The sequence below is a fragment of the Eubacterium sp. AM46-8 genome (assembly GCF_003466705.1).
Lineage (GTDB): Bacteria > Bacillota > Clostridia > Lachnospirales > Lachnospiraceae > Lachnospira.
Genome location: NZ_QSEU01000002.1, coordinates 173,014 through 215,180, shown reverse-complemented (window position 1 = coordinate 215,180; position 42,167 = coordinate 173,014). Strand labels below are relative to the sequence as shown.

Below are 42,167 nucleotides of genomic sequence, written 5' to 3'. Positions count from 1 at the left end.
ATGAGATAATTTTATTTCTCTAATGCTCCTTTTTTACAGACTCACTATCTATATATTTCTTTTAAAAACATTATATCCGCCAGAAAATTGTGAACATAAATCACTCATTCCACTAATGAAAAATATTGCTAGCACAAAATAAACTTATAATATCTTTTTCTTTTTTTAATTCTTTAAAGTATATTTCTTCTTTAGCATGTAATAAAGCAAGTTTATTATATGCCATCTCTTTAGGATTTCTTGCTATCAAATATGATGCTCCAACCCCTTCTCTTTTCTCATAATGATATACAACATAATTTGTAAATGCTGCTGTCTTTGCATATTCAAACACTTCGATATTAAAAATCGCATCTTCATTATAAATAATATTAGTTCTAAATCGTATAGAATTTTTCTCAACTATGGATCTTTTTATCAGATAACACCAAGTAAATCCTTTTAATTTATTCTCCTTAAGTCTTCCACCTCTTGCCCATCTAACTAAATCTTTTTCTCCAATTCCAATTTGAGATGCAAACAATGTATTATATATATCACTAGTTTCTCTATAGCTATAAAAAGGCGAATTGCAAATCTGATAATTCCTTAATTCCCCTTTATCATCAAGAAAATCAATACTATATGAAAATGAAATAATATCAAAATCGTTTGCTTCTAATAAAACTTTATAGAGCATTTCAGCATCAATATAATCATCTGCATCTACAAATAATATATAATCCCCAGTTGCTCTTTCCAAGCCTAAATTTCGAGCTGCTGTCACTCCTTTATTTTCTTGATTTAATATTATTATTTTATCTTTATATTGCTCCAAAATCTCTTGAGTACTATCAGTAGAGCCATCATTAATTTCAATAATTTCAGCATTTAAATTTTATTTATATACAATAGTATCTAAACACCTTCTTATATATTTTTCAGCATTATAACAAGGAATTATAACTGTTACTCTGCTCTCAAGATGATACTCCCTCCTATTATTTTGTCAAATTCAATTCAAAATTTTTCTGAAATTGGATGCTCTAAAAAAGCATTTAAATCTTCCGGAACCCCCAAGCCATACATTCCATTTCCAACACTACCAATATTTTTAAATACAATCTTTTTGCCATCATCAATTAGCATATTGTATACTGGTGCAACATAAAACTCGCCCTTGACACGCATATCCATATCAATCATTTTATGAGCATATTTTACATAATCACTTCCATATTTAAAATTGTATATTCCCACTGTAGCTTCATTAGAAATAACTTCTTTTTCCCTAACCATAGTTACATGTTTTTGTTCATCAAATGCAATAAATGACCATTTATCATCATCTGCGAACATAGTCATAATTAATCCATCATTATCAGCTAGAGTGGCTATATATTCATTAATATCACAATCAACATACTGATCCGAATTGGCAATCATTAAGCCATCTTCATTATTAATATATTCTTCAGCAAGAAGAACAGTACAAGCTGCTCCTTCAGTAACACTATTTACTGGAATTATTATACAACCGGGTGCAATTTTTTTTAAATAATCCGTAAGCTTAAACTTTTCAATATGTTCTTGAAGGCAAATGAAAATAAATCTATGTTCGCACTCAGGAGTAAGATTTTTTACAACCCATTCAATCATATAATGACCCTTTACGTCAATTAAAGGCTTAGGCATTTTATAACCTGCATTTGCAAATCTACTTCCTCTTCCCGCCATAGGAATTACTATATTAATCATTATTCTTACCTCTCTCCGTCTTAAGATATTGCTTATAAGCATCAATACCACTTTGTGTTTTTAACAAGAAATAGTCATTCCTATCTATTGAATATATTCCTATTTTCTTTTGTTTTAATATCATTTCATTATAAACAGGACACAAATAAAACAATCCATTTACTGATGCATCTTTTGCAATCATATTAATCGCACTCTCAATAAAATCAGAACCTTTTTTGAAATAATAAAAACCTGCAGTAGCATGTTTACTAATGGGTCTTTTTTCTGCTGCTTCTATAACAAGACCATTTTCATCAAGTTTTACAAATGAAAATTTAGGATGAATATCCTCAAATGTAACAATTCCCCCATCATAATCTTTTTCCATAAAATAATTAATTATATCATTCGTATTAGCAAGAAATAACTGATTGCTACTAGAAATAACCAACGGCTCATCGTCATTTATATAATCAATGGCTAATAATGAACTACAAACTGATCCCTTTGTATCGCCTTCTGCTACAACAATCTTTGCATCAGGAATTAATAATTTAACAATCTGATCAAAATGATACATTTTTATATCCTGTTTTCTCAACACAACAATAAACTCTGCATTTTCAATAGGTTTTAGAAAATCATAACAATACTGAAAAATGGTTTTTCTTTCAATTTCATAAAGACTTAACATATAATCAGTATTATTTTCCAGTGTATCATTTCCGACAATTGGTATAATAACTTTCATACTACTCAGCCTCTCTTTCAACTTTATTGATAAATTTTTTAATATTATCATAATTCACATCATATACAGTGGATATTTCAAGTACATGTGTTCCCGCATTTTTAGCTGCAGCAATACCGTTCTTATTATCTTCACAAACAACACACTCATCTGCCCTTAATCCAAGACGCTCTATTGCCTTAATATATATTTCTGGATCAGGCTTTGACTTTACAACATCTTGATTGCTTAAAAAGAAATCTAAATATTGTAATAAATCGCTCTTTTCCATCATTAGCTGAATCGAATTTCTTATCGAATTAGATGCACATGCCAAATGATAACCTTCTGATTTTAACCTAGATAATGCATATTGATGAGTAAATATAGGATGACAATCCATATTAACACGCTCTATTGTGTATTTCTGTTTTAACTGATTAATATATGGATGTAATTTTTCAGGGAGTCCTCTTTCCATTGACAACATTTTCAATTTGTCTTTTGTTGGAAGCCCATCATATGTAATTAAATGATCGTACCTACTTATCTCATATCCAAAAAGTGATAATGCCTTATTTAAAGCCTCATAATGCCACTCCTTAGCGTCAATTAAAACTCCATCCATGTCAAATATTATTGCTTTAATTTTACTCATACTATATCTCACTTTCTATATGCTTTATAATCATGTGTAGCAACTCTTTTTTCCACTGGAGGCATCTCCATATAATTGCCATATTTATGTTTTAATACTTCTTTATAACATCGTGGTGCTCTAAATTGTGCATCCTCAAAATCTACAAAAACAGTTTCATCAACCCATTCTTTTTTCATGACATCGCGTTTATAATCTGACTGCCAAGTTGTAGGACCCACATAATCGCATTCCTCATATTTATATTTATCTTTTAATTTTTCAAGTCTCTTAAACCAAAACTTGACTCCTGTAATTTTAGCAAACAGATATAATGGAAACTTAATTATAGTTTGTTTTACACTTTTTTTAGAAGAATACTCAACATGATCCACAAAAAAATGCTCTCTAGATGCCAAAAAACACATTGAAGACAAAAATCTAAAATAATTTCCCTTTTTCTGAACCTCATTCCATGAATGTCCTGCACCATCTAATGGATAAATATCAACAAACAATCCCATTCCGCAATCTTTCTCATTATTTGCTACATATTTATATCTTGTATCACAAAATCTTGATATCATAAAAGGATAATTAGCATTATTTGATTTTGAAAATAATTTATATGGCGCTAACTCTTTTTCATGTTCAATCAGGTATTCTATCAGCTTATCATAATCTGATCTCTTCATCATTATATCTAAGTCATCATCCCATGGAATAAATCCCTTATGTCTAGCAGCTCCCAACAATGTTCCATACATCAAAAAATAATCCAATTTTTGTTCTTCACAAATTTTAGATAATACTTTCAATATTTCTAACTCAACTTCTTGCATTTCCTTGTTTGTCATTTCCTGCATTTTATATTCTCCCTTATGCTATCTTTTCCAAAGTGTCTCATATCTATTACATATATACTTCCAACTATATGCAGTATTTACTCTCTCTTTTGCTTTATGACCAAGTTCTTCTCTATTCATATCATCGCATTCATCAATCAATTGTGATAAATTTCCATCATCCTTTGTCCAATACATAGCAGCATCCTGTGCCACTTCCCTATTAAACCCAACATCTAACAACAGGTTAAGATTTGTACTGCCCAAAGCTTCTAATAACGACGGATTAGTGCCGCCTACTTCATGTCCATGGAAATATCCATATGCTCCCTCTCTTATCTTTTTCAAGAGTTCCTGATCATAGACTGTTCCCACGAATTTAATTCTTGCATCTTTGCTAAAATGTAATCTTTGTTCAAGCTCATTAAGAAACTTTTCATCACTATTTGTAATAATAGCAAAGTCTTTATTCGTATGTGACTTCATATATTCTTTAATCATTGTTTCATAATTGTTCTCTGGAACAAATCTTCCAACAATTAAATAATAATTATCTTTTTTCAGATTCTTGCTCTCAAGCCACTCCTGATACTTTTCTTCACTACATGAACTAGGAGCTGTTTCTGCTCCATATGCAATAAATGTTGTATTGTTCACGTTATATGTATTTCTTATATATTTTTCGATATTGATTGAATCGCACACAATTAAATCAGAACCAAGAAGCATCTTCTTCTCACTGTATTTCCAATACTTTCTGACTGGTGCTGACCATTTTGCTCTCATCCACTCATGTCCATCCGGATTAAGGAACACCTTACCCCCAAGAGCTTTGATTCTTCTGGCATAATGATTAAAAAAAGGTCCTATTCTGCAAGTCATAATATAGACTATAGGCTCTTTTATTTTCTGTTGTTTTATTATCTCTATACTTTTCTTCAATGCAGCACAATCATAATAAATTGCCTGTGCTGCTCCTAATCTCTCTGGTATAGATATCTCAAAACATTCAGCATTATGATATGTATATCCATCTTTGCAACGGACTGCTCCATCAGGCATACCTGAACCTTGTCCATTAGCCTTAACTGCAACATGATATTTAATATCAGAATTATTCTGGTGATACTCCGTTAATTTGTTAATGAAAGTTTCATATCCACCATATGCCCCTAATGATTTTGCTCCCACTAAAAATATATGCTGCACTTTATTATCTCCCTCTGCAATTCTACATAGTTGTGTCACAATCTTATTAACTATGGCACAGATAAAATATGAATTTTATAAAAGTTTAATACTTTTTCATACAAAATTCACCGCCTAGTATTCTACCATTTCTGACTATATTCGTCAATGTTTTACAGGACAATACTGTGTATTATATGGCATACATAAAATGTATCGAAGCCACTATAATTTTAGTAAGTACGATACATTTTCTCATAACATTTTAATACAAGCCGCTTTCCTCTCTTTCACGCTCATGCTTTGCCTGATCACGGTATATATCATAGAGCTGATAGTATATAGCTGGTGCACCCTGCATCTTCTTTATCTTCCCTCTCTTTTAAAGCAGAAAGAACCCTCCCGGTGAAGTGTACACCGAGAGAGTCCTTTTATTGTTTTCTTATCAGTCTGATTATCCAGAACATCACTCCACCAATCATTCCGCCAAGTGTGTTGTAGCATATATCTGACAACTGGAATGTACCAAGCCTTAACATCAACTGCAATGTTTCTATTGTAAGCGAGAACAGAAATCCCGCTGCTATCGCATACATCACCGGTCTTTTCACTGCATTTTTCCTGTTCTTTAATACAATCAGAAGCCATGTCCACGGTATAAGCATTATTACGTTCTCAACCGGTTCTGCACTCACTTTTCCTTTGGCATCTGTGAGTGTCCATCCGCCCATTACATCTGACAGCGGATTCATCCACATGTTTCTGTTAAGAAGTGTCTTGAACAATATCATCACTGTGAACAAGAACCAGAAGAACAATTCCCGAAAATGTGCATCTTTCTTGAATTTCCCAAGCCATGCAGACATCATCGGTTTGAAGCCTTTTCCCGCTCCATCCGGCTCATAGCAATACATATATGCAATTGTAAGCAACAATGCTGACAACAGTGCAAACCAGAATGGTTCGTATAATGTTGTCAGAATGTCGGTTATTACTTTTTTTAACATTTCCTGCATTGTATATCACTCCCAATTATCTATTCCAGAAGAACTTATATTCACCTAAAAACATTATGCATGTACACAGTACCCATATATACCCATTTTCTTCGTTCCTGCTTGATCCATTTTGTCCTTCGAGAATTTTTACTAAATCTAATTCATTACTTTGCAATTTATTTATATTTTTCCTTTCAGGCATCCATCAATATACATATCTACATTCATCATATTATCATAATTTAACACATCCGCAACAACTTTATCAAGTTCTGCCGTTTCAATTGTGTCAGTATTATCATTCATATTTTTTCAAATTCCCCACCAATATATAGCTTTTCCAAATTATGACCTTCTCTTAATTCTCTATAATTAATTTCTCTAAGCACAATTCATTTCGATTATTTCTGTTATAAGTATATATCACATTCTTGCATTGATACACTCAGAATTGAATTTATATCCACCAATTAAATAACTCCCATAGGTAAAAATATACCATGGGAGCTGTTTGTTCTTTAAATAATAAAATGAGCAGCGCTATAAGCCGGGTTATGTCAGCATAGCTGTGACGATCATCTATCTAGTCCTGCTGTTACCAGCAGGCTCAAGCGACCTACCTAAAGCTTGGCGGGCAGCCTTTGTAACGCTTTTGTTTGGTCTTGCTTCGGATGGGGTTTACATGTGCCACTGCTGTTACCAGCAATGCGGTAGTCTCTTACTCTGCCTTTCCACCCTTACCACAACTTTCGCCATGGCGGTATATTTCTGTTGCACTGGCCTTGGAGTCGCCTCCACCGGACGTTATCCGGCATCCTGCCCTATGAAGCCCGGACTTTCCTCACCTGCACGAATGCAGCCGCGATCATCTGCGCTACTCATGATATTTAATTGTGATTGCTTTCATATACAAGCTGGTACACTTCTATTCTGAACTGATCTTCCTCACTAATCCCCACAAATCTGCATCCGTAGGTATCTCAGCCTCTCCGAGATTCTCCATTCTGATTATCTCAACAACAGCCTCTATACGTTCTTTATTATCAAGAGTGATTACTGTCGAATAATAAGTATTCAGCTCAAACTTACGGTCTGATTTGAATGCTATGCCACCCTTGGATATGTTAATAACATTAACATCCACTGTCTCCCCGGAACATGCAGAAATACGACTTTCATCAAGCTTTTTCAAAGAAATAATAACATCAACATCAGTTCTTCTTGATTGTCTTCTCTCAACTTTGACCATGATTATCCTCTATTCCGAGCAGCCTCTTATCTGTTCATGTTTACTTAATCTATCTAATGATATCATTAACCTTTAAGAAGTTCAAATATATTTTTTGAATTATTTAATAAACATAGCATCTCCAAAGCTGAAAAATCTGTATTTTTCCTGTACAGCAACCTCATACGCATGAAGCACATGCTCTCTTCCAGCAAGTGCTGATACCAGCATAACAAGTGTTGATTCCGGAAGATGGAAGTTAGTTATAAGACAGTCTATAGCCTTAAATTTATATCCCGGATATATGAATATCTCTGTCCAACCACTTTTAGCAGGAATTGTTCCATCTTCAAGTGCAACTGACTCAAGAGTTCTTGTACTTGTTGTTCCTACAGCAATTACTCTGCCACCATTCTTTCTTGTATTATTAATCATATCAGCAGCTTCCTGTGTGACAACATAGAATTCTGAATGCATATGATGATCAAGAATATTCTCAACTTTAACTGGTCTGAATGTTCCAAGTCCTACATGAAGTGTAACTCTTGCAATATTCACTCCCATGGCTTTAATCTTCTCAAGCAGCTCTGTTGTGAAATGTAATCCGGCAGTAGGCGCTGCTGCAGAACCCTCATGCTTTGCATATACTGTCTGGTATCTGTTCTTATCTTCAAGCTTATGTGTTATATATGGTGGAAGCGGCATCTGTCCGAGTTCATCAAGAATCTCTTCAAATATTCCATCATATGTGAACTGGATAAGTCTGTTTCCCTCCTCAACAATATCTATAACCTCGCCCACAAGTTTTCCTTCACCAAAACTTATCTTAGCACCAACCTTTGCTTTCTTTCCCGGCTTGACAAGTACTTCCCATGTATCCTGTCTATCCTCAAGTCTCTTAAGAAGCAATACTTCAATAGCAGCTCCTGTATCAACCTTAGTTCCTATAAGTCTCGCAGGAATTACCTTCGTATCATTAACAACAAGACAATCTCCCGGCTTAAGATAATCTACGATATCTCTGAATATTCTATGCTCAATCTCTCCTGTCTCCTTATCAAGCACCATAAGTCTTGAACTTGATCTGTCTGACAATGGATCCTGTGCAATAAGTTCCTCTGGCAGATCATAATAAAAATCATGTAAATCCATGCTTATACTCCTTTCAGTACTTTATGCTTCACTGGATTGGACTTTCATCGTGCCTCACACTACTTTAAAGTCCAATCCGCTCCTACGGCTTCCCGGTTTTGGACTTCCTCCGTGTCTCACACTACTTTAAAGTCCAATCCTCGCCTACGGCTTCCCGATTTTGGACTTCCTCCGTGCCTCACACTACTTTAAAGTCCAATCCACAGCTCCAGCTTCCCGGAACGCTACAGCAAAGGGGCGGCGCCACACGCCGCCCCTTCATCAACCGCCACAACATCGCGGTCTATATCTGCACTACTTTCTAAGCTCGATTCCGTCAGCCTCAAGGTCCTTGAATATCTTCTCCATTACTGGTGTGATATCCTTATCCTCAAGTGTTCTGTCCTTAGCTCTGAATGCGATTGAGTAAGCAACTGACTTAAAGCCTTCTTTAATCTGGCTTCCTTCGTAGATATCGAAGAGGTTGTAGCTTTCTAATATCTTGCCGCCGCGCTTCTCAATAATCTTCTCAACTTCACCAACTGGAAGTTCCTTAGGCATTACCATACTGATATCTCTTGTTACAGCTGGGAACTTTGCAATTCCTGTGAACTTCTTATCGAAGCTTGCCATTTCTGTAACTGTTGGAATATCAATAACAACAATATATGTTCTCTCACCGATTGAGTAAGTATCGGCAACATCCGGATGAAGTTCTCCGATGTAACCAATCTTCTTATCAGCATAATATACATCCGCCTGACGGCCTGGATGTAAGAATGGAATACCAGCCTTAGCATCATATGTTGGCTTCTTCTTCATTCCAATCTTCTCAAGGAATTCTTCAATAACACCCTTCATTGAGTAGAAGTCAACGCTGCCGAAAGCTCCAAGTGTGAATTCAACTCTTTCATCCGGAAGCTCATTTACATCATCTGCTGCAAGGTAAACCTTAGCTAATTCATATAACTTAACATTCTTGTTACGTCTGTTATAGTTAGTAGATAATGATGTAAGCATTCCGTGGATTGGAAGTGTTCTCATAACTGAGAAATCCTCTCCTAATGGGTTAGAGATTACAACTGTCTTTCTGTATACAGAATCAGCAGGAAGCTTTAACTTATCGAATACCTTAGGGCTCTCGAATGAGTATGTCATAGCCTGTGAGAATCCTGTAAACTGGGCAACCTCAGAAGCTGCATCTTCAATACTCTGCTCAAATGAAATCTTACCCATTGTTGTCTCTCCCTTAGGAAGAGTTGTAGGAATGTTGTCATATCCGAAAAATCTTGCAACTTCCTCTGCTATATCAGCATCTCTGTTAAGATCCTGTCTGAATGTTGGGATGATAAGCTCATTAGCGTCTTTATCATATTCAACTTCAAGTCTTTCAAAGTAAGAAAGCATATCTTCATCTGATACATTAGTACCAAGTAAAGCATTGTATTTAGCTGGCTCAAATGGAAGTCTCTTCTTAGTTACAGGATCAGGATATACATCAACTGCACCACCTACAACATCACCTGCATCAAGCTCCTCGATAAGCTGGCATGCTCTGTTAATAGCTTCCATAGCGTTCTCTGGGTCAAGTCCCTTCTCGAACTTACCAGATGCGTCTGTTCTTAAACCAATCTTCTTAGTTGTCTTTCTTATGTTAGTTCCGTCAAATGTAGCTGCTTCGAAAAGCATTGTCTGTACATCATCAGTAATCATTGAGTTCTCACCACCCATGATACCTGCGATACCAACTGGCTTCTCACCGTCACAGATAAGAAGTGTCTGTGCGTCAAGAGTTCTCTCCTGTCCGTCAAGTGTTACGAACTTTTCGCCATCAGTTGCTGTTCTTACAACAATCTTGTGACCTGCAATAGTGTCATAGTCATATGCATGCATTGGCTGACCATATTCTTCCATAACATAGTTAGTTATATCAACGATGTTGTTGATTGGTCTGATACCTGCTGTCATAAGTCTTTGCTGCATCCACTTTGGAGATGGAGCAAGTCTGATATTCTTAACAACTCTTGCAACATATCTTGAGCAAAGCTCTTTAGCTTCAATATCAACTGAAACCATTGTGTTAACATCCTCATCGTTACCTGTCTTAGTAACAACCGGTGGATTGAAAGGCTTTCTGAATGTAGCAGCAGCCTCTCTTGCGATACCGATAACGCTGTAGCAGTCTACACGGTTATTAGTAATCTCATATTCAAATACTGTATCATTAAGTCCTAAGTACTCTACCGCACTTGAACCAACAACAGCATCATCTCCAAATATATATATTCCTTCCTCTGGTGCATCCGGGAAGAATTCTCTTGAAGAACCAAGCTCCTCGATAGAGCACATCATACCGCATGACTCTACACCTCTTAACTTGCCCTTCTTAATCTTAATTCCGTCTTCTGGAAGTGCGCCGCCGTCATGTCCTCCGGCAACTTTACCTCCGTCTAATACTACAGGAACCTTCTGTCCGCTTGAACCAACTTCAATGTTAGGTGCACCTGTTACAATCTGGACATTCTCACTGCCAACATTAACCTGGCATACAACAAGCTTGTCTGCATCAGGATGCTTCTCAACTGAGAGAATCTGTCCAACTACGATTTTATCAAGGTTCTTGTCAAATGCGTTGAAACACTCTACCTTAGTTCCTGAAAGTGTCATTGCATCTCTGAATTCCTGATCTGTACACTCAAGACCTGGAACCATTGCTTTTATCCAATTTAATGATGTATTCATATCGTCATTCTCCTTAAATATACTTTATCTTATTCCAGTCATTAGACCACTATATGAATCGATTTAGAACTGTTTTATGAATCTGATATCGTTCTCATAAAGAAGTCTCATGTCATCGATTTCGTACTTAAGAAGAGCAACTCTCTCAAGTCCTACACCAAAGGCAAATCCTGTATATTCTTCCTTATCAATTCCGCAAAGCTCGAATACATGTGGGTGAACCATTCCACAGCCGAGGATTTCAATCCAGCCCTCGCCCTTACAGAAACGGCATCCTTTACCACCACATTTGAAACAGCTTACATCCATCTCGGCACTAGGCTCAGTGAATGGGAAATGATGTGGTCTGAACTTAACCTTAGTATCAGGTCCGAAAAGCTCCTTGGCGAATTCTGCTAAAGTTCCTTTAAGGTCTGCAAATGTGATTCCCTTATCAATTACAAGACCTTCTACCTGATGGAAGCATGGTGAATGTGTAGCATCAACTTCATCTGCTCTGTATACACGTCCTGGAGAAATCATTCTGATAGGGAGCTTGCCCTTCTCCATAACTCTTGCCTGAACAGGGGAAGTCTGTGTACGGAGTACTATCTTATCATTGATGTAGAATGTATCTTGTTCATCCTTAGCCGGGTGGTTAGCTGGTATATTAAGTGCCTCAAAATTGTAGTAATCATACTCAACTTCTGGTCCGTCAACTACTTCATAACCCATTCCGATGAATATCTTCTGGATTTCCTCTAATGCAAGTGTATTAGGATGCTTATGTCCTAACTCATCCCTCTTAGATGGAAGAGTAACATCTATTACTTCACTCTTTAACTGAAATTCTCTCTTCTTGGCAGCTAATTCTGTCTTAGCCTTTTCTAATACTTCTTCAATTGCCTGTCTTGTCTCATTAACAATCTGACCAACCTTAGGTCTGTCTTCTGGTGCAACATCCTTCATACCTTTAAGTACTTCTGTAAGTTCACCCTTCTTTCCAAGGAAAGCGACTCTGATATCATTCAGCTTATCAAGCGAATCAGTTTCATTAATCTGTGCTAAAGCTCTTTCTCTAATTGCTTCAAGTCTTTCTTTCATCCTTATAGCCTCCATACTTCTTTCGCTTTTTATCAATTATCTGCGTAAAAAGCCACTGTTAATTGTAACATATCGTTTTAAATTTGCAACCCATGATGTTAGTTTTGCGTCTATTGCCTGATTAAACTGTGTAAGATTACCGTCACCCTTGAGTCTGTCTATATCTTCAAGTTCTCTGTATTCATCACTGTATCTTGCATTATCCATAAGAGTCTCTAACTCTCTCTGTACAACATACTCATCTTCCTGCACATCCACATTGACCGGCTCTTTGTCCTTCTTAGCCATAATAGACGCGGCTATGCTGCATTTTTTTGATTTCTCATGCTGACCCAGTCTGTAAGCCTCGTTATAATACTCCACTGCCTTTTCATACATGAACATTCTTGCATATGCAGTGCCAAGATTATGATATACTTTGGCATAATCTGCTGCCAGCAGGTCTTTTCCCTTATAGTCCTTTATAATTGACTCATAACAGCTGATTGCAGCAAAATAGAAATCCGCATTAAGATAACCGTCGCCTCTCGCCTTAAGTCTCTCACACACACTCTGTTTTCCAAGTGTGTTAAGAATCTCCTTAAGCTGTTCTATCTCTGCAACAGAATAATAATCTATTGACTTAAGAATAGTCACAAGTATCTGTGCAAGCGGAGCACCCGATTCCTTAAGCTTCTTAACTCTTGCTGCAAGCTCACCTTCACCCACAGCCTGCAGAAATTGTATAAGGTTATCGTCTATCAGGTCTTGCCCAATCAGGTATATATTATTGTATATGTAGTAACAGAGTTCTTCGGCTGAATACAGCTTAATGTCAGTCTGTGGTGTGACATATGGCTTATCAGTTCTCTGACCCCTGCACAATATTATTTTCCCCATTGTATTCTCCATTCTGCAATGTTTTTCACATTTATCAGCTTCTTAATGTTAGTTCCCTGTGTATTACTTTACCTGAACTCTTCACAAATTCTCCGAATCCAAGGTCTTTAATTGTAATATTACATCTGTCTGCATCCATGAATTCCACATGTATTGATATTCTCGTTGTTCTGCCTTCCCTGAATGGAATCTCACTTATATCCACAACCTCATCATAACTTGTGTTGTCTGTGGTAATCACTTTGAAAGTAATACTTCTTATATCTTCAAGTATGCACTCAATTGTACGCCCGGCTAAAGTCCAGTTAACGCCCGGTCTTACCATTCTGAATCTCATAGGCTTTCCATATGATGATATGTCAAGTTCTATACCACATTTGACATGGTTATCAAGAAGCACGACGACATTCCTGAATATCTCAGGTCGTAACATATCCATAGCCGCAAAGCATGCACCTCTTGCAAAAAGATTCTGTCCTACAAATGCTTTTCTTCTTGTAACCATAAGCTTGGCGAATCTTTCCGGCAGCTTTTCAATGTCGAATCCCTCGCCGGTAAGATACGCAGCTGACACTCGCCTCTTAGCAAAGTAATCTTCTGCAAATGTGCATAATTCATTCTCAGCCCCGTCAATATTCTTACTTCCGTATACTTCTTTTAATACATCCGATGTATATCCTGTATGCTCCTGCAGAAGATAGCTTGTATTGTCACTCTTTCTTATGGCAAGATGGTCACACTTTAGCCCCTCCTGCGTATAATCCATAAGCACAACTCCCATGGAATGAAGTTCACTTTTCTGTTTATATGCATAATATGCAAAGCTCTCAACCCTGCTTAATATCTGCCAGTGTCCTTCCATGACACCACATTTTTCAAGGTCTGCCATCACCGCTGCAATCTCATCCCCATTGTAATCAGCAATTGTCACACATATGCTTTTAATCTGTGACTCTCCTGTAGCACGCATGCACTCGGCAATAACATTAATAAGATTAGTCTTCTCATGCGAATCTTCTGTAAGCTTTACAGACTGGACACTTCCAGAATTATGCGAATATACACTTGCCTGAATTCTTGTCCCGCTCAGGTCTATTCCTGCTATAAGCCCTCTCTCCTTATCCATATCTGTTATCCTCATTTCGCAATTGTAAACATTTCTCTTGTAACGTATTCCTCGACACTATAGCTGTGCATCTGTTTCTTAAGGGCAGCAAGCTCGTGCTGCTGTCTGCTTGCAAGGCACTCATTGAGCATGTCCATGCGTCCTTGTGTATTCTCTCCAGATACATCTTTGAATTCATACACTGCCGGCTGCATATCATTGTCTTCATCATTGACTGAAAATGTGTACTCAAGAACATCTCCATAGAACAAATGGAATCTGCATGTGAATATGCCCCATTCGTTGGATTTCATAACCTGTGTAAGCCTGTCGCCTCCGTTAATTGTGTACGATATTGTAACCTTATCTGCCGGAGCTGATATGTATTCAATAATTGTAAGTCCCTGCATATTATAAGGAATATCAAGCACTCCCTTGAATTTCTTATAGAAGCTGTATATTCTGTCATTTTCACACAATTCATTAAGAACTGTCTGTGCAAGCTCTCTTTCGCTGTCATCTTCTTTAAGTGCCAGCGTATTCTTGGAGATGTTCTTAAGCCATGCCACATAACAGCACTCTGGCAGACCATACCCCTCTTTCATATATTCCTCTATAACACGGAATACAATGTCATTCGCTTTCTTCTGCCTGAGAAGATAGAATTGTGAATTGTATGAAAGATATGCTTTAACTATCAATTTGTCAGGCATTTTACTGTAATAATCTGTGAATACTTCTGTAAATCTTCCTGTATGAACGCCCGTGTACATCATCTGTGCAAGAAGTCTCTCGGACATATGCGATACATTTACACCATAATTAATAGCGGCTTTCCACACATTGTACATCTCGTCATTCGTTCCATTGAAATAATCGGACATATATGCAAGAACAGGTTCATTATATATGTGCTGTCCAAATACATACGCTGTAACATCGTCAAGCACTTTGTTATGTTCATCCGACACATTAGTAAGTATGTAATCTGCCATCTTAAGAAGCCTGGCAGGAGCCGCCTTGCAGCATCCATACCTGCTTACAAGTTCAAAGCTCTGCGAATACATTCCTGCCTCTGTAAGTGTCTCTATAAGTCTTTGCGCATCCTTGTCTGAAAGGTCATCTGTATCCACGCTGACATATTCGTGCCAGAAATCATTATCCTTGTAATATGTATAATAATATTCTATCATCATGAATTAATCTGATATCTGTAAGCACTGCTTATATTGTCAGACTTCTTGATACATTTGTAATAGTCTAATAATTCAGGAGTATATTCTGACTTCTTATGCATGTCGTTAATGCGGCTCATGATAATTCCATCATTATCCATGCCATATTCAGCTGCCGCGCCAAACACTTCTTCATATTGCCCTGCATCGAATACTTTCTCTATCTCGTAATCGATAGTATCTTTCCTGATAACCCCATCGCTGCATTCAAATGTTATCTCACAGTCACCTGCATACATGCATATATATGCAATTTTTTCAGAAAGTTCATACACCGTCTCTTCTGCAAACTCAGGGTGTCTTACATGTACTCTGCTCACCACATCACTAAAGCATCGTACCCTGTGCATATATGGCATCCTGCTTATGAAGCTTCCTGTCTCCTTGCTAATGAGCTGTGTCTTTAGCAGTGCCTTATAAAGCACAGCCAGATTATCACTTATCTTTCCGTCTTTCAGCTGCTCATACACGAATATCTCTATATTTCTGTCATATCCTTCATAGATGTTCTTATAATATGAATCCCTGCCTGTCACAATATTTGCATATAAAAATGCTTTATCTGAATCTGACAGTATATTATCATATGCAAAGTACATAAGAACTATCTTAGGAAGCTGTCTTTCTATGTTTTTTGGCATGCTCGCTATGTAGAACTCATATAAACGGGTTATTCTCAAACCTCTTAACACACCTTTTTCATATATTTCAAAACAGTTGTCACCTGTCATTCCCATTCTTATCATCTGGGTCACAAGCACTGTTAAAATTTCGTCTTTATCAAACTGCTCATATAATTTCTTAAGGATAATGAGCGTATTAATACTAATGTTCTTCTCATTAGCTGCAACATCTGCAATCTGCATTGCAAGCTTTTCAGTTATAATGCCATTCTTACAGCCGTAATTAATCACACGCATTTCAAACTGGTTAAGGACTCTTAGTAATACCGGCTGTGCATTAATTATATTAAGTGCCTCTATATACATTACAGGACTTGTACAGCCTGTATTGACAGTATCTTTAATTCTTATGAGTTTAATGCTCTTGTTGCTTTCTGAATCAGGGCCAAGATAGAACAATATCCACAGTACTCTGTATGTATCATATCCGTTCTCATAGAACTTCTTAACCTGCGAATATACCTGTGCTGTGTATTCTTCTTCCTTTACCATCAGTGTTGAGACATACAGGAAATAACAGTATAATTCTACATTATCGCCTATCCTTCCCATTATATCTTTCTTAAGTCCGTCAAATATCTTGACTGCGCTCTCTTCCCGTCCTGACATGGCAAGAAGCTGGACCTGTACAAGGTCATAGAACGGATCCTGTCCTTTTATTCCTCTTATGCGGTCTACTATCTGCATTGATGATGAAAGCCATTTTTCTTTCTTTATCTTTTTCATTCTGAAATCAAGATAAAGCTTTGTAAGCTTATATTCTGCCTGTCTTTCTTCCCATCTTACCTCAAACTCTTCACCAGTAGCTTTAGAAGCAACAGCACTTACTTTTACTTTAAGATGCTGTGTATAGCTGTCAACATGAATAAATCCATAATTATTGCCTGCGTGCATCTTTGCCGGATTAATTATGTAATTAATATCCAGTCTGTCGCCTGCAAAATCATCTGTCGATATATCATTTTTCTCTAATTCGATAAATTCTGCATCTGCATATATATGAATCTGTGTCAGCTCCGTGCCGCTCTTTTTAAGCTCAAATCCATATTTTTCAGGCTCTTCTTTCTTCGTAACTGTATTCTCATCATTATCTATTGTAAGAACTACAGCCTCCTCTTTAGCATGCACATTATCAGCATGTTCTGTTTCATAGACATCATTCGTGGCATCATTAGCAGAGCTGTCCTCTGCAGCCGCATCACTCATGGTAGTCATGGTAGTCTGCTCTTCACTGCATGACAGCTTTGGTATATTAATAATTGAACTGCCTCTTGAAAGTCTGTTTATGAAATCTCTCATTGCAAACTATGCCTCCGACTTAATCTTATCCAAATGTTTCTTAATATCCTTCTCATATCCCATATCGCCTGGCTCATAGAATTTTTCATTCACATAAGCATCCGGAAGATACTGCTGTCTGACGTAATGATTAGGATAATCATGTGCATATAAGTATCCTACACCGTGTCCTAATTTGGCACTGCCCTTATAATGGGCATCCTGCAAATGTACAGGAACCGGCGCAGTCTTTGAATTCTTAACTACATCAAGTGCCTTATCAATTGCCATGTAACATGCATTACTCTTAGGTGCTGTTGCAATATAAAGTGCAGCCTGACTTAATATAATACGTGCTTCCGGCATTCCGATGCGCTCCACCGCCTGTGCCGCTGCAACTGCAACCTGCAGTGCATTAGGATCAGCATTGCCTACATCCTCACTTGCACATATCATTATTCGTCTTGCTATGAATTTAATATCTTCACCTGCATACAGCATCTTGGCAAGATAATAGCTTACTGCATCAGGGTCTGAGCCTCTCATGCTCTTAATAAATGCTGATATTGTATCATAGTGGTTGTCACCCTCTTTATCATATCTTACCGAGCGCTTCTGGATACATTCCTGTGCTGTTGCAAGATCTATATGTATAACTCCATCATCTGATCTGTCTGTTGTGAGTATTCCAAGTTCAATGGCATTAAGTGCATTTCTCGCATCTCCGTTGGATATATCTGCAAGGAATTCCAGTGCATCATCGTCTATTGCTGCATTGTAGCTTCCCATGCCCTTCTTCTCATCATACACAGCACGCTTTATTATTGTCTTGATATCGTCTTTCTCAAGTGGTTTTATTCGAATATTATTGACCTTGAAATCAAAGCTCCATTTACTTCAAAGTACGGATTCTCTGTCGTTGCACCAATAAGAATTATTGTTCCGTCCTCAACAAATGGCAGAAGATAATCCTGTTGCCCCTTATTAAAGCGGTGAATCTCGTCTACGAAAAGTATTGTCTTTCTTCCATACATTCCAAGATTGTCTTTCGCCTTGGCAACAACCTCTTCCATATCCTTCTTTCCGGCAACTGTGGCATTAACCTGGTTGAACTCTGCACTTGTTGTATTGGCAATTATCCTTGCTAAAGTTGTCTTCCCTGTTCCCGGCGGACCATAGAATATTACTGAGCTGAGCTTATCAGCTTTAATTGCCCTGTAAAGCAGCTTGTCCTTTCCGATTATATGAGACTGTCCTACCATTTCATCCAGTGTTTCCGGTCTTAATCTCATAGCCAGCGGAGATTCCGTATTCTTATTGTTTTCACGCATATATTCAAATAAATCCATAACTTATACCTGTCTTAATACATTTGCAATTATCTTAGTTCTGTTCCAAGCCACAGTCTTTCAACGTAGCCTATCTGGCTGCTGTTATTTCCTTTCAGCGTATTAGAATAAAGAATATTATCAGCATCATACGCATAAATCCGGTTCTTGTAAAAATATGTTCCCTCTGTATCTGTAACTGCATCTGATTCCAGAATTGCAACAGCTTTGCTCTTAATGTTATCCATATAGAACTGCCTGCCGCCTGAAACGTATGTCAGAGCCTTACTTTTATTATACACTTTAGATAATGAACCTGCATTAACATCTGACGCAATGTCTGTAATCTTGTTGTTATCAACTACACGGAGCTGTCCTTTCGCATTAACATACACTATCTGACCATCTGATGAATTATATATGTAATTCTTTTCCTTAGTCATAGAATCAACATCCACATACTCACTCACTTTAGTTTCTTTGATAAGTGCTGATGTCATTGATGTACCTGAAATTCTGTATATAAGCGAATTGTCTCTATCAAATACATAATCTGCATCATTGTCTGTCTTCTTGTCTATCTTATACGCAGATGCATCCTTGCATGAGTAATAATATACTCCATCACTCTTAGAGTACAGCAATGTATCCACATCTTTTCTTGTGTTAAGGCTGTCTGCATTCGCTGTATACACACCTGTCATGTTCTCTGACACCGGCCATAACTGCATAACTGCATCTGCAACTGAAACCGGCTTTTCCTTTTTCTCATAATCATATGTATACAATGAGCCTGCATTAGTAAGACATACTATCAGGTGCTTTGACTCATATACATATGCCTTATTAAGATTACCCTCTATAAGAGTTGTCTGTGCCTCAGGCTGTTTCTTAACTTCTTTGACTCTGCTCATGGCAAGGCTTGTTCCATTAGTAGAACCCTCGTCATTAATAATATTAATATTCGTGTATATAACAAGACCGTCATCAGATATATACATTATCTCTTTCTGCAGATTATCTTCTGACACAAGGACACATTCATCCTTGTTCCATATGTACATTGAATATCTGCCAGACGAGTTAGACTCATCATATGTTACTGTAACGAAATACTTTCCGTCATCACTCGCAACACTTAAGATATTCTTTTCTGAATCTATCTGTTCCGGCCACTGTGGTGTATAGAAGGTCTTGCTGTCTGCTGCAAATATTGCATTGCTTTCATCACACACATAATTGCTGTCCAGCCCTGCTATATCATATATCTTTCCGTTGTAGCTTACATATAGAGCGTAATTCTTCTTAGTTGCAAGCTTGTATATTCCAAATGCTGCCGCACCAACAAGCAATACTGCTATCAGCGCTGCCGCTATCATTTTCATTCTTTTGTTAATCTGACGTCGTGCAATTCTTATCTGTGGCTTTTCCTGGTTATCATTTCTGCCGCCACCTGCTTTGTTTGTGCTTCCATTCTGCTTTCTGCTATCCGCTTTGCTTCTGCTCTGGCTCTGCTTCTTATTGCCTGTTTTGCCGCTGCTTTGCTTCTTTATCGTCTGCACGCGTTTTGCTAATGCCTGTTCATAGTCACTCTGTGATTTCTCTTTTTTATCAGAAGAAGCAGACCTCTCTTTCAAAGCCTGCTTCTCTTCATATGCTTTTCTTCTGGCAAGATAATCACTGTTGTTAACTAATATAACAGGTCCATCACATCTCGGGCACTGACTGCCCTCATATTCCTGACCACATTTAGTACACAGCATAATTCTTTCCTTTAATAAATTTATCCGTCAATATCTTTTAATTAAAATCTGAACTTGTCTTCAAAATATGCCTTAAGATCTGCAATCTTTATTCTTTCCTGCTGCATTGTATCTCTGTCTCTTACAGTTACAGCACCATCCTCTTCTGAATCGAAATCATATGTGATACAGAATGGAGTACCAATCTCATCCTGTCTTCTGTATCTCTTTCCGATATTGCCTCTGTCATCAAACTCACAGTTGTAATACTTAGAAAGTTCTGCATATATCTTTTCTGCGCCTTCATTTAACTTCTTAGAAAGTGGAAGAATGCCAATCTTGACTGGTGCTAATGCTGGGTGGAAATGAAGAACTGTTCTTACATCTCCGCCTTCAAGCTCTTCCTCATCATAAGCTGAGCAAAGGAATGCTAATGTTACACGGTCTGCACCAAGCGAAGGCTCGATAACATATGGTATATACTTCTCCTTAGCTTCATCATCAAAGTATGACATATCTTCGCCAGATACTGTCTGATGCTGTGTAAGGTCATAATCTGTTCTGTCAGCAATACCCCAGAGCTCGCCCCATCCAAATGGGAAGAGGAATTCGATATCTGTTGTTCCCTTAGAGTAGAAGCAGAGTTCTTCTGGTGAATGATCTCTTGCTCTCATCTCATCTTCCTTCATTCCTAATGCCTTAAGCCAGTCGATACAATACTGTCTCCAGTATGTGAACCACTCAAGATCTGTTCCAGGCTTGCAGAAGAACTCTAATTCCATCTGCTCGAACTCTCTTGTTCTGAATGTGAAGTTACCTGGTGTAATCTCATTACGGAATGACTTACCAATCTGTCCGATACCAAAAGGTACTTTCTTTCTTGATGTTCTCTGAACATTCTTGAAGTTAACAAAGATACCCTGAGCTGTCTCTGGTCTTAAATATACTGTGTTCTTGGCATCCTCAGTTACACCCTGGAATGTCTTAAACATAAGGTTAAACTGTCTGATATCTGTGAAGTTATGCTTTCCACATGAAGGACAGCAGATATTCTTCTCATCGATGAAATTCTTCATCTGCTCCTGTGTCCATCCATCAACTGAGCCTTCAAGTTCATATGAATTCTCGTCTGCCCAGTCTTCTATAAGTTTATCTGCTCTGAATCTCTCATGACATTCCTTGCAGTCCATTAATGGATCAGAAAATCCACCAAGATGACCTGATGCTACCCAAGTCTGTGGGTTCATAAGAATTGCACAGTCAACACCAACATTGTATGGGCTTTCCTGTACGAACTTCTGCCACCATGCCTTCTTAACATTGTTCTTTAACTCAACACCAAGGTTACCATAATCCCAGGTATTAGCTAATCCACCATAGATTTCAGAACCTGGGTAAACAAATCCTCTTGCCTTAGCTAAAGAAACAATTTTCTCCATTGTCTTTTCCATAATAATATAATCCTCCTAAAGGCAACAGCCTGACTACATCGAACTGCATCGGCTGCTACATAATCTTAATCATTTTATAACATTTAGTGCTGATTAGCAAGAGGTTGATGGGAATCTTGTTTTGGACTTCTTCCCGCCTCCCCGCCGCTTCAACATCCAATCCTCCGCTCTTTCTCACTCCTTTTGGACTTCCTCCGTGCTTCCCGCTGCTTCAACGTCCAATCCGCCGCTTCCACGCATGCATTTGTCGTTTATGAATATTTTATAAATTATTACTTGACTTTAATATCAGAATACTTTATATTCTTATTATAACCGCAACGCATTAGAAGGAGGATATTTCTTGTTTATCAATTACAACATTTCAGAGATTATCAGCCAGCTTTCATCTGCCATACATTATGATGAAAGCATTGTAAAGAATCTGCCTGATGGCAAGCTCAATTGCACACATAATGGACGTTATATTAAGTGGTTTCTAAGCGATGGGAATAACATATCTTACATACACAAGAAAGACAGACAGCTTGCTTCCAAGCTTGCCTTGAAGAAATTTTTGTTATCAAGAATTGAAGATAATAAAAGGCTTCTTTCCACATACAAGCAATGTAACAGCACCAATATCCAATCCGAATTATTATTAAAAGATAACGATTTTAGGAAACTGCTTACAGACTATCCGGAGAATTCCAAGCATATATATTGCAACCGGGATTTATTCAGAGATTTCCACAATGAACAGTTTCAGCCTGTCATTGATTCATGGCTGTCTGAAGAATATACTCACAACGAAGCTTACCCCCAGGCGCTTAAGCATCCGTGTCCATCCGGCAATGTCGTCAGGTCAAAGTCCGAAGCTATGATTGATTTATTACTTAACCAGTATGGAATTCCATACAGGTATGAATGTGAACTAAAGCTTGACAACATAAGCTTCTATCCTGACTTTACACTGTTTAACCCTGTATCTGGACAGCTTGTGTACTGGGAACACTTTGGTATGATGGATGACCCGCAATACTCTCTTAATGCTTCAAGAAAAATATCCAGATACATAGCCGGGAATATTATTCCCGGAATCAATTTAATAATGACATTTGAGACATCTTCCAATCCACTATCAGGAATTATTGCCGAATCAAAGATAGAGGAGTACCTGCTGATGTGCAACAACCAGCAAGCCTCCTCTTAACACCATGGCGTTTTTTCAATTACGACAATATTGGCATCTAGGTTTCCCATAATAACAATGTAACAAAACCTTGCATTAATCTTCCCAAGGACGAATCCTGTAAGCTGCACCTATCTCATCACATATCTTCTGGCACTCTGCCTCTTCCTCGTGAGATATGGTTGTATCAACTGTTGTAAGAACAACATTAGGGATATACTTGGTACATTCCTTTGCGAAGCTATCATCTCATCAAATGATTTCTCACCGAACTTACTTCTTACAAGTGCATTGTATTCATCTTTATGTGGATTGTTAAGACTGATTGATATTGTGTCGATAAGACCTTCCATCTCTGGCACGATGTCTCTGCCATTAACAAGATTTCCAACTCCGTTAGTGTTGATTCTTGTCTTTTTGCCAAATGTTTTCTTGACATACTCAGCAACCTTGATGAGAACATCGAATCTTTCTGTCGGTTCTCCGAATCCACAGAATACAACCTCTTCATACTCATCCATATTGAACTTATCAAATTCAGCTATAACCTCATCATATGAAGGTTCTCTCTCAAGCCAGAGTCTTCCAGACTCTCCAATTCTGTCCATTGTCTGTCTTAAACAAAAAGTACATGCATATGGACATTTGTTAGTTAGATTAACATATAAATTGTTATGAACTTTATATAATATTTCCATAGTTTAACTCCTTTCATTTTGCCGCCTTGCTTCAACGTCCAATTCTCCGCGCTTCGGCCTCCTTTTTGGACTTTCTCGTACCTTCCCGCTACTTCAACGTCCAATCCGCCGCACCGCCAGCACAATTTTGGACTTCCTCGTACCTTCCCGCTACTTCAACGTCCAATTCTCCGCGCCGCCAGCACCGTGATTTGCGAAAAGCTACGACACATCAGCTCATATGGCACATCAGCTCACACGACGTATCAGCTCACATGACACTTCAGCTCGCATGACACATATTCTCACACTCCAACCACTTACTTTAACGTAGTCAGCAGTTCCTCAAACGGCACACCGTCTGTCAGAGGAATATCCATCTCTATAGCCTTGAGTATGCATTTTTTTATAAATGTAGATGCTTTTCTTACTGACTCATGAAAATTCACACCATTGACAGCGTCTGCAGCTATTATTGATGCAAATATATCTCCTGTTCCGGAGCGCTGTGTTCCGACTTTCATAGTCTTAATAAGATAATCTTCCCTGTTCTTTTCATAACAGTAATTACCAATATACTGGCCCCGCTGGATTCCAGTTATAACAATCTTGGATGGTCCCATTGCAACAAGTTTCTTTGCAATTTTCTTAAGCTCATCATTAGAATAATCTGGTCTGTATGGCTCGTCAGTTAAAATACATGCCTCTGTGAGGTTCGGTGTAAGAATATCTGCATATTTTACAAGCTTCTTCATCTCCTGGCATGTCTCATCAGTGTATGTCGGATACAGATTTCCGTAATCACCCATAACCGGGTCAATAACAACAATATTATCTTCTGTCTTGAAATTCTTGAAAAATTCTTCAACAATTGCAATCTGATTATGCGAGCCTAAAAACCCTGTTACAATTCCATCAAATTTAAGGTCCAGCTTCTTCCACTCTGCCATATAAGGCGGCATATTCTCTGTGAAATCTTTAAAATAAAAGCTGTCAAAGCCTGTATGATTAGAAAATATCGATGTAGGCATTGGACAGCACTGAATCTTCATTGCTGATATAACAGGCAGCTCAACCGCAATAGAACATCTTCCAAAACCAGAATAATCATTAATTGCTGCTATTTTCTTCTGGTTATTATGAGACACATTATTCTCTGGCATATTGTCTCTCCTTTCGTCTGAATGTTGCATAAAATCTTTATCCCTTAATATACAAAAAACTGGCATATGATAACATAGCCAGTTTATGTATTATTTATATGGTCAGATTAAGCATTTCCTTCGACTTAAATTCTTTATCGAATACAATGCTTTCCAGCCTGTTTATCACAAGCCTTAATTCTTCCTGGACTTCTTTGGTAACGGTGAATGAATACAGCCTGTTAAGCTGTGTTGTAACAATATACTGGAGTGTATATACCGTTGAGCCCGAAAGTGTAATTCCATCATATACATTTGCAGCACAATTCTTACAGCATAGTCCGTTTCTTGAATATGAATACACATACAGATTATCTTCTCTTCCGCATTCGTGACATGTGAAGAAATCCGGACATTCACCGTTGACCGCAATCATTCTTATCTCATATATGAATCTTATAAGTTCATGGCTGACAGCACCTCTGCCCAATGCCTTTAGAGTGATATAAAGCAGATTAATCATTTCTGATGCATCAAGATTCTCTCTGCCATAATAATCTGCAATCTCAGCAAAATAGCATGCGTAGCTACGGCATTAAGGTCATTTACCACATTTTCAAAGTACTCCTTAGCCGATGCTTTATACATCGTATATGATTCGCGTCCACGGTACACCTCAAATGTTCCAAATATAAAGCTTCTCGTAACACCAATCAGCGCGCTGTTAGGCTTTCTCGCACCTTTCGCAAATACAGTTATCTTGCCATATTCCTTAGTCAGTATAACCAGTCTTCTGTCATATTCTCCGACAGGCATGGCGGAAAGTATCATGCCTGTAACAGTAGTAACCTCCGCCATCGCACCCTCCTGTCATGTATATTATTTGTCCTTCTTCTTGTCATATCCAAAGTTCTTAAGAAGAATATCACTGTCGCGCCATTCCTTCTTAACTTTTACCCATAGCTTAAGATTAACTTTCATGTCAAGCTGCTTCTCAATCTCATATCTTGCATTAGTTCCGATTTTCTTAAGCATTTCGCCGCCCTTGCCAATAATAATTCCTTTGTGGGAATCTCTTTCGCATATGATAGTAGCGTCGATATCTGTTATAGGACCTCTTGTATTTCTTCTTTCCTTGAAGCTGTCAATAACAACCGCGATTCCGTGTGGAATCTCGTCATTTAATGCATGAAGTGCCTTCTCTCTTATAAGCTCTGCAACAATCTGCTTCATTGGCTGGTCTGTTACTGTATCTTCATCATAGTACATCGGACCATAATCAAGATGTGAGAATATAACATCAAGCAGGTCGTCAACATTATTGCCGTTTCTTGCGCACACAGGAACAATATCAACAAAATCAAGTTCCTTTCTGTAGCAGTCAATAACCGGAAGAATCTCCTCTTTCTTGATTGTGTCAGTCTTATTGATAACAAGAACTATAGGAGTTTTACATTCTTTAAGCTTCTCAACGATATGCTCCTCGGCAGCTCCAAGATGTGTTGTAGGCTCAACAAGCCAGCATATAAGGTCAACCTCACTGATTGTCTTCTCTGCCGCACCAACCATGTATTCACCAAGCTTGTTCTTAGCCTTGTGGATACCCGGAGTATCAACGAAAACAATCTGTCCACGCTCATCAGTGTATACAGTCTGTATTCTGTTTCTTGTGGTCTGAGGCTTGTTAGAAGTAATCGCAATCTTCTGTCCGATTATCTGATTCATAAGTGTTGACTTACCAACATTAGGTCTTCCTATAAATGTTACAAAGCCTGTCTTAGTTCTTGTGTTCTCTGCCTTAGCGCCGCCGGTAATTCCGCTGGCTGCAAGCATCTCATCTAAATTCATACATTCTTCCTTTCTATTATCCCTGCACCTTGATAAGTGGCTGTATCTTATCAAAAAGCTCACTCTCTTTATTAATTTCCTTGCTGCTTCCCACAACGCAGAAATAATTCTCATCCATTGCACATCTTACAAGTGGTGCAAGCTCTCTTATTCTTGCCACATTACAGTCAAGAACCTGTGCCCTTTCTGCCTTAAGTGATTCATAATCTGTGTTACAGATGTATGCGCCAAATGATCTTGTTCCCTTTGCTGCCGGATTCATAGGTGTATCCATATCACCTATTGTTCCGATTATGAACTTGACCATGTCCCTGTCGCTTACATCAAAATGTTCAAGATAGTCTGCTGCATTTTCATATATCTCGTTAGTCTTTCTTAAGTTAGGGTCTCTGTAAGAAACCATATACATGTCACCGTTTCTGTAAGAACCGCTCATGCAGCCGTATGCGCCGCCTTTAACTCTTACATTAATCCAGAGATAATCATATGAGAATATAACCTTAAGCACTCTTAATGCTCCTGTGTATTCATATCCTCCATCTCTGAAGTTACCACATCTTGCAACATACTGGACCTGTGAAGCTGAACTATATCCTGTCTTGACATTTGCAGGTGTGTACTTTCTTTCGCATGCTGGCATGTCCGATTTTTTCAATCCTTCCGCATACTTTCCGAAAGCAGGTGCAAATGCATCATATCCCTTATCATCAGCAGTAAAACTGACAATAATATTCTCTTTGTGGAATATATAATCGACAAGCTTGCTTAACTTATCTGCGATATCTTCCTTAAGCTCATCAAACTGTGAGTCAAGCTTCTGTATAAGCTCATAGAACCCATATCCTCTCATCTCGTTAGAATAATATGCATTTCTTGAGAACTGTGCCATACCTGCAAGCATTGCTGTTGAATGTCCTGCACTTGTCATTGTGCTTTCCATTCTTGACTTAAGCTTCGCAATTATCTCTTTAAGTCTCTTATAATCTGAGAACTTTGTCTTATATATAATTTCATTCATCATATCAAGGACGAACTGGATATTGTCATAGAGAACCTTACCCTTAACCTCATACATGATAGTACATTTGTCAAAATCCTTATTATCTGTGTATATTGCAGCATCAGTTGAGATTCCACCACAGTTAATATTAATTTCATTAGTCAGCTCTGTATATGTGTACTTTTCAGTATCCATAAGTCCAAGAACCGAGCTTAAAAGTCCGATATATGGAAGCAGTTCATCAGGCACATTCTTACAGTCGTAGCACATCATTATATATGCAATTCCATTAGTGAACATATTGTGGTGGATTACATCAACACCGCCAATCTTCTTAGGGTCAATATATAACTTAGCCGGCTCTCTTGTAATATCCTTTAATTCAAGCTGTGGTATCTTTTCAAGGTCTTCCTGGCTTGAAGGTGTATCCTGATATTCCTTTAATGCATTTGTCTGCTTAACAAGCTCTTCCAGCTCTTCCCTTGAAAGTGTTGCCTTATAATCGGCAAGCTTCTCTGCTTCTTTAGCTTCCTTCTTCTCTGCAAGTCCATGCTTTGGAACAAGACTTAACACTACCTCATGATTATTACCTATAATATTATCTTCAATGAATTTCTCGAAGAAACCATTCTCAGCATTCTTCTTGATTATTTCAAATGTTTCTCCTGCCTCAACATGAACAAACGGTTTATTCTCATCATAAAGCCAGCTGTCCATCATTGTGAGATAATACATAAGTCCCTTTGGATATGGACCGAAATCAGCTTCTCTGTATTTGAATTCGTAATAGTTGATTCCTGCCTTAACCATTCTCTTGCTAAGACCGTTCTTAACAATATCAGAAAGCGTGTCTTCAACAACCTTTATGAATCTGTCTCTGTCACTTTCATTCGCATTCTTAGTAATAATTGAATACACCGGCTGGTACACAGAAGTCTCTAACACACTGTACACATCTGTTCCAATTCCTGCGTCAATAAGTGCCTGCTTAAGCGGAGCCCCCGGTGCCATGATAAGTGCATAATCAAGAATCTGTAATGCAAGGTAGCTTACAGGGTCTGTTGATGTTCCGATAACAACATTGTAAGAAAGATAAGTGTTATCCTCCTCTGGCTCATCATCTGTAATTGCATACTCTCTTGTCTCATACTTAGGTGCATCAAATGCTTTCTGGAAAGTTACCTCAGCATCTATATTAACATCGTTCTTATCAAAAGCTGAGAGATATTCATTATCAAGATATTCAAGCCTCTCATCAACATCAATATCTCCGTACAGATAGATATAACTGTTCACAGGATGATAATATTCCTTGTGATACTTAATGAAATCCTCATACTTAAGCTGAGGTATAACCTCAGGGTCACCACCGGATTCATTCTTGTATTCAGAATCAGGGAAGAGTGATACAAATGTATATCTTGAAAGCACATCATCTGCTGAAGAATACACACCCTTCATCTCATTAAATACAACTCCGTTATAAGCAAGCTCTCCATCTACATCTTCAAGCTCATAATGCCAGCCTTCCTGCTTGAATATCTCCTCATGCTCATACATTGCAGGATAGAATACCGCATCCATATAGACATCCATAATATTCTTGAAATCTGCCATATTGCAGCTTGCAACAGGATATACTGTCTTATCCGGATAAGTCATTGCATTAAGAAATGTGTTAAGAGAACCCTTGCATAATTCTACAAATGGGTCTTTAACCGGATATTTTCTTGAACCACACAAGGTAGAATGTTCAATTATATGCTGCATTCCTGTGTCATTATCTGGTGGTGTCTTAAAACCTATAGAAAACACTTTGTTATCGTCATCATTAGAAATAATTGCAACCCTTGCACCTGATTTCTTATGCTTTAATAAAAGTCCTACAGAATTAAGGTCATTAAGCTTTTCAATGTTCACAAGCTCATATGCACCATAATCTTTATTAAGTTCTTTATATCTTGTCTCTAAATTCATATTACTGCTTTAATCTCCAATCTTTACAATAAGGCATTACCATATATGAAAACATATATTACATATAAATATAATACCCCACAATGTAGGATTTTACCACATTGTGGGGTGAGTGTAAACTTACATTACATATGTAAGCTATAGTATTTATTTGCCGAAAAAACCTTTCTTCTTACTGTGTCTTTCATTACCTGTAAGTGCCTTTTCATATGCCATAAGTGCATCCTTCTGCTCCTGATTAAGCTTTGTAGGAATATCAACTATTAAAGTGATATAATGGTCGCCTCTCTGTGCTGCATTTCTTACACTTGGCATACCTTTGCCTTTAAGTCTTACTCTTGTACCTGATGCTGTTCCCGGCTTAACTTCGTACAATACTTCTCCATCAACAGTCTTAACCTTGATTTCACCGCCAAGTACCGCTGTTGGATAGCTTATTACAACATTAGAGAATATATTGTATCCGTCTCTTTCAAATTCTGTGCTTGCTGAGATAATAACAGCAACTAAGAGGTCACCTCTTGGTCCGCCATTAACTCCCGGCTCACCTTTGCCCTGTATACGTACGCACTGACCATTATCGATACCTGCTGGGATATTGACTTCAATAGTCTTCTTGCTGCTTATATAGCCTGTTCCGTAACAATCCGGACACTTCTCCTTAATTATCTTACCAGTTCCATGACAGTCAGGACATGGCTGCTGGCTTCTTACCATTCCAAGAAATGACTGCTGTGTGAAAGTTACCTGTCCACGACCACCACATTTGCTACAGGTCTCTGGTGATGTACCAGGCTTAGCTCCTGTACCGTGACAGCTTGAGCACTCATCCTTTAATGTAACATCTATCTTCTTGGTTGTTCCCCTTACTGACTCGTCAAATGTAATTCTTACATTAACTCTTACATCAGCACCTCTTCTTGGTCCATTGCTGTTTCGCCTGCTTCCGCCGCCGCCAAACATACCTCCAAAAAGATCTCCGAAAATATCTCCCATGTCACCAAAATCGAAATCGAAGCCACCTGCTCCAGCTCCACCTGCTCCGCCTTCAAATGCGGCATGGCCAAACTGGTCATACTGTCTTCTCTTTTCAGCATCGCTTAACACCGCATAAGCTTCAGAAGCCTCTTTGAATTTTATTTCAGCTTCTTTATCCCCCGGATTCATATCAGGATGATATTTCTTTGCAAGTTGTCTGTATGCTTTCTTAATAGCAGCGTCATCGGCATCCTTAGGCACGCCAAGGACTTCATAATAATCTCTCTTATCTGCCATGATTGCTTCCTCTTTCTTATTTAATCAACAGAAACTGCACGGAGTTCTCACCCCATGCAGTCCTTATTCCAGTCAGTTATTACTGACAATTAAACCTCTTTGTAATCTCCATCAACTACATCATCACCGTATGGAGCTGAACCATTAGAAGCACCTGCTCCCATATCAGGACCTGCACCTGCTCCCATGTCTGGGCCTGCACCACCAGCAGCCTGCTGTGACTCATATAACTTAGCGAAAAGCTTCTGAGCGCTTTCCATAAGTTTTTCCTTGGCAGCCTTGATTTCATCAACCTGTGCATCTGTCATGTTTTCTGGGTCAGAACCATCAACAAGTGCCTTTAATGCGTTAAGGTCAGTCTCAACTGCAGCCTTGTCAGAAGCATCAAGCTTGTCGCCTGCCTCATCCATAGCCTTCTGTGTCTGGAATACCATTGAATCAGCTTCGTTACGTGCATCAATAGCATCCTTACGCTTCTTATCCTGAGCCTCGAACTCAGCAGCTTCCTTAACTGCCTTATCGATATCTTCATCAGACATGTTAGAACCAGCAGTAATTGTGATGTGCTGTTCCTTACCTGTTCCAAGGTCCTTAGCAGATACATTTACAATACCATTGGCATCGATATCAAATGTAACTTCAATCTGTGGAACACCTCTTCTTGCTGGAGGGATACCATCAAGTCTGAACTGTCCAAGTGACTTGTTATCTCTGGCAAACTGTCTTTCACCCTGTACAACGTTGATATCAACGGCTGTCTGGTTATCAGCAGCTGTAGAGAAAATCTGGCTCTTCTTTGTAGGAATAGTTGTATTTCTCTCAATAAGTCTTGTAGCAATACCACCCATTGTCTCGATTGAAAGTGAAAGTGGTGTTACATCAAGAAGAAGGATATCACCAGCACCTGCATCACCAGCTAACTTACCACCCTGAATAGAAGCACCGATAGCTACGCACTCATCTGGGTTAAGAGTCTTGCTTGGCTCATGTCCTGTTAATGACTTAACCTTATCCTGTACAGCAGGGATTCTTGTAGAACCACCAACTAATAATACCTTTGAAAGCTCTGAAGCTGTAAGACCTGCATCTGAAAGTGCATTCTTAACTGGCTCTGCAGTCTTTTCTACAAGGTCATGTGTTAATTCATCGAATTTAGCTCTTGTAAGAGTCATCTCAAAGTGCTTTGGTCCTTCAGCTGTAGCTGTGATATAAGGAAGGTTGATTTCTGTCTGAGTTGTGCTTGAAAGTTCCTTCTTAGCCTTCTCAGCTGCTTCCTTAAGTCTCTGAAGAGCCATTGTATCCTTAGAAAGGTCAACACCTTCCTTAGCCTTGAAATCATTTAACATATACTGTGTAACAGCATTATCGAAATCATCACCACCAAGCTTGTTATTACCAGCTGTAGCAAGAACTTCAATTACACCATCACCGATTTCGATAATAGATACATCGAATGTACCACCACCTAAATCGTAAACCATAATCTTCTGCTCATGCTCATTATCAAGACCATAAGCTAAAGCTGCTGCTGTAGGCTCATTGATGATACGCTTTACATCAAGACCTGCAATCTTACCAGCATCCTTAGTAGCCTGACGCTGTGCATCGTTGAAGTAAGCAGGAACTGTAATAACAGCTTCTGAAACCTTCTCACCAAGATAATTCTCTGCATCTGACTTTAACTTCTGTAAAATCATAGCTGAGATTTCCTGTGGAGTATATTTCTTTCCATCAATCTCAACCTTGTAATCTGTACCCATATGTCTCTTGATAGAAGAGATTGTCTTATCAGCATTAGTAACTGCCTGACGCTTTGCAGGATCACCTACAAGTCTCTCTCCTGTCTTTGAAAATGCAACTACTGAAGGAGTAGTTCTTAAACCTTCTGCGTTAGCGATAACAACTGGCTTACCACCTTCCATTACAGCTACGCAAGAATTAGTTGTACCTAAATCAATACCAATAATCTTTCCCATGATAAAATGTCCTTTCTATAATTAAATTGATTAATACCTTGTGTTACATATGCTTTCTGGCTTATCGCTAGTTAGCAACCTTGACCATGCTGTGTCTTATAACCTGGTCTCTGTATGTGTAGCCCTTCTCAAACTCTTCAACTACGATGTTCTCTCCAACTGAATCATCATCAACATGCATTACTGCATTGTGGAAATCTGGATTGAACTCACCGCCTAAAGCTTCAATAGGCTTAACATCTGCATCCTCAAGCATCTTTAAAAGCTGCTTGTGAACCATATCCATTCCCTTAGCGAATGGAGTTTCAAGTTCCTCATCTGTCACACTCTTAAATCCTCTGTCGAAATTATCAACAATAGGTAAAAGCTTCTTAATGATATCTGAGGCTCCCATCTCGAACATAGTAGATTTCTCTTTTTCTGTTCTCTTTCTGAAATTATCAAACTCAGCCATCTGCCTCTTTACTCTGTCCTGAAGTTCTTCTATAACTGCATCCTTAGGATCCTTCTTCTTAGAGCTCTCAGTGCTCTCATCCTGTGCCTCGGCCTTGTCTGATTCATCAGCTTCACATGCATTCTGACTTTCATCAGCCTTACATTCTGATTCGCAGTTGCAGGCTTCTTCTTTCTTAGCATCAGTCTCCTGATTCTTTACTTCATCCTGAACTGTCTCTTCTGATTTCTTTTTCTTTACATCCTTTGACACTTCCATACCAACCTTTCCTAAGTTTTCTTAAATACATCATCCAAATGCGTCTGCATCTCTTTTAAGGTATCAACAACCTTTTCATAATCCATACGCTTCGGTCCAATAATACCAATTGTTCCCTTCATTCCATCCTGCAATTCATATGTGGCTGTTACCACACTACAGTCCTTCATGGATTCAACTGGTGTTTCATTTCCTATATATACCTGAATGCCGTGGTTATCATCTTCAGTCTCATCTGAACCATCCTTGTCATTAACAAGTCCAGACAAGCCCTGCTTTTCCTCCAAAGCATATATAAGCTCACTTGCTTTCCCGGAATCACTAAGCTCCGGATACTTGAATATGTTAGTTGCACCGCTTGTGTATATCTTCAGGTCGTCAGCCTTACTTATAGTCTCAACTATCGCATCTAACACTTCTTTAACAATACCTATATGCTCACCTGCCTGACTCTCCATCTTGGATATAAGTCCCAGATGCATCTCCTGCAATGTAAGACCTGTAAGTGTTGTATTAAGAAGAAGATTAAGCTTCAGAAGATTCTCTGGTGAAATATCCTCGCTGATAGTTATAACCTTGTTCCTTATAAGATTACCTTCCATAACAATAACAGCAAGAAGCTTATTCGGTTCAAGCTGTGAAAGCTGAACAAATCTTAACTTATTACCAGTTACCTTAGGAGTAGTTATCATCGTGGCATAATTAGTATTATTCGCCAGAACCTTTGCTACATTCTGAAGAAGCTCCTCTACTCTGTCTACCTTCTCTGATAAGGCATCCTTCATAGAATCAAGTTCTTTCTCTTTATCACCAACCTGCTGTTCTCTTAAGGATATCTCTTCCTCTTTCTGGGCCATTAAATCGTCAACATATAATCTGTAACCCTTATCAGTTGGAATTCTTCCAGCAGAGGTATGTGGCTGTACAATGTAGCCAAGCTCTTCTAAGTCTGCCATCTCATTCCTTATAGTTGCTGAACTTAACTGTAAATCAGTCAGCTTGGAAATCGTTCTTGAGCCAACCGGTTCTCCGGTATCAAGATAATTCTGAATAACAGCTTTAAGTATCTTAACCTTACGGTCATCCAGTCGTCCATCCGTCTCCATGGCATCCTCTCCTTTCATCTTGTTAGCACTCATTAGATTGGAGTGCTAATATCGATACATTTAAGATATCACTACCCTTTCGTGATGTCAACAATAATATTTCTTTTTTCTATAAATAATTTATAAACTTCTTAAACAAAGTGATATTAACACAAAAAAGCTGCAGCTCTAACAGTTTCAAAACCATTAAAGCTACAGCCCTATTAATTCTTATATATATTAGATTCCAAGAATCTTCTTTACTTCATCACACATCTTGTCAGAATCACATACAGTATCATGAAGAACTGGTGCTGTTCTGATTTCTTCAATTGCGTTAGGAACTTTGACATTGCTTATCTTGCTAAGCTCGTCTACAAGCTCGAAATCTCCCATTGAATCATACTTAGAATCAATAGCATTCATAACGCTTCTTGTAAACTTATATGGACTTGCTGTTGAAGCAATAACTGTCTTAGTTGTATCACCAGTTTCTTTTCTGTACTTATCATATACAGTTGCAGCAACTGATGTATGTGTATCGATTACGTATCCACAATCTTCATATATCTTCTTGATTGTAGCAGCATCCTCTGCCTCTGTAGCATAATTGCCATAGAAGTCAGCTAACTGTGCCTTCATCTCTTCTGTAATCTTGTACTTTCCTTCTGACTTTAATGATGCCATAAATTCTGCATTCTTAGCTGCATTATTGCCAGCAATTCTGTATATAAGTCTCTCAAGGTTGCTTGAGATAAGGATATCCATAGATGGTGAGGTTGTAAGAACGAACTCTCTGTTTCTGTCATACTCACCTGTTGTAAAGAAGTCATATAATACCTTATTCTCATTAGATGCACATATGAACTTATTAATAGGAAGTCCCATATTCTTAGCGTAAAATGCAGCTAAGATATTACCGAAGTTACCTGTAGGAACAACTACATTTATCTTCTCGCCATCCTTAATCTCGCCATTAGCTAATAACTTGGCATATGCATATACATAATAAACAATCTGTGGAACAAGTCTTCCTATATTGATTGAATTAGCTGATGAAAACTGGAATCCGGCATCGTTCATAACCTTCTCTAATTCCTTATCAGAGAAAATGTTCTTAACACCAGTCTGTGCATCATCAAAGTTACCTTTGATTCCAATTACATATGTATTGTCGCCCTTCTGTGTAACCATCTGCTTCTCCTGAATTGGGCTTACACCGTTCTTAGGATAGAATACAATAATCTTAGTTCCCGGAACATTAGCAAATCCAGCTAAAGCAGCCTTTCCTGTATCTCCAGATGTAGCTGTAAGAATAACAATTTCATTCTTAACATTGTTCTTCTTAGCAGAAGTTGTAAGAAGATGTGGAAGGATAGAAAGTGCCATATCCTTGAATGCTATTGTAGCACCGTGGAAAAGTTCAAGAAAATACTCATCTTCAACTTTAACAAGCGGAGTCATCTCTTCTGTATCAAACTTAGAATCATAAGCTCTGTCTATACAGCTCTTAAGTTCTTCCTCTGTGAAATCATCAAGCATAAGCTTCATAACTTCATAAGCAACTTCTTTATAAGTCATCTTAGATAATTCTTCTAAGCTTTTATCTAATGATGGAATACTCTCTGGTACAAAAAGTCCTCCGTCTGCTGCAAGCCCCTTTAATATAGCCTGTGATGCAGTAACCTTAACACTGTCGTCTCTAGTACTTCTGTAGAACATACTCATCTTTAATACACCTCATAATTAATATAGTGTGCCTGCGAAAAAGTCGTAGGCTTTTAATATTATACAACAGACATCTGTGCAAAAACAATACTTTATAATAACAAATTACATTCTGTCTGTTTTTAAGCCTCCACGATCTTTCCAGCAATAGCACTTGCTGCCGCTGTAGCTGGAGACGCAAGGAATATCTTAACCTTGCTTGTTCCCATTCTTCCAAGGAAGTTTCTGTTGTTAGTTGCAACAACTACCTCTCCGTCAGTAAGAATTCCGCCTGTTCGTCCACAGCATAATCCGCATCCTGGATGTGTAACAATTGCTCCGGCTTCAACAAGTGTCTCAAGTGTTCCGTCTGCAAGAGCTTCTTTATATATCTTGCGGCTTGCAGGAGTAACTATTAACTTGACAAATGGTGCAACCTTCTTACCTTTAAGAATAGCTGCTGCACACTGAAGATCCTCTAATCTTCCATTAGTACATGAACCTATGAATACCTGATCTACTGCTGTTCCGGCAAGCTCTGTAACAGGCTTGATGTTATCTACCTGTGAAGGACATGCAAGAACCGGAACTAAATCCTCTGCATTATATGTAATCTCTCTTGCATATACTGCATCCGCATCTCCCTTTAAATCCTTTAATTCATCTGTAAGTTCTACATTACAGTACTCTGCTGTCTTTTCATCTGGTGTAAAAAGAGCACATTTGGCACCGGCTTCAATAGCCATGTTAGACATAGTCATACGGCTTGCAACGCTCATCTCGTCAATTGTTGAACCTGTGAATTCAAGTGCCTGATAAGTTGCGCCATCTGCTCCAAGGTCACCGATAAGTCTTAATATGATATCCTTTGAACGCACATTTTCAGGAAGCTTTCCATTAACTGTTACCTTGATAGTCTGTGGAACTTTAACCCACATTTTGCCTGTTCCTAATACACTTGCCATCTCTGTATATCCGATACCTGATGAAAATGCACCAACACAGCCGTATGTTGTTGTGTGGCTGTCTGTACCAAATGCGATATCTCCCGGCTTTACATAACCTGCCTCTGTCATTAACTGATGGCAGATTCCGTCTGAACGGTGGATATTCTTCATTCCGTATTTTTCCACAAATTCATTACCAATACGGAAATGTCTTGTATCATCAACCTGACTTGCTGGAACAAGATGGTCATATATAAGAACAGCCTTATCAGGGTCCCATATCTTAGTGAATCCCATTTCCTCGAATTTCTCTTTAACAAATGGAATGAAAATATCATGAATCATTACTCTGTCAACATTAACAGTTACGATATCTCCCGGCTTTACTTCCCTGCCAATATTCTTTCCAATAATCTTCTCAATAATTGTATGTCCCATTATTCTTACCTCTCCCTGTCTTAGTCAAGACCGTTAAGCTTTCTCATTGCCTTAACAAGTCCGCCTGCATTAAGTATATCCACAAGATTATCAGGAAGTGAAGCAATAGGATATGCCTTTCCATTGTGTGTAATCTGTGCATTTACTTCAACATCAATAGTATCGCCTTCTTTAACTGCGTCGTGAAGGTCTGCATTCTCAATAAGGAGAAGTCCGTTATTAATAGAATTTCTGAAGAATATTCTTGCATATGATTTGGCAATAACACATTTAATACCTAATGCCTTAATAACCTCAGGTGCCTGCTCTCTTGATGAACCACAACCAAAGTTCTTTCCTGCAACAATGATGTCGCCCGGCTTAATCTGACCTGCAAGTTCTGGTCTTAATGGCGAAAATGCATATGGCTTCATATCTTCTACTGTCTTTAATGCGAGGTACTCTGTAGGAATAATGATATCTGTATCAATGTCATCACCAAGCACCCATACTTTACCGCTAAATTTCTCGTTCATAATTACTCCTTTGAAGTTAAATCCTTATCTTATACCATGTCTGCTGTTGCTATCTCGCCCTTGATTGCTGATGCTGTAACAGTTGCCGCTGAAGCAAGATATACGAAAGAATCCTTATGTCCTGCGCGTCCCTTGAAGTTTCGTGTACCTGTGCTGATAAGAGTCTCACCCTCACCGATAACACCCTGACAGCTGCCCCAGCATACAGAGCAGTTAGGATTCATAACAATCGCACCTGCGTCCATAAATATATCAAGGAGTCCCTCTTTCATAGCCTGAAGATATACCGAACGGCTTGCAGGAACTACAAGGAATCTTACCTTAGGAGCAACCTTTTTCCCTTTGATGATCGCTGCGCCAACTCTTAAATCCTCGATTCGTCCATTGTTACATGAACCAAGAAATGCTTCATCAATCTTTACACCAAGTGATTCCTTAGCCGGAACTACATTGTCAACAAAATGTGGCTTTGCAACGATTGGCTGTATTGTTGAAAGGTCAATATCATAAACCTGCTCAAATACTGCATCATCATCTGATGTAAAGCATGCCTTTGGCTCTCTGCCATGCTCCTTAAGATAATCCATTGCAACATCATCAACTTCCATGAGTGCAGTCTTAGCACCTGCCTCTACGCAGAGGTTACATATTGATATTCTGTCTGCCATTGAAAGGCTGTGTAAACCTTCTCCTGCAAATTCCATTGCTTTATAGTTAGCACCGTTAGCACCAATCTTTCCAATAATAGAGAGTATTAAATCTCTTGCATATACTCCATCGTTAAGCTTTCCCTTAAGGTTGAATCTTAATGTTCCCGGAACCATTACCCATGATGTTCCTGTAACCATTGCATACAAATAATCTGTACAACCAACACCTGTACCAAATGCACCTAACGCACCATATGCACAAGTATGGCTGTCTGCTCCAAATATAAGCTCACCAGGTACTACATGATTCTCCATCATTACCTGATGACATACGCCCTCACCCTCGTAGAACTTAATATCATTAGCCTTGGCAAAATCTCTCATCTTCTTCTGTGAAGCTGCTGTCTTAGGGCTGTCTGATGGAATATTGTGGTCTACAATCCATACAAGCTTATCCTTGTCAGCAATATGAGGATTCTTCAACTTCTCATACATACCGATAGTAAGATGTGTTGTTCCATCATTACTCATGAGTCTGTCAAGAGTGACAGTAGCAATATCACCGGCCTTAACCTGTGAAAGACCTGCTGCCCTTGCGATAATCTTCTCTGCAATAGTCATGCCATGCTTTGCCTCGTCTGCTGTTACAGCTGCACTCTCAGACTCTTCTTTCTCACCATTAAGTGATGCAATAAGACCACCCTGATTAAGAATAGCCTGCATCTTGGCTGGAAGCTTAGTACATGTATAAGTCTTTCCATTAACAGTGATAATTCCATCTTCTAATGAAAGCTCACATTCGTCCCCTGCATTAACTTCGTCATGGAGTTCCTTACATACAATAACAGGAAGTCCTATATTAATAGCATTACGATAGAATATTCTTGCAAATGATTTAGCAATTACTGCCTTGACACCTAATGCCTTAAGTACGCTTGGTGCCTGCTCTCTTGATGAACCACATCCAAAGTTGTCATCTGCAACAACGAAATCTCCCGGCTTTACGGCAGAAGCAAAATCAGAGTCTAATGATTCAAATGTATGACTCTTCATGTCATCAATTGTCGGGAACAAAAGATACTGTGACGCAATAATCTGATCTGTATCAACATCTTTATCAAACTTAAATATTCTACCCATTGTTTTCTCCTTATCTTATCCCTGATATAACAGGTATTATTAATAGTCATTTTAACATTTTACCCTATTAAAGTGTGTTTTTCAATCGTTATTATTAACAGAAACGGTAATTAAGCAAAAGGTCGTTATCCTTAACCTTAACCCGTGTATATGCCCCGCTTACTAACGGCATTGAAGGTGAAAGATGGCCAAAATCACAGTCCATTATAACCGGCACATTATACTTTGCCGCAATACCTGTAACTGCACTGTACTGGTCAAGCCCCATCATTTCCTGTCCGTAGCACAGCGGTCTTCCTATGAGGAATCCCTTCACATTCTTAAACCATCCGGCATTATCCATCTGCCACATAGCCCTTCTGATTGCAAATACATTCAGATCACAGCTCTCTAAGAACCATATAATCCCGTCAGCTGCGTATCTTTCATTGAACTCTTTAACCTTGTCAAAGCTTGTACCCGTAAGATTAACAAGACAATCCATGCATCCGCCGACAAGTCTTCCTTCAAATGCGATCTCCGTATCACATTCATTGTCACCAACATATTTTCTTAAAATCTTCTTCTCAGTAAGATTGTATTGTGGTGCAGGATTCTCCTCATTCTTTAGAGACTCTCTCTCCCATGTGTCATATCCATGGACCTGTTTTTCCACAACTCCGTTATTGTTCTTACAGCCTTTTCCACGAAGCACATCAAAAGTATCCACAAGCGCCTGATGCCAGTCCTTCATTGCAAATGCGCCTGCACACGGTCCGTATACACTTGCCGTATCAGCAATCATATTCTGTAAAAATGTGAAGTTGGTATTATCAGAATATCCAAGATACCACTTAGGCTTTGCCGCCTTAATCCTGTCAAAATCAACATATGGCAGAATCTCACACATCAGTTCACCACCGCCACATGATATAAGCACATCATTGACATTGCTCTCATACATCTGTGTAAGCTCCTTACCGCATTCCTGCGGTGTATTGCTTATTCCAATTCCTTTGTCCTCATAACAGTTAGGACCAAGTTCTACTGTATAACCTTCTTTTTCAAATCTTTTAATTGTCATTCCGAATGCTGTTTATAAGGCTCCGTCGCACAACCAAAAGATGGTGCAACGAAGCCTATAGTTCCGCCTTCGGATAAGAATTCAGGATATCTCATATGCTGCCTCCTTATCTGTCATCACCCTGCATCAGCCAGATGATTATTCTACATTATTCTTTATTACAAGTATTTCTTTACTACATTGATAGCATTATTGCCTATAATCACACTGTAATGTTCTTTAATAAATGCTGCTCTTTCTTCCTTAGATGAATCAAACTCACCATATTCCAATATGAGATTAAGAAGCCTTCTGTACTTTTCTTCTGAACATCTTCCCTTGTGCAATACAAGATAATATGTATTCTCATTTTCATCCTTATATAAAGCATTAGTTACGCCCCATGTCCTTGCACTGGACTGGCATAACTGTTCAAAATCACCAAAATCTGCAATTCTGAATACACCAGCATTAACTGTTATAGGCTTTCTGGTGTTTTCCTTAACTTTAGGTACATCTTCTTTTTCAGATTCAGTCTGATCTTCTACTGGCAGCCCCAGCTTGTCAAAACTTTCTCCCACTCTCTTAAGCATGCTTCCAAAATCATCCTTACCTGATGAAACTGTAAGAAGTATTGAATGATCAGGGAGTGGAGCCAACTGCAATGACATAACATCTCCATTAAGTGTAACTCCTATATTTTTCTGAGCTTCTTCCATAATAATCTCTAACAGGTCATGTATCTTCTCTGCATCATTGTTAAAGAAATCATCTAACGAAATGTTGTTATCTTCCAGATCCTCTGCATTAAGTCTGCACTGGAACTTTCTATCACCAATTTTCTTAAATTCCATATATCCTCT

General features: G+C 38.4%; 33 protein-coding genes, 1 other RNA gene and 2 pseudogenes. 1 reads left to right on the top strand and 35 read right to left on the bottom strand.

Features of this window, described 5'->3' with window-relative positions; translation table 11 throughout:
* Positions 1–112 precede the first annotated feature (112 nt).
* The 20 genes and pseudogenes from DW963_RS02400 to DW963_RS02310 all read right to left on the bottom strand — a co-directional run bounded on the left by DW963_RS02400 (position 113) and on the right by DW963_RS02310 (position 22,002).
* Positions 113–859, bottom strand: a complete 747-nt coding sequence (locus DW963_RS02400; protein ID WP_286168940.1) for a glycosyltransferase — start codon at positions 857–859, stop codon at positions 113–115.
* Positions 860–999: 140 nt separating this feature from the next.
* The gene (locus tag DW963_RS02395) at positions 1,000–1,737 is read right to left on the bottom strand and encodes a glycosyltransferase family 2 protein (protein WP_117913703.1); all 738 of its coding nucleotides are present in this window, start codon (positions 1,735–1,737) and stop codon (positions 1,000–1,002) included.
* Positions 1,730–2,470 carry a glycosyltransferase family 2 protein gene (locus DW963_RS02390; RefSeq protein ID WP_117913702.1) on the bottom strand — a complete coding sequence of 247 codons (741 nt, stop codon included), beginning with the start codon at positions 2,468–2,470 and terminating at the stop codon, positions 1,730–1,732. The genes DW963_RS02395 and DW963_RS02390 overlap by 8 nt, the downstream gene beginning before the upstream one ends.
* Position 2,471: 1 nt before the next feature.
* Entirely contained in the window at positions 2,472–3,107 is a 636-nt protein-coding gene (locus DW963_RS02385; protein ID WP_117913701.1) for an HAD family hydrolase, read from the bottom strand.
* Between the two features lie 8 nt (positions 3,108–3,115).
* Complete coding sequence (locus DW963_RS02380; protein WP_117913700.1) at positions 3,116–3,952, bottom strand: LicD family protein; 837 nt, start codon at positions 3,950–3,952, stop codon at positions 3,116–3,118.
* Positions 3,953–3,970: 18 nt separating this feature from the next.
* Positions 3,971–5,140, bottom strand: coding sequence for a beta 1-4 rhamnosyltransferase Cps2T (cps2T, locus tag DW963_RS02375; protein ID WP_117913699.1), 1,170 nt, complete (start codon positions 5,138–5,140; stop codon positions 3,971–3,973).
* Positions 5,141–5,550: 410 nt separating this feature from the next.
* Positions 5,551–6,135 carry a VanZ family protein gene (locus tag DW963_RS02370; RefSeq protein WP_117913698.1) on the bottom strand — a complete coding sequence of 195 codons (585 nt, stop codon included), beginning with the start codon at positions 6,133–6,135 and terminating at the stop codon, positions 5,551–5,553.
* A 162-nt stretch (positions 6,136–6,297) separates the two neighbouring features.
* Positions 6,298–6,423: a hypothetical protein gene (locus DW963_RS13530; protein WP_286168938.1), complete on the bottom strand. Its 126-nt coding sequence runs from the start codon at positions 6,421–6,423 to the stop codon at positions 6,298–6,300.
* 221 nt (positions 6,424–6,644) lie between these two features.
* An RNA gene (gene rnpB / locus DW963_RS02365) (RNase P RNA component class A) lies at positions 6,645–6,998 on the bottom strand.
* Between the two features lie 44 nt (positions 6,999–7,042).
* Positions 7,043–7,366: a PilZ domain-containing protein gene (locus DW963_RS02360; protein WP_286168937.1), complete on the bottom strand. Its 324-nt coding sequence runs from the start codon at positions 7,364–7,366 to the stop codon at positions 7,043–7,045.
* A gap of 99 nt (positions 7,367–7,465) precedes the next feature.
* A complete protein-coding gene (gene queA / locus DW963_RS02355) occupies positions 7,466–8,497 on the bottom strand; it encodes a tRNA preQ1(34) S-adenosylmethionine ribosyltransferase-isomerase QueA (protein WP_117913697.1) in 1,032 nt (343 codons plus the stop codon).
* A gap of 294 nt (positions 8,498–8,791) precedes the next feature.
* Positions 8,792–11,218: a phenylalanine--tRNA ligase subunit beta gene (pheT, locus tag DW963_RS02350; protein ID WP_117913696.1), complete on the bottom strand. Its 2,427-nt coding sequence runs from the start codon at positions 11,216–11,218 to the stop codon at positions 8,792–8,794.
* A 63-nt stretch (positions 11,219–11,281) separates the two neighbouring features.
* Entirely contained in the window at positions 11,282–12,301 is a 1,020-nt protein-coding gene (pheS, locus tag DW963_RS02345; RefSeq protein ID WP_117913695.1) for a phenylalanine--tRNA ligase subunit alpha, read from the bottom strand.
* Between the two features lie 36 nt (positions 12,302–12,337).
* Positions 12,338–13,180, bottom strand: coding sequence for a tetratricopeptide repeat protein (locus DW963_RS02340; RefSeq protein ID WP_158568606.1), 843 nt, complete (start codon positions 13,178–13,180; stop codon positions 12,338–12,340).
* 34 nt (positions 13,181–13,214) lie between these two features.
* Complete coding sequence (locus DW963_RS02335; RefSeq protein ID WP_147347573.1) at positions 13,215–14,306, bottom strand: DUF5716 family protein; 1,092 nt, start codon at positions 14,304–14,306, stop codon at positions 13,215–13,217.
* Positions 14,307–14,317: 11 nt separating this feature from the next.
* Positions 14,318–15,481 carry a DUF5717 family protein gene (locus DW963_RS02330; protein WP_117913692.1) on the bottom strand — a complete coding sequence of 388 codons (1,164 nt, stop codon included), beginning with the start codon at positions 15,479–15,481 and terminating at the stop codon, positions 14,318–14,320.
* Positions 15,478–17,502 (bottom strand): DUF5717 family protein, encoded by a 2,025-nt coding sequence (locus DW963_RS02325; protein WP_117913691.1) that lies wholly within the window; start codon positions 17,500–17,502, stop codon positions 15,478–15,480. The genes DW963_RS02330 and DW963_RS02325 overlap by 4 nt, the downstream gene beginning before the upstream one ends.
* Positions 17,503–17,508: 6 nt before the next feature.
* A pseudogene (locus DW963_RS02320) lies at positions 17,509–18,830 on the bottom strand (replication-associated recombination protein A).
* 29 nt (positions 18,831–18,859) lie between these two features.
* Positions 18,860–20,572, bottom strand: a complete 1,713-nt coding sequence (locus tag DW963_RS02315) for a hypothetical protein (protein ID WP_117913690.1) — start codon at positions 20,570–20,572, stop codon at positions 18,860–18,862.
* 41 nt (positions 20,573–20,613) lie between these two features.
* Complete coding sequence (locus tag DW963_RS02310) at positions 20,614–22,002, bottom strand: glycine--tRNA ligase (RefSeq protein ID WP_117913689.1); 1,389 nt, start codon at positions 22,000–22,002, stop codon at positions 20,614–20,616.
* Between the two features lie 343 nt (positions 22,003–22,345).
* On the opposite strand from DW963_RS02310, the gene DW963_RS02305 reads away from it, so the two are divergent.
* Positions 22,346–23,194, top strand: a complete 849-nt coding sequence (locus DW963_RS02305) for a hypothetical protein (protein WP_117913688.1) — start codon at positions 22,346–22,348, stop codon at positions 23,192–23,194.
* A gap of 110 nt (positions 23,195–23,304) precedes the next feature.
* Here DW963_RS02305 and DW963_RS02300 read toward each other — a convergent pair whose 3' ends face one another.
* The 15 genes and pseudogenes from DW963_RS02300 to DW963_RS02230 form a co-directional block, all read right to left on the bottom strand.
* Positions 23,305–23,871, bottom strand: coding sequence for a TatD family nuclease-associated radical SAM protein (locus DW963_RS02300; RefSeq protein WP_286168933.1), 567 nt, complete (start codon positions 23,869–23,871; stop codon positions 23,305–23,307).
* Positions 23,872–24,170: 299 nt separating this feature from the next.
* Positions 24,171–25,013, bottom strand: a complete 843-nt coding sequence (locus DW963_RS02295; protein ID WP_286168931.1) for a pyridoxamine kinase — start codon at positions 25,011–25,013, stop codon at positions 24,171–24,173.
* Between the two features lie 94 nt (positions 25,014–25,107).
* Positions 25,108–25,808 (bottom strand): annotated as a pseudogene (recO, locus tag DW963_RS02290) (DNA repair protein RecO).
* A gap of 63 nt (positions 25,809–25,871) precedes the next feature.
* Complete coding sequence (gene era, locus DW963_RS02285) at positions 25,872–26,825, bottom strand: GTPase Era (protein ID WP_117913712.1); 954 nt, start codon at positions 26,823–26,825, stop codon at positions 25,872–25,874.
* Between the two features lie 31 nt (positions 26,826–26,856).
* Positions 26,857–29,817 (bottom strand): insulinase family protein, encoded by a 2,961-nt coding sequence (locus DW963_RS02280; RefSeq protein WP_117913686.1) that lies wholly within the window; start codon positions 29,815–29,817, stop codon positions 26,857–26,859.
* A 147-nt stretch (positions 29,818–29,964) separates the two neighbouring features.
* Entirely contained in the window at positions 29,965–31,092 is a 1,128-nt protein-coding gene (gene dnaJ / locus DW963_RS02275) for a molecular chaperone DnaJ (protein ID WP_199669352.1), read from the bottom strand.
* Positions 31,093–31,181: 89 nt separating this feature from the next.
* On the bottom strand, positions 31,182–33,068 hold the full coding sequence (gene dnaK / locus DW963_RS02270; protein ID WP_117913684.1) for a molecular chaperone DnaK: 1,887 nt from the start codon (positions 33,066–33,068) through the stop codon (positions 31,182–31,184).
* 67 nt (positions 33,069–33,135) lie between these two features.
* The gene (grpE, locus tag DW963_RS02265; protein ID WP_117913683.1) at positions 33,136–33,780 is read right to left on the bottom strand and encodes a nucleotide exchange factor GrpE; all 645 of its coding nucleotides are present in this window, start codon (positions 33,778–33,780) and stop codon (positions 33,136–33,138) included.
* An 11-nt stretch (positions 33,781–33,791) separates the two neighbouring features.
* Positions 33,792–34,886: a heat-inducible transcriptional repressor HrcA gene (gene hrcA / locus DW963_RS02260; protein WP_117913682.1), complete on the bottom strand. Its 1,095-nt coding sequence runs from the start codon at positions 34,884–34,886 to the stop codon at positions 33,792–33,794.
* A 219-nt stretch (positions 34,887–35,105) separates the two neighbouring features.
* Positions 35,106–36,593 carry a threonine synthase gene (gene thrC, locus DW963_RS02255; RefSeq protein ID WP_117913681.1) on the bottom strand — a complete coding sequence of 496 codons (1,488 nt, stop codon included), beginning with the start codon at positions 36,591–36,593 and terminating at the stop codon, positions 35,106–35,108.
* A 122-nt stretch (positions 36,594–36,715) separates the two neighbouring features.
* Positions 36,716–37,957, bottom strand: coding sequence for a 3-isopropylmalate dehydratase large subunit (locus DW963_RS02250; protein WP_055215681.1), 1,242 nt, complete (start codon positions 37,955–37,957; stop codon positions 36,716–36,718).
* 20 nt (positions 37,958–37,977) lie between these two features.
* Positions 37,978–38,472: a LeuD/DmdB family oxidoreductase small subunit gene (locus DW963_RS02245; RefSeq protein ID WP_117913680.1), complete on the bottom strand. Its 495-nt coding sequence runs from the start codon at positions 38,470–38,472 to the stop codon at positions 37,978–37,980.
* A gap of 29 nt (positions 38,473–38,501) precedes the next feature.
* The gene (locus DW963_RS02240; protein WP_117913679.1) at positions 38,502–40,262 is read right to left on the bottom strand and encodes an aconitase/3-isopropylmalate dehydratase large subunit family protein; all 1,761 of its coding nucleotides are present in this window, start codon (positions 40,260–40,262) and stop codon (positions 38,502–38,504) included.
* Between the two features lie 94 nt (positions 40,263–40,356).
* Positions 40,357–41,325 (bottom strand): S66 family peptidase, encoded by a 969-nt coding sequence (locus DW963_RS02235; RefSeq protein WP_353652750.1) that lies wholly within the window; start codon positions 41,323–41,325, stop codon positions 40,357–40,359.
* Positions 41,326–41,483: 158 nt separating this feature from the next.
* Positions 41,484–42,158: an adaptor protein MecA gene (locus tag DW963_RS02230; RefSeq protein ID WP_117913678.1), complete on the bottom strand. Its 675-nt coding sequence runs from the start codon at positions 42,156–42,158 to the stop codon at positions 41,484–41,486.
* Positions 42,159–42,167: the final 9 nt, after the last annotated feature.

Bases quoted from the DNA above. Each gene is read 5' to 3' on its own strand.
- DW963_RS02395 (WP_117913703.1), bottom strand. From the start codon at position 1,737: ATGATTAATATAGTAATTCCTATGGCGGGAAGAGGAAGTAGATTTGCA.
- DW963_RS02390 (WP_117913702.1), bottom strand. From the start codon at position 2,470: ATGAAAGTTATTATACCAATTGTCGGAAATGATACACTGGAAAATAAT.
- DW963_RS02385 (WP_117913701.1), bottom strand. From the start codon at position 3,107: ATGAGTAAAATTAAAGCAATAATATTTGACATGGATGGAGTTTTAATT.
- DW963_RS02380 (WP_117913700.1), bottom strand. From the start codon at position 3,952: ATGCAGGAAATGACAAACAAGGAAATGCAAGAAGTTGAGTTAGAAATA.
- DW963_RS02370 (WP_117913698.1), bottom strand. From the start codon at position 6,135: ATGCAGGAAATGTTAAAAAAAGTAATAACCGACATTCTGACAACATTA.
- DW963_RS13530 (WP_286168938.1), bottom strand. From the start codon at position 6,423: ATGAATGATAATACTGACACAATTGAAACGGCAGAACTTGATAAAGTT.
- DW963_RS02360 (WP_286168937.1), bottom strand. From the start codon at position 7,366: ATGGTCAAAGTTGAGAGAAGACAATCAAGAAGAACTGATGTTGATGTT.
- queA (WP_117913697.1), bottom strand. From the start codon at position 8,497: ATGGATTTACATGATTTTTATTATGATCTGCCAGAGGAACTTATTGCA.
- pheT (WP_117913696.1), bottom strand. From the start codon at position 11,218: ATGAATACATCATTAAATTGGATAAAAGCAATGGTTCCAGGTCTTGAG.
- pheS (WP_117913695.1), bottom strand. From the start codon at position 12,301: ATGAAAGAAAGACTTGAAGCAATTAGAGAAAGAGCTTTAGCACAGATT.
- DW963_RS02340 (WP_158568606.1), bottom strand. From the start codon at position 13,180: ATGGGGAAAATAATATTGTGCAGGGGTCAGAGAACTGATAAGCCATAT.
- DW963_RS02335 (WP_147347573.1), bottom strand. From the start codon at position 14,306: ATGGATAAGGAGAGAGGGCTTATAGCAGGAATAGACCTGAGCGGGACA.
- DW963_RS02330 (WP_117913692.1), bottom strand. From the start codon at position 15,481: ATGATGATAGAATATTATTATACATATTACAAGGATAATGATTTCTGG.
- DW963_RS02325 (WP_117913691.1), bottom strand. From the start codon at position 17,502: ATGAGAGATTTCATAAACAGACTTTCAAGAGGCAGTTCAATTATTAAT.
- DW963_RS02315 (WP_117913690.1), bottom strand. From the start codon at position 20,572: ATGCTGTGTACTAAATGTGGTCAGGAATATGAGGGCAGTCAGTGCCCG.
- DW963_RS02310 (WP_117913689.1), bottom strand. From the start codon at position 22,002: ATGGAAAAGACAATGGAGAAAATTGTTTCTTTAGCTAAGGCAAGAGGA.
- DW963_RS02300 (WP_286168933.1), bottom strand. From the start codon at position 23,871: ATGGAAATATTATATAAAGTTCATAACAATTTATATGTTAATCTAACT.
- DW963_RS02295 (WP_286168931.1), bottom strand. From the start codon at position 25,013: ATGCCAGAGAATAATGTGTCTCATAATAACCAGAAGAAAATAGCAGCA.
- era (WP_117913712.1), bottom strand. From the start codon at position 26,825: ATGCTTGCAGCCAGCGGAATTACCGGCGGCGCTAAGGCAGAGAACACA.
- DW963_RS02280 (WP_117913686.1), bottom strand. From the start codon at position 29,817: ATGAATTTAGAGACAAGATATAAAGAACTTAATAAAGATTATGGTGCA.
- dnaJ (WP_199669352.1), bottom strand. From the start codon at position 31,092: ATGGCAGATAAGAGAGATTATTATGAAGTCCTTGGCGTGCCTAAGGAT.
- dnaK (WP_117913684.1), bottom strand. From the start codon at position 33,068: ATGGGAAAGATTATTGGTATTGATTTAGGTACAACTAATTCTTGCGTA.
- grpE (WP_117913683.1), bottom strand. From the start codon at position 33,780: ATGGAAGTGTCAAAGGATGTAAAGAAAAAGAAATCAGAAGAGACAGTT.
- hrcA (WP_117913682.1), bottom strand. From the start codon at position 34,886: ATGGAGACGGATGGACGACTGGATGACCGTAAGGTTAAGATACTTAAA.
- thrC (WP_117913681.1), bottom strand. From the start codon at position 36,593: ATGAGTATGTTCTACAGAAGTACTAGAGACGACAGTGTTAAGGTTACT.
- DW963_RS02250 (WP_055215681.1), bottom strand. From the start codon at position 37,957: ATGGGACATACAATTATTGAGAAGATTATTGGAAAGAATATTGGCAGG.
- DW963_RS02245 (WP_117913680.1), bottom strand. From the start codon at position 38,472: ATGAACGAGAAATTTAGCGGTAAAGTATGGGTGCTTGGTGATGACATT.
- DW963_RS02240 (WP_117913679.1), bottom strand. From the start codon at position 40,262: ATGGGTAGAATATTTAAGTTTGATAAAGATGTTGATACAGATCAGATT.
- DW963_RS02235 (WP_353652750.1), bottom strand. From the start codon at position 41,325: ATGACAATTAAAAGATTTGAAAAAGAAGGTTATACAGTAGAACTTGGT.
- DW963_RS02230 (WP_117913678.1), bottom strand. From the start codon at position 42,158: ATGGAATTTAAGAAAATTGGTGATAGAAAGTTCCAGTGCAGACTTAAT.